General features: G+C 56.4%; 34 protein-coding genes (2 of these 34 only partly in view). 15 read left to right on the top strand and 19 right to left on the bottom strand.

Features of this window, described 5'->3' with window-relative positions; translation table 11 throughout:
* The 3 genes from K529_RS19635 to K529_RS19645 all read right to left on the bottom strand — a co-directional run.
* A protein-coding gene (locus tag K529_RS19635; protein ID WP_005614853.1) for an ABC transporter permease crosses the window boundary here: on the bottom strand, window positions 1-551 show its 5' portion. It extends 346 nt beyond the left edge of the window; 551 of the gene's 897 nt are visible here — the first part of the coding sequence; the start codon lies at window positions 549-551; its stop codon lies beyond the left edge, outside the window.
* Between the two features lies 1 nt (window position 552).
* Entirely contained in the window at window positions 553-1,470 is a 918-nt protein-coding gene (locus K529_RS19640) for an ABC transporter permease (RefSeq protein WP_005614855.1), read from the bottom strand.
* 102 nt (window positions 1,471-1,572) lie between these two features.
* Window positions 1,573-3,096 carry an ABC transporter substrate-binding protein gene (locus K529_RS19645; protein WP_005614856.1) on the bottom strand — a complete coding sequence of 508 codons (1,524 nt, stop codon included), beginning with the start codon at window positions 3,094-3,096 and terminating at the stop codon, window positions 1,573-1,575.
* Between the two features lie 153 nt (window positions 3,097-3,249).
* Between K529_RS19645 and K529_RS19650 the strand changes: the two genes are divergently transcribed.
* Complete coding sequence (locus K529_RS19650) at window positions 3,250-4,011, top strand: IclR family transcriptional regulator (protein WP_005614858.1); 762 nt, start codon at window positions 3,250-3,252, stop codon at window positions 4,009-4,011.
* 35 nt (window positions 4,012-4,046) lie between these two features.
* Here K529_RS19650 and K529_RS19655 read toward each other — a convergent pair whose 3' ends face one another.
* Window positions 4,047-6,548: an ATP-binding protein gene (locus K529_RS19655; protein ID WP_005614860.1), complete on the bottom strand. Its 2,502-nt coding sequence runs from the start codon at window positions 6,546-6,548 to the stop codon at window positions 4,047-4,049.
* A gap of 6 nt (window positions 6,549-6,554) precedes the next feature.
* Window positions 6,555-7,277: a response regulator transcription factor gene (locus K529_RS19660; protein WP_005614861.1), complete on the bottom strand. Its 723-nt coding sequence runs from the start codon at window positions 7,275-7,277 to the stop codon at window positions 6,555-6,557.
* Between the two features lie 235 nt (window positions 7,278-7,512).
* Here K529_RS19660 and phnD point away from each other — a divergent pair, with 235 nt between their 5' ends.
* The 8 genes from phnD (at window position 7,513) to K529_RS19700 (ending at window position 16,223) form a co-directional block, all read left to right on the top strand.
* Window positions 7,513-8,493 carry a phosphate/phosphite/phosphonate ABC transporter substrate-binding protein gene (gene phnD / locus K529_RS19665; protein WP_005614863.1) on the top strand — a complete coding sequence of 327 codons (981 nt, stop codon included), beginning with the start codon at window positions 7,513-7,515 and terminating at the stop codon, window positions 8,491-8,493.
* 134 nt (window positions 8,494-8,627) lie between these two features.
* Entirely contained in the window at window positions 8,628-9,401 is a 774-nt protein-coding gene (gene phnC, locus K529_RS19670) for a phosphonate ABC transporter ATP-binding protein (protein WP_005614864.1), read from the top strand.
* The gene (gene phnE / locus K529_RS19675) at window positions 9,398-10,192 is read left to right on the top strand and encodes a phosphonate ABC transporter, permease protein PhnE (RefSeq protein ID WP_005614866.1); all 795 of its coding nucleotides are present in this window, start codon (window positions 9,398-9,400) and stop codon (window positions 10,190-10,192) included. Before phnC ends, phnE (K529_RS19675) begins: the two co-directional genes overlap by 4 nt.
* A complete protein-coding gene (gene phnE, locus K529_RS19680; protein WP_005614868.1) occupies window positions 10,192-11,001 on the top strand; it encodes a phosphonate ABC transporter, permease protein PhnE in 810 nt (269 codons plus the stop codon). The genes phnE (K529_RS19675) and phnE (K529_RS19680) overlap by 1 nt, the downstream gene beginning before the upstream one ends.
* Window positions 11,002-11,152: 151 nt before the next feature.
* Window positions 11,153-12,340 (top strand): pyridoxal phosphate-dependent aminotransferase, encoded by a 1,188-nt coding sequence (locus K529_RS19685; protein ID WP_005614869.1) that lies wholly within the window; start codon window positions 11,153-11,155, stop codon window positions 12,338-12,340.
* A gap of 107 nt (window positions 12,341-12,447) precedes the next feature.
* Window positions 12,448-13,731: a Vi polysaccharide biosynthesis UDP-N-acetylglucosamine C-6 dehydrogenase TviB gene (gene tviB / locus K529_RS19690; RefSeq protein ID WP_005614871.1), complete on the top strand. Its 1,284-nt coding sequence runs from the start codon at window positions 12,448-12,450 to the stop codon at window positions 13,729-13,731.
* A 19-nt stretch (window positions 13,732-13,750) separates the two neighbouring features.
* Window positions 13,751-14,701: an asparaginase gene (locus K529_RS19695; RefSeq protein ID WP_005614873.1), complete on the top strand. Its 951-nt coding sequence runs from the start codon at window positions 13,751-13,753 to the stop codon at window positions 14,699-14,701.
* Window positions 14,702-14,801: 100 nt separating this feature from the next.
* Window positions 14,802-16,223, top strand: a complete 1,422-nt coding sequence (locus tag K529_RS19700; RefSeq protein ID WP_005614875.1) for an alanine/glycine:cation symporter family protein — start codon at window positions 14,802-14,804, stop codon at window positions 16,221-16,223.
* 46 nt (window positions 16,224-16,269) lie between these two features.
* On the opposite strand, the gene K529_RS19705 is transcribed toward K529_RS19700, so the two are convergent.
* Together K529_RS19705 and K529_RS19710 are read right to left on the bottom strand one after the other, a co-directional pair.
* Entirely contained in the window at window positions 16,270-17,193 is a 924-nt protein-coding gene (locus tag K529_RS19705) for a MurR/RpiR family transcriptional regulator (RefSeq protein WP_005614877.1), read from the bottom strand.
* Between the two features lie 65 nt (window positions 17,194-17,258).
* The gene (locus K529_RS19710; protein WP_005614878.1) at window positions 17,259-21,119 is read right to left on the bottom strand and encodes a PEP/pyruvate-binding domain-containing protein; all 3,861 of its coding nucleotides are present in this window, start codon (window positions 21,117-21,119) and stop codon (window positions 17,259-17,261) included.
* A 446-nt stretch (window positions 21,120-21,565) separates the two neighbouring features.
* Between K529_RS19710 and K529_RS19715 the strand changes: the two genes are divergently transcribed.
* Complete coding sequence (locus tag K529_RS19715) at window positions 21,566-22,387, top strand: PhnD/SsuA/transferrin family substrate-binding protein (RefSeq protein ID WP_005614880.1); 822 nt, start codon at window positions 21,566-21,568, stop codon at window positions 22,385-22,387.
* The gene (locus tag K529_RS19720; protein WP_005614881.1) at window positions 22,384-24,696 is read left to right on the top strand and encodes a response regulator; all 2,313 of its coding nucleotides are present in this window, start codon (window positions 22,384-22,386) and stop codon (window positions 24,694-24,696) included. Before K529_RS19715 ends, K529_RS19720 begins: the two co-directional genes overlap by 4 nt.
* A gap of 32 nt (window positions 24,697-24,728) precedes the next feature.
* On the opposite strand, the gene K529_RS19725 is transcribed toward K529_RS19720, so the two are convergent.
* Genes K529_RS19725 through K529_RS23295 form a run of 3 tightly spaced genes read right to left on the bottom strand, consistent with a single transcriptional unit; the run spans window position 24,729 to window position 26,760 of the window.
* Window positions 24,729-25,538 carry a metal ABC transporter permease gene (locus K529_RS19725; protein ID WP_005614882.1) on the bottom strand — a complete coding sequence of 270 codons (810 nt, stop codon included), beginning with the start codon at window positions 25,536-25,538 and terminating at the stop codon, window positions 24,729-24,731.
* Window positions 25,535-26,284, bottom strand: a complete 750-nt coding sequence (locus tag K529_RS19730; RefSeq protein ID WP_005614883.1) for a metal ABC transporter ATP-binding protein — start codon at window positions 26,282-26,284, stop codon at window positions 25,535-25,537. Before K529_RS19730 ends, K529_RS19725 begins: the two co-directional genes overlap by 4 nt.
* A 5-nt stretch (window positions 26,285-26,289) precedes the next feature.
* Window positions 26,290-26,760, bottom strand: coding sequence for a transcriptional repressor (locus K529_RS23295; RefSeq protein ID WP_080929634.1), 471 nt, complete (start codon window positions 26,758-26,760; stop codon window positions 26,290-26,292).
* A gap of 104 nt (window positions 26,761-26,864) precedes the next feature.
* On the opposite strand from K529_RS23295, the gene K529_RS19740 reads away from it, so the two are divergent.
* A complete protein-coding gene (locus K529_RS19740) occupies window positions 26,865-27,944 on the top strand; it encodes a zinc ABC transporter substrate-binding protein (RefSeq protein ID WP_040641737.1) in 1,080 nt (359 codons plus the stop codon).
* 151 nt (window positions 27,945-28,095) lie between these two features.
* Here the strand turns inward: K529_RS19740 and K529_RS19745 are convergent, their stop codons facing one another.
* The 9 genes from K529_RS19745 to K529_RS19785 all read right to left on the bottom strand — a co-directional run bounded on the left by K529_RS19745 (window position 28,096) and on the right by K529_RS19785 (window position 38,756).
* On the bottom strand, window positions 28,096-29,121 hold the full coding sequence (locus K529_RS19745) for a trans-3-hydroxy-L-proline dehydratase (RefSeq protein ID WP_005614887.1): 1,026 nt from the start codon (window positions 29,119-29,121) through the stop codon (window positions 28,096-28,098).
* A 15-nt stretch (window positions 29,122-29,136) separates the two neighbouring features.
* Window positions 29,137-30,375, bottom strand: coding sequence for an NAD(P)/FAD-dependent oxidoreductase (locus K529_RS19750; protein ID WP_005614889.1), 1,239 nt, complete (start codon window positions 30,373-30,375; stop codon window positions 29,137-29,139).
* Window positions 30,376-30,449: 74 nt separating this feature from the next.
* Complete coding sequence (locus K529_RS19755) at window positions 30,450-31,376, bottom strand: 4-hydroxyproline epimerase (protein WP_005614891.1); 927 nt, start codon at window positions 31,374-31,376, stop codon at window positions 30,450-30,452.
* The gene (locus tag K529_RS19760; protein ID WP_005614894.1) at window positions 31,367-32,326 is read right to left on the bottom strand and encodes a dihydrodipicolinate synthase family protein; all 960 of its coding nucleotides are present in this window, start codon (window positions 32,324-32,326) and stop codon (window positions 31,367-31,369) included. The genes K529_RS19755 and K529_RS19760 overlap by 10 nt, the downstream gene beginning before the upstream one ends.
* A 292-nt stretch (window positions 32,327-32,618) precedes the next feature.
* Entirely contained in the window at window positions 32,619-33,908 is a 1,290-nt protein-coding gene (locus tag K529_RS19765; protein WP_005614898.1) for a TRAP transporter large permease, read from the bottom strand.
* Window positions 33,905-34,462, bottom strand: coding sequence for a TRAP transporter small permease (locus tag K529_RS19770; protein ID WP_005614901.1), 558 nt, complete (start codon window positions 34,460-34,462; stop codon window positions 33,905-33,907). The genes K529_RS19765 and K529_RS19770 overlap by 4 nt, the downstream gene beginning before the upstream one ends.
* Before the next feature lie 160 nt (window positions 34,463-34,622).
* On the bottom strand, window positions 34,623-35,621 hold the full coding sequence (gene dctP / locus K529_RS19775; protein WP_005614904.1) for a TRAP transporter substrate-binding protein DctP: 999 nt from the start codon (window positions 35,619-35,621) through the stop codon (window positions 34,623-34,625).
* 683 nt (window positions 35,622-36,304) lie between these two features.
* The gene (locus K529_RS19780; protein WP_005614907.1) at window positions 36,305-38,149 is read right to left on the bottom strand and encodes a methyl-accepting chemotaxis protein; all 1,845 of its coding nucleotides are present in this window, start codon (window positions 38,147-38,149) and stop codon (window positions 36,305-36,307) included.
* 37 nt (window positions 38,150-38,186) lie between these two features.
* Window positions 38,187-38,756: a PDC sensor domain-containing protein gene (locus K529_RS19785; protein ID WP_005614910.1), complete on the bottom strand. Its 570-nt coding sequence runs from the start codon at window positions 38,754-38,756 to the stop codon at window positions 38,187-38,189.
* 336 nt (window positions 38,757-39,092) lie between these two features.
* On the opposite strand from K529_RS19785, the gene K529_RS19790 reads away from it, so the two are divergent.
* The 3 genes from K529_RS19790 to fdhF form a co-directional block, all read left to right on the top strand.
* Window positions 39,093-39,980: a LysR family transcriptional regulator gene (locus tag K529_RS19790; protein WP_005614912.1), complete on the top strand. Its 888-nt coding sequence runs from the start codon at window positions 39,093-39,095 to the stop codon at window positions 39,978-39,980.
* A 113-nt stretch (window positions 39,981-40,093) separates the two neighbouring features.
* On the top strand, window positions 40,094-41,782 hold the full coding sequence (locus K529_RS19795) for an NAD(P)H-dependent oxidoreductase subunit E (RefSeq protein ID WP_005614915.1): 1,689 nt from the start codon (window positions 40,094-40,096) through the stop codon (window positions 41,780-41,782).
* Window positions 41,783-41,785: 3 nt separating this feature from the next.
* On the top strand, window positions 41,786-43,684 hold the 5' portion of the coding sequence (fdhF, locus tag K529_RS19800) for a formate dehydrogenase subunit alpha (protein WP_005614918.1). 876 nt of this gene lie beyond the right edge of the window; 1,899 of the gene's 2,775 nt are visible here — the first part of the coding sequence; it begins with the start codon at window positions 41,786-41,788; its stop codon lies off the right edge, out of view.

The raw sequence follows: 43,684 nt of genomic DNA on the forward strand, positions 1-43,684 counted from the left end.
TGCAAGGTTGACGCCCGCATCACCACGGCGAAGCGGTCCCACAAAAGGAGGCCAAGAACGCAGACCACGACCGTCAACGAGCCGCCGAGGATCGCCACGACAGCGAGCGCCACCAACACCACGGGCATCGCCAATCGCACATTGATGAGGAAGGTGACAACCGCGTCGACCTTGCCACCAAAGTAGCCAGCGGCCACCCCCATGGCGGTACCGATCACGCCCGAAATGAGCGCGGCCACAGCACCGATCAGCAGCGAAACACGCGCGCCGTAGATCAGGCGCGACAGATAATCCCGGCCCAGATGGTCGGTGCCGAGCGGGTGTTCCCATGTGCCGCCCAGAAACACCGGCGGTACCATGCGGTTCATCAGGCTTTGTTCGTATGGGTCGTGGGGGGCCAGAACCGGCGCAAGTATGGCGATGACAACCAACAGGCCAACCACGATCAGGCCAAAGATAAGCCCTTTGTGACCAAGAGCACGCAGCTTCAGCATCTGGCGCGGCGTCGGCCCTTGGACTTCTTGATAGAGAGGATCAGTCGCGTCGGTCACGTCAGGAACTCCGCATTCTTGGGTCCAGCCAAGCGTTCAGAACGTCGGCAAGGAAGGTGAAGACAATGTAGAACATCGAGAAAACGAGGATCAGCGCCTGCACGGTGGGCAGGTCGTTGCGGGCAATGCTCTCCCATGCGAGGAAACCCGCGCCATGCAGTGCAAAGACGGATTCCACAACGATAGAGCCACCCAGCATAAAGCCCATCTGCACCGCAGCGAGGCTGACCACCGGGATGATCGCATTGCGCAAAGCGTGTTTGAACAAGACCCGTCCTTCGCCTGCACCCTTGGCGCGGGCTGTGCGGATGAAGTCAGAGTTCAAGACGTCCAGCATACCCGCACGGGTCAGGCGCATGATCGCGGGCATCGCATAATAGCCCAGCACGATGGTCGGCATGATGAAATGGCGCCACGTTGCAGCACCGGATGGCGGCAACAGACCAAGTTGAATTGCAAAGACCACGATGAGGATCAAACCAAACCAGAAGGAAGGCATCGCCTGACCTGCAACGGACAGGAACAGTGCCACGCGATCAATGAGGGAGTTGGGGCGGATGGCTGCGGCGACGCCAAGCGGAACCGCCGTCAGAAGTGCGAAGGTGATACCACAGACGCCGAGCAGCATGGTGACTTGCAGGCGCTCTGCGATCAGGCTGGCAACGGGGAGCTTGAAATAATAGCTCTCGCCAAAATCGCCTCGAATGGCCGAGAACAGCCATTCGCCATATTGCACCAGCATCGGGCGGTCAAAACCGTAGACGCGGCGGATGGCCTCGATGTCTTCGCCACTTGCGGTTTCACCGGCAAGGGCAGCGGCGGGATCACCGGACAGGAACAGCAGCGAAAAACTGATGAAGCTGACCGTAAAGGCGACCAGCAGAGCCAAGCCCAGTCTCTTCAGGATGAAAGGAAGCATAAGTTACCTCGGGCGTCAGGCCTCAGGCCCGCGCATCTGGGGTTGTGTCTTAAGGGGGATGTCGGAAATCGAGGGGGCAGTTGCCCCCTCAACCGGGAGTGATCAGTTCCAGGACATGTCCACGAACCGCAGAACCTCATCCGCGGTGGGCGTGTAGCTTATGTCGCTGGTGAACACATAGTTGGTGTTGTAGCTGAACATCGGCGCCCAATAGGCTTCGCCGGTGATTTTCTTGATCGCCTTGGTGTAGTATTCGATCCGCTCGTCCGGGTTGGTGGAGCTATCGGCCACGTTCAGCCACTCCAGCACCTCGTCGTCACGGGTGCTGTCGAGCGAGCCGTGCTTGAAGAACTGGCTGACCATCGCGGATGCATCATTGATCGAGTAGCTGCCCCATGTCTGGAAAGACAGCGGAACGTCGCCCTTCATGTTCAACTCGCGCAGTGCGGAATACTGCAGCATCTTGAAGTCGGTCTTGATACCCACGGCGTTCAGATAAGAGACGATGGCCTCTGCGTACTGGCGGTCGCGATAGGCGTAGAACTCGGTCGAGAACCCGTCAGGATACCCTGCTTCTGCCAGAAGCTCCTTGGCTTTTTCGGGGTTGTACTCATAGGTGGTCACGTCCTGCACGCAGCCGAACTGGCTGGGGAAGCATGGCGTGTTCACAACCTGACTGGAGCCTTTCAGCAAAGCATCCACAAGCTCCTGACGGTTGATCGCGTAATTGACCGCTTCACGCACCTTGGCTTTGGTAAAGGGGTTGTCCTCACCGGAACGTCCAGCAGAGTCCATTTGCAGATAGCCGACGCGCATGGTGGATTCGTTGGCAACGGTGAACTGCCCCATTTGGCCAAGTTTCTCGGCCTGATCCGCAGGCACCTGCCAGATCAGATCAAGCGAGCCGGAAAACAACTCTGCCATCTGGGTGTTCACATCAGGAATGGTGCGGATGTCGATTTTCTCGATTTCCGGCTGCCCTTTGGGGCTGTCGTGATAGTTTTCATTCGCTTCCAGAACGAAATGCTGACCCGGAACCACTTCGGTGACCTTGTAAGGGCCGGTGCCGATGGGCTTCAGGCCCATGCCGGAGGGGCCAGCCTCGGCGTAATATTCATTCGGGTACATCGAGACGGGACCGGAGAGGAACTCAATCGCCGCCGGGAATTTTTCTTTCAGCAGGATGCGAACGGTGTAGTCGTCGACTTTCTCAGCCGATTTCATCCAGTTGACGTTGCGCTGGGTTTTGACGCCGTTTTCTTCCTTTGCAACAAAGTTCACGGTGTAGACGACATCATCCGCGTTGAAGGGCTCTCCATTGTGGAAGGTCACGCCCTCACGCAGCTTCAGTTCCAGCGTGGTGTCGTCGATCCATTCCCAACTTGTCGCGAGGTTGCCGATGTATTCGTTGGTTTGCGGATCACGGTAGATCAGCCCATCCCAAACCGCACGCTGCATAACCACACCTTCGCGCGATGAATTGAAGTAGCTGTCAACGTTTTCCAGCTCTTTGGTGAAAGCCACGTTCAAGGTGCCCGAAGCCTTCTCGGCCAAAACAGGCATGGCAGTGGTCGATGCCAATGTGAGCGCAACAAGCGCCGAGCGGGTGAAAGAAAGATCAATCATGTCATTTCCCTGTCTAATGCGATGGAGTGATTGAAGTATCATTATTTGATACTTATGATTGTTATTTGACCATCATACTCAGAGGCTGCCGGTTTCAGTCAAGTCTTTGTTACGTTCGAATTTTGTGAGTCACCGCTGAAACGGGGTAAAAGAATGGAAAAGAAGCAAAATCCTCTGTTCGTGGGGACACTGGCCAAAGGGCTGCGATTGTTGCGGGCGTTTGACGAATCACATGTGTCGCTTTCTTTGGCGGAACTGGTGGCGCGCACCGGACTGGAGAAAAGCGCCGTGCAGCGAATGGCGCATACGCTCCATCACGAGGGGATGTTGGAGCGTGACCCCGGCACACGCCGCTACAGGCCAAGCCATGCGTGGCTTGAGCTGGCCTACGCCTATTATTGGTCCGATCCGCTGATTTCGCGCGCATTGCCCAAGCTGGTGGAATTCAGCCGTGCCTACGGAGAAACGGTGAATTTGGCGCAGATTTCCGGGGATCATATCATCTATTCCCTGCGCCTGCCCAACCAGCGCACACAATTTGCAGCCAGTATCGTCGGGCGCCGCCTGCCAGCGCTTGGCACGGCATCGGGCCGCGTCATGCTCGCCACTTGGTCCGAGGAGGAGGTGACACGTGCGCTGGAAAACTGGCCAATCCGCTCCGCCACGCCCAAGACGATCACGGATCGCGAGGCCATTGCCGAAGATATTGCCCGTGCCAAAAACGATGGCTACTCGATCACGGATGGCCAGATGATGTTGAATGAAGTCAGTCTTGCGGTGCCGGTGATATCTATCGATGGCCGGGCGAATGCCGCCGTGCAGGTTTCTGTCTCCAGCCTGACCTATGATGAGGCGCGCCTGAGAGGTGAGATCCTGCCAGCGTTACTAGACACTGCAGGGGGCATTCCCGGCTGATTAGAGACGTCTCGGTTGATCCGAAACGGGCATGCTTAAGCCTGCGGACGCAGCAGGTCTTGTATCTTTGCGGTGGTCATCGGTTTTTCAATTCGACCGAGATGGGCCACATCCTGGAGTGTGGCGGGCATGCCAGTGATCCGGCGGGTCGACATGACTATGAGATGGCAGTCCGGGCGTTTGTCTTTTGCCAATTCCAGTATTTCCCAGCCGGATGCGCCGTGATCGAGATTAAGATCGCTCACCACCAAATCGAGCAGGGGTAATGTTCTGAGCGCTTGCGCGCCGTCGTTATAGGTTTGTGCCTGATGCACAGCCCACCCAAGCTGTGTCAATATCTCGACCGTGGACCGCAGATGGCTGGGATCATCGTCTACCACCAACGCATGACCGGAGCCATTGCGAGCCTGCGCTATGGGTCCTGTCTCTGTCTGCCCCGTAAGTGGCGGAAAGGACAGGCGTATCTCTGTTCCGATGTTCTCTTGTGAGGATAGTGACATTTGCCCCCCGGACTGGTGAACGAAACCGTCAACCATAGACAGGCCCAGCCCGGTGCCATTGCCATCGCTGCGATGCGTAAAGAACGGCTCTGTCGCGTGCTGCAGGACCTCTGGTGACATGCCACATCCTGTATCGCGGATGCGAATACATGCTCCGTCCGTTGCGTCACGTGTGACTGCTATGTGGATACTGCCCGCCTCACTGATGGCCTGTCCCGCGTTGACGCATAGATTAAGAATCGCGCTTTCCAACTGACCCGGGTCAACTTTGGCCAGAACCGGATCGACGGGTAGGTCGAAATGCAGCGCGACGCTCTCGGGGAGGGCGATCTCCAACAGATCTGCCATGCCCTCGATCAGTTGAGCCACATCGGTGACCTGTGGTTCCAGATGCTGTTTTCGTGCAAAGGCGAGCAGGCGCTCTGTCAGCGACACGCCGAGGTCTAGTGCGGCGCCGATGCGTTCGCGTACGCGACTTGCGTTTTCTTCGGTCGCCGTGGACAGCAGATGCATATTGCCGGAGATGCTCGACAGGATATTGCCAAAATCATGCGCAACCTCGCCTGTGACCTTGCCAAGCGTCTCTACACGGCGGATTTCTTCCAGCCGTTCATCGATGCGCTTGCGTTCTGTGGTTTCCGACAACAGCCAGACCGCCCCCCCATCAGGCAGCGGAGAATGGCGCAACTCCAGCACATGGCCGGAGGCATCGGCATATTCCTCAAAGCCACCGCGTTCATGTGCGGTGGCTTGGCGGGTGAAGGCAGACCCCGCGATCAGATCATCCATCCGTAATGGTGGCGCGTTCTCCTCTGACGTCACGCGGAGGAGTTTTCGAAGGTTCTCGTTCTCCGCTTCGATCTGACCATCGACCGATGTAATGGCGACACCATCCTGAATGTTGCGAAAGACTCGGGAAAACAGCGCATTTTGGCGGCGAATTTCACCGGTGCGCCGATCGAGTTTTCGAGCGTTGTCACGAAAGACCTGAAAGGCGGCAAACAGCTGACCAATCTCGTCATCCGAGACACGCGCGCGTGGAAGGTCGCTGCTGTGATCCCCGGCTGCCAATGTGCGCATAGCATTGGCAATACGCCGCAAATTCCCTGCCACATACCTTGAGACATAAAGAGACGACGTCACAGCCACCAGCAAACTCATCGCCGTGAAAATCAGAAAAGATTTTTTTGCGATACCAAGGTTGGAAGAGGTCTCCGCACGCGCCTGCGATAGGCGGGCTTCGGCCTGTGTGACCTTCTCTTCGGCAAAGGTGGAGATGCGGCCCGCCTCCTGACGAATGCGAAACAATGCGTTCTCCGCATCAAGGCGCGCTGCAAGCTCATTGTGTTTGAGGACGAACAGCCCGGCGCTTCTCGCGACCGCTTGCTGAATTTCTGCGAAGGTCTGTTGGTGGACGGGCTGAATTCGAGGCGTGATCTGTTCACGCAATACCCTGTAACGGCGCGCAAATTCGCCGAGTTCGATCAACGCCTCTGCCCGTCCGGCACCAAGCGCACTGGCGGTGAGTTGCTGCAACTCCGCCCAGATCTCACGTTCAGAGAGCGGCAGTGATCCGTCACCGGCGTGCCTGCGTGCGCGCTGATTGAGGCGTAGCATATCTCTGTCGATGGCGGTGAGGTCAGCTTTGCGTGCAGTTTGCGGAACCAATGCGGTGGTCAGGTCTTCGATCGCGAGGCTTAAGCGTGCCAGAGGAAGATCCAGCGCCGGATCAGTTGCCGCATGCGCCTCAATCAGGCGCAGGTTTTCGCGCACGTTTTGCGCTTCTTGTTCCAGCTGAAACGGTGGGAAGAGCGCGTATAGAAACGGTGCCGAGGTTGCGAGGTCAGCGGCGCGACGCGATAGGTCCAATGCGTCGGAGACTTCGCTCAACGTGTCTTGATGCAAGACATTCATCCAAAGCTCAGTGCGATTCAGAACGCGCAAACCGATGACACTCACCAGTAAGATGAGCGCAAACATCACTGCGATTGCAGCGGAAAGGCGAAAGCGGACGCTGAGACTGGAGAGTGCAAACATAGCAGATCAGGTCGCGGCTAGATGAAAGATGTACCCCTGCGCGCGACGAGTCTGCAAATGAACGGGTTTTGAGGGCACCTTTTCGATCTTGCGACGCAGGCGCAGGATCAACACGTCAATGGTGCGATCCACATAGCGTTGCATATCAGACCCGAGCTCTTCCAAAAGCTCGGGGCGCGGGATCACCCGGTCCGGGTTCTTGGCAAAATATTCCAGCAAGCGGTATTCGGCATTGGTGAGCGGGATCTCCTCACCTTCGGTGTCGAGCAGGCGGCGGGACTGGACGTCGATCCTGAGAGTGCCAAAAGCGATGTCTTGCCCCGGAGAGACACTTGGCCGGGCGGTGCCATGACCATAACGGCGCAGCACCGCGCGGATGCGGGCCACCAATTCGCGCGGGTTGAATGGCTTGATCAGGTAGTCATCTGCGCCTGTTTCCAATCCGATGATCTTGTCGATCTCATCTCCGACGCCTGTGAGCATCACAATCGGGATTTCATAGCGTTCGCGAATATGGATCGCGAGTGTCAGTCCAGACTCGCCGCGCAGACGTAGATCGATCAGCGCCAGATCTACCGGCGGTGGGTCTCCAAGGGCGTGAAAACCCGCGATGTCAGCGCAGCATGTTGGCGCAAAGCCGCTGTCGCGCATCAATGCAGACAGCGTTTCACGCATATTCGGATCATCGTCCACGATGGCAATAAGCGGCTCACTTTTATCTGCCTGCATGATCCCCTCCTGATGATCTGCGCCTGATCGGTTTTCTATTGAGTGCTGCAAAATAGCACGAGGTTTAAGTCCCTGCGTTTGCATTTGTAATATTGTTAACATTAAACCGTCGTTTCGATTGTTCCGTTAACAGAACGCGCCTCGCATCGGGTCTGGTGTCGCTCCTATCGTGCCGGGGTCTGCGCCATGCCTTCGCGAGAGTCGTTGCGGGGTGGGCGACATAAGGGAGGACACTATGACTAAAATTATAACCCGTGCCGCTGCAGCACTCGGCATCCTGTCCGCAACCGCATTTGCGGCAGCCGCCGAAGATTGTGCCGAGCGTGGCGCGCTGGACGTTCTGTATTGCGACGCCAATGGCGATCTGGTTGCAGATACGCCAACCGATCCGGCGGAACTGAGCAACCCCGACACGCTGGTCTTTGCCTATACACCGGTCGAAGATCCCGCAGTTTACGCCGACATCTGGGAGCCGTTCATCGCGCATCTGGAAGAAACAACAGGCAAGGATGTTCAGTTCTTTGCGGTGCAGTCCAACTCTGCCGAGGTTGAAGCTATGCGCTCTGGCCGTCTGCATGTGGCGGGTTTCTCCACCGGTCCAACCCCATTTGCGGTGAACCTCGCAGGCGCTGTGCCTTTCGCCATCATGGGCGCTGAGGATGGTCAGTTTGGCTACAAACTGCAGGTCTTCACACAGGCGGATAGCGACATCAAGGATGTGAAGGATCTGGCCGGTCGCCGCGTCGCGCATACCTCGCCAACCTCCAACTCCGGCAACCAGGCGCCGCGCGCGCTGTTCCCGGATCTTGGCGTCGAGCCAGACAAGGATTACGAGGTGATCTATTCCGGCTCGCATGACCAGTCGATGCTGGGTGTGGTTGCGGGCGATTACGATGCCGCACCGGTGGCGTCGGAAGTGGTCGACCGGATGGCCGAACGCGGTCTTTATGATCCTGCAGACGTGCGCAAAATCTGGGAAAGCGATCCGTTCCCGACAACTTCGTTCACCCTTGCACATAACCTCGACCCGGAACTGGCAGAAAAGATCAAAGAAGCGTTCTTCTCCTTTGATTTCGAAGGCACCAAACTGGGCGACGAGTTTGAGGGCGTGAGCAAGTTCATCCCGATCACCTATAAGGATCAATGGGCGGTTATCCGTCAGATCCAGAAGTCCAACGGCGTAGAATACACCCCTCAGGGTCTCGCCGGGAAATAATCCCACCACAATCGAAACAGCCCGGTCAGCATTGGTCTGGCCGGGCGCCTTTCGCGGCCTCCCGTGCGTCTCTGCCTCCTGTGTCAGAGGGCATCGCGGCAGAGGCGGGGCCGCGCTATGTCCGGGAGACCGTCATGCTGAAGATTTCCAAACTGGCCAAACGCTATGGATCGGGTGATCCTGTGTTGAAAGAACTCGATCTGACTGTGGAAGGGGACCAGCTCACTTCCGTGATCGGCTCGTCAGGCGCAGGTAAAAGCACATTGCTGCGCTGCATTAACCGTCTGGTGGAACCCACGTCCGGGTCTATTGATCTGAACGGTACAGAGTTTACCACCCTAAGCCGCCGAGAATTGCGTGCGGCGCGCCGCCGGATCGGGATGGTGTTTCAGAGCTTCAACCTGATTGACCGGCTGACGGTGATGGAAAACGTACAGTCCGGGCGGTTGGGCTATATCTCGACGTGGGCGGCCCTGACCCGGCGCTACCCGCGCGAGGACATTCGCCACGCCTATGAACTGATGGAACGCGTGGGGATCGCCCATTACGCTGACAAACGCGCCGACGAACTGTCTGGTGGTGAACGCCAGCGGGTTGGTGTGGTGCGCGCGTTGATGCAGCGCCCCGAGATCCTGCTCGCGGATGAACCAACGGCCTCGCTTGATCCCAAGACCTCCGAACAGATCATGTCGCTGCTGCGGGATCTGGCCAGCGAGTTGAAACTGCCAGTGATCATCAACATTCACAACGTCACCGAAGCCAAGGAATACAGCGACCGCATCGTAGGTATGCGTTATGGTCGGATCATCTTTGACGACTTGCCCGAGAAATTGGGCAAGGGCGAGATGGACGAGATTTACGCAGGTGTGCCAGCAGAGGACCGTGCGCAGGTCGGGGCGGCGGCATGAGCGCGATCAAGGACACATGGCGCAAGCCGCCGTTCATTTCCAACCCGATCGTGCGTTACGGCTTTTATGCTGCGGTCGCGATTTACTTTGTGGTGACACTCGCAACATTGCCTATCGATTGGGCGCGCGTTTCAGACGGTATGACACGGGCCCAGCGGATTTTCAGCGGGGCGTTCCCGCCCAGCTTTGAGCGTTCGGGCTTGTTGATTGATGGCTTTCTGGAAAGCCTGAAAATCGCGATCCTTGCCACCGTGGGCGGCATCGCAATCTCGGTGCCATTGGCGTTCATGGCGGCAAGCAACATTTCGATCCGTCCGATCTACCTGTTGGGCCGGGGCATCATCATTGTCGCGCGCAGCTTTCACCCGGTGATCGTCGCGATCATCTTTGTCAAGGCGGTCGGTTTTGGCCCCTTTGCCGGGGCGCTGACACTGGTGGTCTACTCTGTTGGATTTGTTGCCAAACTGCTCGCAGAACGCATCGAGGAGATCGACTTTGGTCAGGTGGAGGCCATGCGCTCTGCTGGGGCGGGGTTCATCGCCACGCTGGCCTATGCGGTGATGCCGCAGATCATGCCACGTCTGGTTGGTTTGGGGATCTACCAACTCGACAGTAACCTGCGCGCCTCTGCCGTGGTGGGGATCGTTGGTGCGGGCGGGATCGGCGCGACCCTCGCCAATGCCTTTGGCCGCTACGACTACGACTTTGCCCTCGCCATCACCATGGTCATCGTCGGCGTGATCCTCGTCTCCGAGGCGGTGAGCGGATTTATCAGAAAGCGGATTGCATGATGACCAGTCAGTCTTTGAACCAAACCCTCGACCACTGGTCTCGTTTCACTCTGCGTCAAAGAATGATGCGCTATGGTGGTTTTGCGCTGACCTTGCTGGTCGTCGCATGGGCCCTGAGCAGTATCGATGTGATCTGGGAATGGGTCTGGGATGCCCCCTCGCAGATGGGCGACCTGTTCGGCCGCATGATGCCGCCGGATCCCAGTAATCTGCCCTCGATCCTTGAAGCGATCTGGCAGACGGTCAATATTGCCACACTGGCCACGATGATCGCCGTGGTGGTTTCGCTGCCTGTGGCGTATATCGCGGCGCAGAACACCACCCCGAACAAGTTCGCGCTTTGGGTCGGCCGCTTTATCCTCGTGTCCTCGCGGTCGGTGAACACCATTATCTGGGCGCTGCTGTTCGTGGCAATCTTTGGCCCCGGCATCGTGGCGGGGATCGTGGCGATCATGTTCCGCTCCATCGGTTTCCTCGGCAAACTCCTCGGCGAGGCGATCGAGGAAATCGACCGCAAGCCGGTAGAGGCGCTGGAAGCCTGTGGCGCGTCGCGTTTCAAGGTTGTTCTCTACGGTATTGTCCCACAAGTGATGCCGGCGTTTTTTGCAGTGGCCATCCTGCGCTGGGATATCAATTTGCGAGAATCCACAGTGCTGGGTCTTGTCGGGGCTGGCGGTATCGGAATGATCCTGCAGGGCGCGATCGACACCTTTAACTGGCCAGAAGTATCGATGGTGTTGCTTACCATTCTTGCACTGGTGGTGTTTGGTGAGGTGGTGTCTTCTTACCTGCGGAAAAAGATCCTCTGATCTGAGGGTAGTATTCCTCCCCTATCAAGGCCCCGGTTTTACCGGGGCCTTTTTTATGTGCCATCTCGGACTTTGCAGGATTGTCTTTGACTTGTCGCACAGTTGTATAATAGTGATCTGGTGAAATGCAGTGCGCGCGGAGACAATGGCTATGAAGACCACATCAATCACTCGTCGTCTCGCGGATCTTGGTGGGGCCAAGTGGGATTTGCACACAGCCGCAAGAGAGCGTCTGGACCGGGGTGAGCAGATTGTTGAGATGACAATTGGTGAGCCCGACGTGCCATTGCCGGACGCCTTGAAACGATCAGCTATCGCCGCACTTGAGGCCGGGCGGACCCAGTATTCGAATGGGCGCGGTGAAAACGGCCTGAGAGAGGCGCTGGCAGAGATTTATTCCACCCGCCGTGGGCGACGGTTTGATCGCGACAATGTATTGTGCTTTCCGGGCACGCAAACGGCACTTTATGCCGTGATGCAAGGCGTCGCAGAAGCGGGCGATGAGGTGCTGGTCGGAGATCCGCTCTATGCCACGTATGAGGGCGTTATCCGTGCAACAGGTGCAGAAATGGTGTCTGTACCGCTCAAGCCGGAACACGGCTTTCGGATGCAGCCGGCGGATATTGAGGCGCGGGTCACCAGCCGGACCCGTGCGATCTTGCTCAATACGCCGCATAATCCGACCGGCGCGATTTTGCGGCCTGCGGAACTGGAGGCAATTGCCGAGATCGCGCTGAAGCATGATCTTTGGCTGATCTCCGACGAGGTCTACGAAGATCTCGTTTTTGATGGCAACCGTTTCACATCACCGCTGGCACTGCCCAATATTGCTGATCGTGTGATTGCCGTTTCCTCGATTTCCAAGTCCCACGCAGCGCCGGGATTGCGCAGTGGCTGGGCCATTGGTCCTCGGGCGTTTATGAATGTGCTGCTGCCGGTGTCTGAAACAATGCTGTTTGGCAACCAGCCTTTCATTGCGGATATGACCGAGCATGCCATCCGAGCGGGATCGCCCGTGGCGGCAGGGATGCGACATCGTTTTGCCAAACGCGCAAAGTATCTGGCAGATCGATTGGAAGCTGAGACCGCGCTGCGCGTACATCGCCCGGAGGCGGGCATGTTTGCGTTGGTGGATGTGAGTCCACTTGGCATGGATTGCGATAGTTTTGCTTGGGCGCTCCTTGATAAAGCAGGGGTTGCAGTTATGCCCGGTTCGTCCTTTGGTGCTCATTTAATGCATTGGGTGCGACTTGCTCTGACGGTTGATGATGCCGCTATGACGCAGGCTGTGGACCGGATTTCCGAATTTGCGCAATCCGTTTCTGTTGCGGCAGAGTAGGGCGCTACAACACAAACTGGCGAGTGTCGGTTGAAACCTCTCCATGGCGCGTTTTATGAAGTGTCACTTCGGGTCAAGTGGACTCGTGAACTGCAGGAGAGTCCAAGATGGCAGACCGCCAGCTGGCTGACGAACAGATTTGTATCATTGGGCTCGGGTATGTTGGCTTGCCGCTTGCCGTTGAATTTGGGCGCAAACGCCCTGTGGTTGGTTTTGATATCGACCAAAGTCGAATTGATGAGTTACGTCTCGGCAAGGATCGAACGCGCGAAATCGACAGCGCGACGCTTAGATCCGCAGATCACCTGAACCTGACGGCTGAGATTTCAGAGATTGCTGACGCGTCGATCTATATCGTCACGGTGCCAACGCCGATTGACGCGACCCGTCGCCCGGATCTGGGACCGCTGTTGTCGGCGACGCGCACGGTGGCGCAAGTTCTGAAAGCTGGCGATACCGTCATATATGAATCGACAGTCTATCCCGGCGCGACCGAAGAAGACTGTGTGCCCTTGCTTGAGGAAATTTCAGGTCTCACTCTCAATATGGATTTTGGGGTTGGATATAGTCCTGAGCGGATCAATCCCGGCGATAAAACCAGACGCCTGCCAGATATCATCAAAATAACCTCTGGTTCGTCTGCAGAGACGGCCGACAAGGTTGATGCGCTTTATGCCAGCATTGTTACCGCCGGCACATATCGCGCCGATAGCATTCGCGTCGCCGAAGCGGCCAAAGTCATCGAAAACAGTCAGCGCGATATCAATATTGCCTTGATCAATGAGTTGGCGAAGATCTTCAACCGGATGGACATCGACACCGAGGCGGTTCTGAATGCAGCAGGTACCAAGTGGAACTTCCTGAACTTTCGTCCCGGCCTTGTGGGCGGGCACTGTATCGGTGTGGACCCGTATTACCTTACGCATAAAGCTCAGGAAGTTGGCTATCATCCAGAGATTTTACTCTCGGGGCGCAGGCTCAATGATGGAATGGGGGCCTATGTTGCGCAACAGATGATCAAGGCGATGCTGAAGCGCAGAGTGCCGGTCGTGGACTCACGGGTTTTGGTGATGGGGCTGACATTCAAAGAGAACTGTCCGGATTTGCGCAACACCCGCGTTGTCGATGTAATCGACGGGCTGCGCGATTTTGGCGTTGCTGTTGACGTCTATGATCCACACGCGAACCCTGAAGAAGCACATAAAGAATATGGTCTGGAACTGATCGATACACCGCAACCCGCAACCTATGATGGGATGATCCTGACCGTCGCTCATCAGGAGTTTCGGGAAATGGGAGCTAAGGTGCTGCGCTCTTTTGGGAAAGAGGGCGCGCTTCTTTATGATCTGAAGTATGTGCTGCCCGCGACTGATGCGGATTTGCGCCTGTGATTGCAATCAGGAGGTTCAAATGACCATTTGCGTCATCCACACCGGGGGCACCATTGGTATGGCAGCCACCCCTGGTGGGTTTGCGCCAAAAGAGGGCGTGGTTGAGGCCGAGCTAAAGCGCCTGCACGACAGTCGTGAAATCCAGTCCGACTATATTGTGGTGACAGCCGCCCCTTTGATCGACAGTGCCAATGCTACACCTGCGGATTGGAACTGGATCATGAGGCAAATCGCGGCCCATCATGAGGCCTGCGATGGCTTTGTGGTGACACATGGCACCGATACGCTGGCGTTTACCGCTGCGGCGCTGGCGTTTGGCTTAAAGGGCGTGCGAAAACCCGTCATCGTGACCGGTGCGATGCTGCCGCTCACGGAACCGGGCAGCGACGGCAGCGGCAACTTACAAGATGCGTTCTCTGCGGCAGAGAGGGCGGAGCCTGGAGTCTGGGTTCAATTCGCGGGGAAGTTTCTGCATGGCGCGCGTGTTTGGAAATCCCATTCGGTCGCGTTTGATGCATTTAACGCTTCGCCGACAGATAAGGCGCCGGTTCAGCCGGCTGAGCGGTTCAGTTTCTGTGAATATAGTGATGCAACCGCGCTGATTGCAGCCGTCGCGCCCGCGATGAATGCGGACCTCATTGCTTTGGCCGTCGAACATGCGTCAGGGATTGTGTTGCGGTGTTACGGTTCGGGAACGGTGCCTGAAGGGGTGGGGCTGCGCAAAGCAATGTTGCGTGCGCGCGAAAAAGGTGTTCCTGTACTTGCGGTTAGCCAATGCGCGGAAGGCGGGATCTCCTTGGGAACCTACGCGGCGGGCGCAGTGCTGGCACAGGCCGGTGCAATCGACGGGCGAGACATGACGGTAGAGGCGGCCTATGCCAAGCTACTGCACGCCCTGTCGCAAAGCGATGATCCCGCAGTACGGCGCAAACTGCTCGAAACCCGCCTTTGTGGTGAATGGGCCTTATAAAATGGGCACTTTAGGCCCTCTATCGCCGAATTGTGGCGTTGCATCCCCGCATTGAGCCACGTATTCCGCCCGCGTATCATAATGTGAGTGGAGAAACGCTATGCAAGCGCTCGAACAGTTCTTCGGAGTGATCGGAGACCTGACATGGGGATGGTCGCTGGTTCCGATTTTGGTCATATTCGGCACCTTCATCACTGTCGCAACCGGTTTTGTTCAGTTCGAATTCTTCGGGCGCATGTTCCGTGTTCTAACCCGAGGCCGCACCGAATCCGGCAAGATTTCAGCACGTGAGGCACTGTTGGTGTCGGTCGGTGGTCGTGTTGGGGGTGGCAACATCGCAGGTGTTGCTGTGGCGATTACGCTGGGCGGGCCCGGTGCCGTGTTCTGGATGTGGGCCATTGCACTGGTCGGCATGGCCACCAGTCTGGTCGAATGCTCGCTTGCGCAGCTCTTCAAACGAGCGGACCCGTTGACGGGCCAATATCGTGGTGGCCCTGCACGGGCGATCCTGCACGGTTTGGGTGAAAACTACCGCTGGTTGGCGGTGATCTATGCGATCTGCCTGATTGCGGCCTTTGCGCTTGGGTTCAATGCATTTCAAGGCAACACAGTGGCTGGCGCAGCAGAGGCCTCGCTTGGGATCGATCGTATGTGGTCGGCGATTTTCCTTGCGGTTATGACCGGTTTTATCGTTTTCGGCGGCATTCGCCGCATCGCCAAAGCATCTGAAGTCGTGGTGCCTGTTATGGCGGTGGGTTATTTGCTGATGGCGCTGGTTGTGATCCTGACCAACCTCAGCGAGATCCCTTCGGTGTTCAGCGGCATTGTCGCCAACGCCTTTGGATTTGAAGAAGCGGTAAGCGGTGGCATGGGCGCAGCACTTGCGCAGGGCCTGCGCCGCGGTCTGTTCTCAAATGAGGCGGGCTTGGGATCTGCGCCGAACGTTGCAGCGACAGCAGAGGTCAATCATCCGATCAGCCAAGGCATCACGCAGGCATTCTCAGTCTTTATCGATACCATCATCATCTGCAGCTGTACGGCCTTTGTGATTTTGTTGAGCGATGTGTATGTGCCCGGAGCAACTGACATTGACGGTATCGCGCTGACGCAGACTGCAATGGTTTCGCATCTTGGCGAATGGACGCAGTATTTCATGACCTTTGCGATCCTGCTGTTTGCGTTCTCGTCGGTGATCTACAACTATTATCTTGGCGAAAATGCGATCACCGTTCTGACCAAAACGCCTGTGGCAACGATTGTGCTGAAAATCGTTGTTGTCGGGATCGTCTTCGTGGGCGCAGTTGCACCGAATGCCACCTCTGTCTTCTTCTTCTCGGACCCGCTCATGGGGGTCTTGGCGTTGGTGAACTTGCTCGCGCTGATGATGTTGTTCCCCATCGCGTTGCGTGTGCTGCAGGACTTCCGCAAGCAACTCAAAGCAGGTGTTGCACGGCCGGTGCTGCGTCTGGAGGATTTCCCGGATCTTGATCTTGACCCTAGGGCGTGGCCGAACCGCGATTAAGCACAGAACAAATAAACCTGCAGGCCGCCCCAAAGGGCGGCCTATTTTACTTTGGCGGTCTGGTCGGAGCGCGCGGCAAGCGCTTGCCGCTCCAATAGACGCCACTGTCTTGGCGCAGGGATTCATAGCGTGCAATCCGGGTTTGCGTAGCTTTGCCGCCCGCGTCGATCAGATGGGACAAGAGGCTCTCCAAGATCACCATCGCGCCCGATAGGCATCCAAAATGATGGGGAGACTGCGCAGAAAATGTGAGTTGGTGATCCGCCTGAACGCCCGGTGCAATCGTGTCGCTGTCCGAGAGCAAGATAACTGTCGCGCCCGCTTCATGCGCCATGCGGATCGCGCGGATTGTGCTGGTCGAGTAGGGGGCAAAGGTCATTGCGAACAAGCAATCCTCCGGGCCGATATCAAGCAGATCATCCGCCGCATCCCCCATATGCCGCGGCACCAGTTCCAACGTTGGCAGCGCCATGCGACCAACGTAATGGAAATAATACGCCAGCGCATGTGTCGACCTGCTCGCGGTGATGAAACAATGTCGTGCAGAGGTCATCGCAGCAATGAGTGCCGCAGTTCGCTCCGGTGTCATCAGCCGAAGCGAGCGCGCGGTGATATTGAGCGCATTGCGCGCCGCGCGGGCTTGTAGCGCAGATGTGCGACCACCGGTGGCAAGCTGATCGAGCCAGTCCATGCCAAGGTCCGCCTCTCGATCTGTGACCAGCGCGGCCCGAAAGGGCGCGCGAAAACTCTCAAAGCCGGGATAGTCAAAGACTTCGGCGAGTCTGGTCAGCGTATTGGGGCTGACGCCTGCTTTGTCGGCGCTGACCCGGATCGGGTCGAGGCCAAAGTCGCCGGGGGAGTCGATTACATATTTCGCCGCCGTTTTCAGCTTGGGTGGCAGCGTTTCAATACGGGATTTTATTGTACTGAGCAGGCGGTTTGCCTGCTGTGGATCAAACGGTGTGGTCATGGCCTCATCAGATCATATGTTCTGAAGTGTGGATACTCAAAACATATGATCTGTGCGAGGGAGTCTTAGGCGCGTAGCGCCTGAGACTCGTTGTTTTGCGGCTCAATCTCGCCGCGATCCGTCACGGTGATGATGTCACCTTGCGCCAGCGCATCAAGGCCTTGGGCGCCTACGAGCATCAGGATGTGCTTTTCGCGGGCAACAATCGCCATATGGCTAAGCCAACCGCCGACGATGCTGACCATCGCTCCGGCTTGCTGGACTTGCGGAAGCCATGCGGGATTGACCATGTGGCATACGATGATGTCACCGGGTTCGAACCCTTCAAAGGCGTCGGGGCCATAGGCGGTCTCATCCGCCACCCGGAACACACGACCTGTTGCGCTGCCAGAACCGGCAACACAGATCCCACCCAAAGTACCATCTTCGAGCGTTTTCACAGCGCCTGACGACAGATGTTCGCAATCCAGCAAACTGAGCTGCACATTGGTGGGAGCGTGCTCGCGGCATAGCTCATCGTGACGCTGCCGTTCTTTAGCGCGTTCACGCAGGCGTTCAGGCTGTGCCCAGTCGCCGGTAAGTAGCTCTTCCATTGTGAGGTGGAACACCAACTGCCCTAGTCCATTTTGATCCGCAAACGCGCGCAAGGCCCGGCGCATCTCGTTCAGGACCCGCAGCGCCTCATGTTTGGCGCGCTCTTTCAGATCCTGAAATGCAATTGCCATTTCAAGGGTGTGCTTCAGGTCTTGAGGCACGCCTTGAGGCAACTGCGAAGGCTCCAAAGCCTCGTGAGAGGGGTCAAGCAGGGTGAACAATAGCCCCGGTGCCTCATGATAGCGCGGCGTTGACAGCTCATAGTCAAACATCGCCCGATGGCCCATCAACTCCAATGCGCGGGCCTGTGCGTCGTCTTCGCTGCCCTTGCATTGTGCAAGCAGACTTGCGGGCGAGTACTTTAGCTCTGCTTGCATGAGGTGGCTGCGCAATGCGGGATCACCCTGCGCAGCAGAGTTGGCTTCCTGCATTGCAAAGGCCGCGAGCAGGTTGATTTTCTCGGCTTCCACGTAAATGCCGGTGACAAAGTAGTCGCGTATCTGCGAGATTGTCTCCAGCAATTTGCGCTGCGGCAGAGCTTCAAAACGCACGGCCTGCCAATCTTCGACACGATCCTGCAGCTTGGGCAATACATCGCGCTCGAACGCCTCCAATGTGGGCTGCAATTGCTTGCGCAGACGATTTGCACGATTGCCCCGCAGGTCCATTGCGAGCTTCTTCTTCATGTTGGTGTCGACGTAGGTCTTACCAAACAACCGCACGAGATGCGCATCCGGCCCTTCGGGCAGCGTGTAGGGCAGGCCAAGGGCACGGCTTGCCAGATCAAGACTGCCGCCCGGTGCCCAGAGGTCGGTCATCAAGGAGAAAGAGAGCGGAGTGGGACGCGGAAGCACCTCACTCATTTCGTCTTGTTCCAGAATGATACCTTCGGGATCATCGCTCGTGTTGCGTAACGCAAACAAGCGACGCCATTCCACCGCTGCGGCCTGTTCTGACTCGCTGCCAACGGCAACTGTCGTGATGTCGCGCGATTGCAGGATGTAGAATTGCCCATCCGCCCAGGCCCACTCGATATCCTGAGCTTGATCAAACAGAGCCTCGATTGCTCGTCCCATTTGCAAAAGATGTGCGGGGTCAAAGGGCGGTGTCTCGGTATCGGGGGCCTGCGAGCCACTGACGCGGCCAAACCGGGCTGTTCCAGGGGTTTTGCGCCCGGATACAAGATCCTCACCACATCCCTCGACCCACTCCAGAAGCATCATGCCTGGTGCTTGAGGATCTTGGGTGAACAGCACGCCCGCAAAGGACGCATCAACCATTTCCTGCACGAGGATATTGGCCTGACCCGCGCTGGCGATCTGGTAGCTGTCGGCCCGATCAGAACTGAACGACGCGAGCACGGTCTCAATGGCCTCCGCGATATTGTGCTCTTTCACGTCGAGCACAGAGTCAAACACCCCGGCAAAGCTTTGTTCCGCGCCATCTTCGTTGCTGGCAGAGGAGCGCACTGCACATGGGTTCGGCCCAATGTTTTGCCAAATCGTGCTGGCCATTTGTGCGCGTTGGCGCGCATTGGCTGCACTATACCGGGTCAGAAAGCCATCCGTCAAAACCACGGCATTTGGAACGAGGAAACCTGCTTGGGCCATCTGCGAAAGGCGCAGAGCCTTGTTACCAGCCAAGGCGAGCTTGCCGGTATCTCCCAGTTTGTACACCCCATCGGGAAGGCGAGACAGCATGCGTAGTTTATGCCCGATCCGTCTGAATGTGCCGGAAACGAACAGATACTGCGCCAGCAGTCCGATAAGGCTCATACAGAGATAGAGGTTCCCGGCCGCTGAAAGTCCCATCGTGAGCACAAACAAAGCAGGCATACCGAGGCCAAGCCAAAGCACCGCACTACGACGGGATTTTGCAATCGCGAGGACAAGATAGAGCCCAGCCAACGCGCAGGTCAGTGCCGGGGCAATCCACAACGGATCAGGGGCACCTAAATCGGCAATCCAGAGAAAACCCTCCACGATCCCCGAAGAGGCGCGCTCCGCTGCTTGCAGGCCCAACATCATCAGAGGCAGAAACAACAACGCTGCCATGTTGCGCATCGGCGTAAGCCCATGCTTTGCATAAAAGCCGCGGATTGCGCGTGCTTTGCGCATAGGATCATGCGCGAGCGTGCTTTTCAGTTCGTTGAGTTCGGTTTTATGGTCGCGCAGTTTGATTTGATCCCGTTCGGATTTCAGCGCGATCGGGAGCACCATGATGCGCGAGATCAGTGCCATCACAAGCAGACTCAAGAGCAGATGAGATTTATTGTGGCCCCATATCAGCGCTTGGCTGATACCTTGTACTGCCTTATCCCATAGTCCGCTTTCCTGTTCCGCCATCCATGTCACCACATGGGGTTTCGGAGCGGGCGGAATGAAATACTCCCATGGAACGGTGTAGCGGCCCTCAAACGGGATGCCTGCTTGTGTCAGTTCCAAACCTAACACTTGCCCCATAAAGCAGCTGCGCCGGTCATAGCAGGCGGCGACAGTCGGCACCTTGCGCAGTTTTGCGATCCGGCTTTGCAGTTCTTGTGTCGTCAGTGCCCTGAGAGGGATGTTCACCGCACCCGGCAGGTGTCCTGCTTCAAAATCCTTGGGGTAGCGGGTGTCGACGATCTGAGCCGCGCCGCTCTCCATATAGGTTTTGAAGTCTGCCGTGCTCATCAAGCGGGACTTATTTTGGTACTCTGGGATTGCGCGCAGATCAGAGAGGCTTTGTACGCGGCTGTCGGAGAACGAGCGGCCTTCAACGATCCACTTTTCGATGCCCCCCGCGATGAAGCGACAATCAATACCGAGCTTTGCCAGTTCTGTGCAGGTTTCCGAACTTCTGTTGCCGTTATGGCAGAACAAGACAACCTTATCGCCCGGTGCAACCGGGGGCGCTTCACGAAAGTCTGGAAACCGAATGTGTTCAGCACCGGGAAGCGTGCCCATGGCGTTTTCAGCGCTTTCGCGAATGTCGAAGAACTTAACATCCCCCTCAGAAAGGAGCGCAGCGGCGTCCTCGGTGGTGATACCCTGAGCATGCGTCTTTTGCGCGGTGTAACTGGTCTCTTTCAACTCCGCGTCTTTGATTTTTGTGCCGTCAAACTGAGCCGGGCGCGTCAGAGTTGCCTGAAGGCGCTGTTGTTCCTGCGACTTATTTCGCTGCCACTGCCAGTGATTTACAAAGGCCAAAGCAACCGCAGTTAGGATCAATGCAGAGATCGTTTTGGTAGGGTATTTTCCACCACCTGAACGGGTTTTGAGGCCCAGACGAGACGCGATGATAGCGCCAAAACCTGAGATGGTCGCTACAACCACCGCAAGAATCTGTGACAAGGATGAGACCGATCCAAGGACCAGTTCAGGTGAGGGTATCGCATACGCAGCCGAAGACGTTGCGGATAAAAACGCCGTAATTATGAATAAACAAAAGCAAATTTTAACCGTCCGGGCGATACAAGGCGGTAAGTTTGGTGTAATCACGAGTTGTCCTTCTGAACGGAAAGGGAACCGTTTAGCGGTTTTGGGATGCGTCATAGAAACGTCGCAATCCTTTCCAGGTGGTTAATTTTTGCGTGCGACGAGTGATTACCGGTTAAATTTCAATAAGTTTTCGGCTTATCTATGGCATAGAGTTGGTTGGAAACGGGCGCTCCGGGGGTGACACTCGGTCGAAAGCGATGAGATTGGAGAGTTTCATGCCTACGGCATACTCGTTTGGAAGACGTTCACAGACTGAGTCGCCTATACGTTGCGATCTTGTGCAACTGTTCGCCACCGCTATGGTTGCGTTGATCCTGTGGCTCGCGCCCGCATCAACCGTTCGCGCAGAGATTGAGCTTGTGTTTGGCACCTACGCCGCTGACAAGCCCTCTGCTACTGTGCGCAAGTATCGCCCCTTCCTGACGTTTCTGGAAAATCGGATGGAGGCCAGTCTGGGCGAGGAAGTGACGATCGGTCTTAAGATCTCCAAAGACTACGAGTCCAGCATTGATGATCTTGTCAGCGGACGTGTCGATTTCGCGCGCTTTGGTCCGGCATCCTACGTCCATGCAACAGATCGCAATCCGGGCATATCGATTATCGCGATGGAATCCAAAAAGGGCAGTAAGCGCTTTAAGGGTGTGATTGCGGTGCACAAAGACAGCGATATCGAAAGTGTCGAGGACCTCGCTGGCCTTTCATTTGCCTTTGGCGATGAGCTGTCGACCATTGGGCGCTACCTGTCCCAAGCCTATCTGTTGGACGCCGGTATCTCCGCCAACGAGTTGCACGGATACGAATATCTTGGGCGTCATGATCTGGTTGGCGAGGCGGTTGGGGCCGGTAAGTTCAGCGCTGGTGCTTTGAAAGAAAGCACGTTCAAAGAGCTGGTGGCTAAAGGAGTTCCCATCAGGGCGTTGGTGTCGTTTGACAACGTAACCAAGCCTTGGCTCGCGCGGGCTGATCTGGATGAGAGAGTTCTGGACGCGATGAAATCAGTCATGCTGGCTTCTCAGAACGAAGAAATGGTGAAACGCGTCGCCAAAAACGGATTTCTAGCGGGTAGCGATGATGATTATGATTTTGTCCGGCGCGCAATGAAACGGAGCAGCGACTTTTGAAAGCGCCACTGCGCACACTCCTACAAAGCAAAGGGATCTTGTCCCAGATCGTCGTGTCGATGTCGCTCGCGGCGCTTCTTGTCGTTGTCGCGGTGGGAGGTGTTGCGCGGCGCTATGAGGTCGAGCGGGTCAGCGAGCAATTGAGTGAGCAGGCCAATTTGACGGTCTCGCTCCTGAGTGGCCTCATGCTTGAAGCGATTATCGTCGAGGACGTCCCGGTGCTGGAAACCGGCCTGGTTGAGGCGATCACACGCTACCCTAAGATTCTGTCGATCCATATCGAGAATGGCGAAGGGGAAGTGATCGCGGAGGCTGCCAATAGTTCGGCAGACGAGGCTGAGGGCTATGTGATGTATCGCCGCCCGGTCGAATTCGAAGGCTTCGTCTTTGGCACAATGGTCGTTCAATGGTCGACCGAAGAAGGGCGTGAAATCGTTCTCGATAAAGTGCGCCAGACGATCACTTGGACGGTTCTGGCGGTGATCGCAATGTCGCTGCTGATGCTCTATTTGGTGTACCGGTTGGCGCTCAATCCGCTGCAGATCGTTCATGCGCGGATGTCGAATGCAGTAGCCGGAGCAAAGACGGCTCATTCTGCGCTTCCGTGGTATTCAAGCCGAGAGTTTCAGGCGTTGAATGTTTCGGTTGGCGTGCTGGAAGATAGCTTTGCCGAACGTGATGAGCGCGAGCAGGCATTGGAGCGCGCACGTGAACAAGCCGAAATCGCGAGCCGGGCCAAGTCTGAGTTCCTCGCAAATATGAGCCATGAAATTCGCACCCCTATGAATGGTGTGATCGGCATGGCGGAGGTTTTGCGAGAAACCAAGCTTACACCAGATCAGGAAATGTGCACTGATACGATCGTCAAATCGGGCAACGCTCTTTTGACTATCATCAACGATATCCTCAATTTTTCGAAAATTGAGGCGGGCAAGCTGGAGTTGACGCAGGCGACCTTCAACCTGCGTACTGTGGTTGAAGATGTGGTTATGCTTTTGGCTCCAAAAGCGGCCGAAAAGTGGGTCCAACTCACGCTACGGTATGACCCGGACCTTGTGGAGTTTTATGACGGTGATGCGGGTCGTATTCGACAAATCATCACCAATGTGGTGGGCAACGCGGTCAAATTTACCTCGCAAGGATCGGTACATATCGATGTGACCGGGACGTTGCGCGGCACAGAAATGGACCTGCGAATTTCTGTGGTGGATACAGGAATTGGTATTCCGGCAGAGAAATTAGACCGGATTTTCCACGCCTTTGAGCAGGTGGACGGAGCTGCAACTCGCAGCTTTGAAGGGACAGGGCTCGGGCTTGCGATCTCGACCCGCCTTCTTCAACTGATGAAGGGCCGCATTCATGTGACCTCTAGCGAGGGCAAGGGGTCTGTCTTTACGATCGACATCACATTGCCAACGAGCGACCGCGCCCCTGTTGCGTTCTTGCCAGAGCAACCTGTTGCCGGGCTGCATGCCCTGATTGTAGATGATCTCGAACTCAACAGGCGCATTCTGGGTGAAAGGCTGCGTTCATGGGGCCTGCGTGTTACAGAAGCCGCCTCGGCGATGGAAACCATGCTGCATCTGGACGAGATGCGGGACGCGACGGACACCTGCGATCTGCTTTTCCTCGACTTCAACATGCCTGACTACGATGGCTATGAATTGGCCTTGCGCATTCGAGGCTTGCCGAATGCGGCGCGGGTTCCGATTATCGTGATTTCTTCTGTTGATCCGGCGTTGTCACAATCCATGTTGGCCGATATCGGATCTTGCCATCAGGTACTGAAACCCGTGCGTGCTGATCAGCTGCGCGTGGTCATCAGTCAGGCTCTGGGTGGTGAGGCAAGCGGAAATAGCCTTGATAGATCTGATGCCGCAAGTCCAAAGCTCGGTAAGCGCATCAAACTTCTGATGGCGGAAGACAATCGCACCAATCAGGTGGTCGTCACCCGCATGCTCAAGAGTGAAAACGTGGACATCACGATCGCGGCCAATGGGCAGGAAGCGGTTGAAATGTACCTCAGAGACGAGCCTGACCTAATCCTCATGGACATGATGATGCCAGTCATGGACGGGCTTGAGGCGACTGAAGAAATCAGACGGCTTGAAAACGAAGGCGATCAACCGCACGTCCCGATCATTGCACTGACGGCCAATGCGCTGCAAAGTCACGAAGAAGCATGCTTGGAGGTTGGTATGGATGATTTCCTCAGTAAACCGATCCGAAAGCAAGCTCTGCTTGATACACTACACAAATGGTATGATGTCCGAGCGGATGCTGCACCTGCACGGCAGGTTGAGGCCTAAGCGAAGGTGCTCCCTACGCGAGCGTGACAAAATTATGGACGTCGCAAGCCGCGTGCGATCACGGCAACCACGCTAGCTGCTGCAAACAGCGCCGTTCCCGTGCTGACAATCGTTGGTCCTGTGGGAGTGTCTGCGCTAAAGGACATATACATCCCGCCAATCACAGAGCCGCAACCGATCAAAACCGCTAAAAACGCCATGCGTTCGGGCGTGGTTGAGAATATTCGCGCGGTTGCGGCGGGGATCAGTAGCATCGCGGCAATCAATAACACTCCGACGACTTTGATCGCGACAGCAACGACCACAGCGAGGGCGAGCGTCAGAACAAGTTGCTCACGTTGTGGGTTGATGCCCGATGCTTGCGCAAGTTCCGGGTTGAGTGTCGCGGTCAACAGCGAGGACCAGCGCCACCACATCAGCGAAATAACCAATAACGCACCCGACCAGACGACGGCCAGATCACCGCGGGACACCGCCAGAATGTCCCCAAAAAGATAGGCCATGAGGTCGACGCGTACGCCTTGCAAAAAGGAAACGGCAACCAAGCCGAAGGCCAACGCGCTATGAGCCAGCACACCAAGCAAGGTATCCATCGCGTATCCACGCCCGCTCAGCGTGGAAATGGTGCTGGCCATCAACAACGCCGTGACAAGCACCCCGCTGAAAATGGACACATCAAAAGTGAGTGCCAGCGCCACGCCCAAGATCGAGGCATGCGCCGTGGCATCGCCAAAATAGGCCATGCGTCGCCAGACTACGAAACAACCCAATGGGGCGGCAGCGAAAGCGACGCCGATGCCAGCGAGGGCGGCTCGGATCATAAAATCATCCAAGAAGGTCATGCGTGTTCATGTCCTTTTTCAACATGATCGTGGTCGCAATCATGGCTGTGATCGTGCTCATGCCGGTACAACGCGAGGGCGCCGAGCGTGCCCGTGCCAAACAGAGCCTGATATTCTGGTGCACTCGCGACTTGTGCTGGTTCCCCCTCACAGCAGACATGCCCGTTCAGGCAGATCACGCGATCAGAGGCCGCCATGACGACGTGAAGCTCGTGGCTCACCATCAGGACCGCACAGCCAAACTGCTGACGAACTGTCTCGATCTTCTGATAAAACGCGGCGGATCCTGGCTGATCCAGCCCCTGCGTTGCTTCGTCCAAGATCAACAGGTCCGGTTTGGACAGCAGCGCACGCGCAAGCAGCACGCGCTGCATTTGCCCGCCCGACAGACCTGTCATTTGCCTTTTCCTCAGACCAGAAGCACCTGCATCTAAAAGCGCCGTCTCTGCTTCGTCTGGGCTGATGCGGACGGGCAGGCTCAGGAAACGCTCGACCGTAAGCGGCAATGTCGGATCAATATGAAGTTTTTGGGGAACGTACCCGATCCGCAGATTTTCCGCGCGCTCAAGTGTACCCGCGCTCAACGGGATGGCACGAATAATCGCGCGCAAAAGCGTGGATTTCCCTGACCCGTTGGGGCCTAGGATCGTGACGATTTCGCCTTTGTCGATGTGGAAGTCGACATTCTCCAGTGCAGGCGCTCCGCTGTGGCGGATGGTGGCCTGCCGCAGCGTGACGAGACGCATCTCAGCTACCCTTGGCACTTGGGGCACAGGCCCTCTGCTTCGATGACGGCGCGTTCAATAACGAACCCGGCGGCGCGTGCTACATCTCCCAATTGGCCATGCATGGGTTCACGCTGCGCTTCTGCAACGCTGTCGCACGATCTGCAAATCATAAACACCGGAGTATGAGTTTCGCCGGGGTGCATGCAGGCAATAAAGGCGTTCAACCGTTCGATTTTATGTACGAAGCCGTGTTTCACCAAAAAATCGAGCGCGCGATAGGCGACTGGCGGTTGCGAACCAAGGCCTTCGTCTCGCAGGAAATCCAAAATCTCATAGGCTCCCAAAGCGCGATGCTGCTGGAGAAGGATTTCCAAGACACGCCGGCGTACCAGGGTGAGCTGCAAACGATTGGTTTTGCAGAAGTCCTCGACAGTCTGGAGCCCGCCGGAAATGCAGCGGTTATGATCGTGAGAGGTAAAGCCGACGCTGTCCATGGGGCCTCCTTCGAGGGCGGTCAATTGGGGATTGATATGTTACAACATGCGGTTTATCAAGCGGCAAAGACGTTATGATATAACACAGCACTGGAGCCTGAATCGTGCCCAAATCAGTATTGTCCGCTCTCTTTCTAAGCGTGTCCGCTCTGCCTGTTCTTGCGGAGACACCGCGAGTGGTCGCGGATATCGCACCAGTACAAGGTTTGGTAGCCCGTGTAATGGCTGGCGTTGGAGAGCCTGACCTTCTGGTTCCTCCGGGGGCTTCACCGCATGGGCATAGCCTCAAGCCTTCTGATGCGCGCGCTTTGTCATCGGCCGATGCGGTGTTCTGGGTCGGAGATGCTTTGTCGCCCTGGTTGGAAGGGTCGTTAGAAGAACTGGCGTCTGATGCGCATGTTGTGTCTCTGCTTGAGGCGCCGGGGACTTTGCAGTTGGAATTCCGCAATGGAGCGGTCTTTGCGGCAGACGGTCATGACGATCATGGGCATGATGACCACAGTCACGATGGTCACGATCACGCCGATCATGACGAACACGCGCATGACCATGGTGATCACGACGCGCATGGCCACGACCATAGCGATCACGACGACCATGGCCATGATCACGCCGGTCATGACCATAGCCATGGGGGGCATGATCATGGGGATCACGGTCATTCGCACGAAGGTGTCGATCCACATGCATGGCTTGCGCCCCAGAACGGTAAGCAGTGGTTGGCACTGATCGCCGAGGAACTTTCAGAGATTGATCCCGCCAACGCAGAAATTTACCAGAGCAATGCGCTTGCCGGGCAGGCTGAAATCGACGCAGTTGTCGAACAAGTGAAGGCAGACCTAAGCCAAACAAAAGGTGAGTTTGTCGTCTTCCATGACGCCTATCAGTATTTCGAACACAGCTTTGGTGTGTCCACGTTGGGGGCGATTTCGCTCGCGGATGCATCAGACCCCAGCGTTGCGCGCATTGCGGAAATTCGGGATGCAATCGCGGAGGCGAATGTATCCTGCGTGTTCTCCGAGCCGCAATTCAATCCCGGTCTCGTCGCGACCGTTGCGGAAGGGCGCGATGTCAAATCGGTTGTGATTGATCCCCTCGGTACTGAAATTGCACCGGGTGCATCGTTTTACACGGATCTATTGACCGACATCGGGGCGGGTTTTGTCGAGTGCTTGTCGCGCTGATCGAATTGCCCATTGATTGTGTTTTGCTGGCACCGCGTGTTCGTGGTGCCAGCAGCGGTTCTACACAGTTCGATGAAAACCAGTGTTATCAACGCCTCATAGGGCATGCATTGATTGAGCTGTGACAGAGGTTGCAAGGTTTCCTCAATGGTCATGCGCCCCATGTGTCGGAGAGACGGTAACCGCCCGGCCATGGGTCTTCTGGATCGAGCATATGTTGATGAACCCCTGTCACCCAACCTCTACCACTGATTTCCGGGACAATGGCTGGCCGATCCCCAACCTCGGTATTGTCCAGAATGCGACCGGAAAACCGTGATCCGATGATCGACACCGCATCAAATGTCTGGCCGATCTGCAATTGTCCACGCGCGGCCATCAATGCCATGCGTGCCGAGACGGCAGTGCCCGTTGGTGAGCGATCCACTTTACCTGGCTGAATTGCCACTGCGGATTTTCCGGTCAAGCCCGTGTTTGTTGGCGTAAGTGGCCCACAAAAGGCACAAAACGAGATGTGATCCCACTCGGGATTTTCGGGATGGCAAAAGCCCAGTTGTGCGTTTGCGGCGTCAGTGATGCGCACGCCAAGGCGGGCAATATCCTTAGCCTCGGATTCAACGATCTCGAACCCCAACGCCTGAGCATCAACCACCACAAAACTGTCGCCGCCATAGGCGGTGTCGACGGTAATGGTGCCGAGACCTTCGACCTCAAGCGGGACTTGCAGCTTATCTGCAAAGCTCGGCAGGTTTTGCACAAAAATCCGCTGCGCTTTGCCATTGCTGCATTCGGCACGAACTTTGACCAGCCCACCCGGCGCTTCGAGCACCATGTGGGTTTCCGGCTCCTGCATAGGAACAAGCCCGCTGTCCAGCAGAACCGTAGAAACGCAGATGGAGTTCGAGCCAGACATGGGCGGGGTATCTTCCGGCTCCATGATGATCCAAGCGGCGATGGCATCGGGATGTTTGGGAGGAACGAGCAGGTTCACATGGCGAAACACACCACCGCGGGGCTCGTTCAGCACAAAGTTGCGTAAGGTCTCATCCTTTGCGATGAAATTTCGCTGCTCCCACAGTGTTTCACCCGGAGGCGGAAGCACTCCGCCGACGATCACATCACCGACTTCGCCCTCGGCATGGGCTGAAATCACATGAATGGTCTTAGTGCTGCGCATAGATAGCTCCCTCAGTCAAAAACGGTCAGCCCGATAGGGTGATAGCGAAATCGCGTCCTTGGTGCCCGCGATCATATCCCGCACGATTTCGGCAGTCGCGGCAGATTGCGTCAGTCCAAGGTGCCCATGACCAAAGGCGTAAATCACATTGTCTGTCCTGGGAGATGAGCCAATGACGGGGAGCGTGTCCGGGATAGATGGGCGGTACCCCATCCATTGGGTGCCACCTGAGGTATCCAGTCCTGGCAAGAACCGACTGGCTTTGTCCAACAGAACTTCTGCGCGCTTGTAGTTGGGTGGTAACTTCAATCCACCCAGCTCTACCGCACCGCCGACACGCACGCCGCCGTTGATGCGGCTGACGACAAAACCATGCGCGCCAAATGTCAGATGGGTGCGGACATCGAATGCGCCTGCGGGCAGAGTGGTGTTGTAGCCGCGTTCAGTTTCCAGCGGGATGCGATCACCCAATGTTCGGGCAAGGTGATGCGACCATGCACCTGCCGCCAATACCACTTTGTCTGCGGTGATGGTGCCTCCCGCGTGGGTAAGTTCCACTTGGGATGTAGTTGAAGAGATAGATTTTATGTCGCACTGCTGGATTTCGCCGCCAGCGGCCTGAAAGCTTTGCGCCAGATGCTGCGTCCAGGCTTTGGGGTCGGTGGTATTGATCCAGTCAGGGGTGAATCCTGCATGCGTAAACCGACGGTCAAGGCCGGGTTGGATCTCGGCAATCTCTTCTGGAGTTCGCAATAAAGCATATTTAATGCCGTAGCGGCCGCGCAGCTCCCATCCGGGAAGGCTGTCGCGGAATTGCGCTTCACCTTCATAGAGTTGCAATTGCCCATCGCGCTGAATGAGATGTTCGCCATCCGTCGATGCGATTTGCCGTTCGAGAGCGGCTTTGGACAGATCCATAAGCGCGCTTTGAGCGGCGACTGAGGCATCATGGCGGTCTCGCCAGCTTGCACGCCAAAACCGCAACATCCACGGCGCGATCTGCAACGCATACCGCGGCGGGATCGAAAGTGGCCCCAGCGGGTCGAGCAGCCATTTCGGGGCCTTGCGCATGATACCGGGCGCGGCCAAAGGCATCACATCAGTAAAGGCAAAGGCGCCCGCATTGCCCTGCGAGGTTTCGGCAGCAACCCCGGTGCGATCAAGCACCCGAACCTTGTGTCCATGCCGGATCAGCTCAGCTGCGATGCTGATCCCCACGACACCTGCACCAATGACAACGATATCCTGCGGCATGGTAATGCGCCTTTTAAGTCGGTGAAGTGATTGAGGGACGGTGAGAACGGCCCCTCAGTTCTGATGAAGCCTGGTCATGTGATCCCGGCTCTGAACGGATCGTTTGATGCAAAAAGCAATGTTGCCTCAGCCATCACGTAAGCCTGTCCCTTGATTTTGGGGATGACCCCGCCGGACGGGCCGTTCTGGTACGACAGCGTGTAAGAACTGCCGATCACGCTCTCCAGCACGATTTCTTCACTCTCTGCCAGCTGCCCGGCTGCCGCCAGGCAGGAGATAAAACCAGAGCTGCCTGTGCCGCAGGGAGAGCGGTCGTATTCATTGTCAGGGCAGAGGATGAAATTGCGTCGCAACGTCGCTGTGTTGGGGCTCGCACCACTCAGGATAACATGATCTACGGGCTGGCCAGCGGGGCCACTTATCGCGTTGCGATGGCAGGCTTCTCTGATCGCAATCGACAGGTTTGTCAGTGCAGGGATGTTGCCAGTGGTGACCTCCATTGGCGCATCTGCGATGAAAAACCAATTGCCACCATAGGCCATATCGCCAGTGACTGTTCCATGGTCGGGCACCTCAATGCTGACAGCGTGATGAATGCGGCGGCTTTCGATGTTGGTGACCGACACTGTATTGGCGTCATGTAATTCGACCGTGACCACACCTGCGGGAGTTTCGATCTTGTGGATACCTACTTTGATACGGCCCATCTGAGCGAGCGTCACCGCCAAGCCAATCGTGCCGTGCCCGCACATGCCCAAGACGGCATCCGCATCAAAATAGATCACACCGGTCACGCATTCGGGATCCACCGGCTCTACCAGTAGGGCCGCGACCATTCCCGGTTGCCCGCGCGGTTCCAGCAGGACGGAGTTGCAAAACTCCAAGTGGTTTTTGGACAAGGCTTCAGCGCGTTCACCAAGCGGTCCCGATCCAAGATCGGGACCGCCATCAAGAATAACCCGCGTGGGCATTCCGCCGGTATGGCTGTCGATTACATGCATTCGGCGATAATCCCGCCCTGTTTGGACCAATCGGCAAACCAAGCCCGGAACAGGTTGTATTGCTGCTCGCAGTAGTTTCTCTGTGCGTCGGTGAGCGCGTCGGTCTCGATGAAATGAAGACGATATTCGTCTTCGCCGTTCAGAACCAAAAGGTACTTGTAGTAAAGAACCAGATCTGTGCCTTCGTCAAAGCTTGCCAGAACGCCAAAAGCTTCTTCCAGTTCACGTGCACGCAAACGCGCCTCAGCGTGGCCTTCCGCAGCCTTTTGCGCCAGTGCGGCAAGCAGCAGTGCTTCTTTGGGCAGGGCGGTGCCGATACCGGTGATAGATCCGGTGGCACCGCAATTTACGAAGCCATGATAAACCTCGGTGTCAACGCCGACCATCAATGTGACCTGATCGTCCTGGCTCGTGATGTGCTCCGCCGCGTAACGTAAATCGTCCTTGCCGCCGAATTCTTTGAACCCGATCAGGTTCGGGTGTTCTGCGCGCAAAGCAAAGAAAAGTTCCGCACGTGTGGCGAACCCGTAGACCGGGCTGTTGTAAATGATTGCGGGCACATCAGGGGCGGCGGACAGGATCGCCTTGAAATGGTGTTTTTGTGCCGCTGCGGACGTGCCGCGCGACAATACTCGGGGGATCACCATCAAGCCTGCAGCGCCAACTTTCTGGGCGTGTGCAGCCAGCGAAACGGCGGATTTTGAGTTGATCGCGCCAGTACCCACCACGGTCGGCACGCCAGCGTCGATCAGGCGTTCGACGCCGGTCATGCGATCTTGGTCGCTGAGCAGTGGCCAGTCGCCCATGGAGCCGCAATAGACCACCGCGGACATGCCTGCCTCGATCATTTCTTTGCCCTTCTTCACCAGAGCATCAAAATCCGGAGTGCGATCCGCCTTACAGGGGGTCATCAGTGCGGGCATGGTGCCCGAGAAAATATTCTGAGACATGAGTTCTCCTATTTGCTGAGGCGGACCGGAAGCCCAGCCAACCGTATTGAGAATCTGGCCTGAGCCACAGCAAGTGCCTGAATTCTCGATAATCTCTCGTAGGTCTCGACGTAGGTCTTAGACCCTACATCAAAGGCTTATCGCATTATGTATCCAAAATCCAATCCGTTTTAACGCCACCACCAGAATTTTTCCCATGTGACGTTCATTGCACCATTGGTGCCCCGCAACTTAAAAGCCAACGCGCTGCGCCGGCTTTTAATCAGAGCAGGTCTGTCGCTCCGGAGCGCGATCAGCCGAGTAGCAGTTCCGGTAGCCACAAGGCGACTGACGGAACAAAGGTTGTCAGCATGAGGGTCGGAAGCCACGCAAAGATAATGAAAATCAGCGTTGGCCAGAGCATCTTTGCCACCGGGGTCTCTGACACTTGTGCCCCAAGATAGAGCAGAGGTGCAGTGGGTGGTGTGATGTTCGCCATGCCGAGATTTACACCGATGACCGCAGCAAAGTGGATCGGGTCCATCCCGACACTCTGCGCGATAGGCAACAAAATGGGCGTCGACAGGAGCAAACCGGAGATATCATCCATGAGCATGCCGATCAGGATCATCACGACATTGATCATCAGGAGGATAACGATGGGATTGTCAGAAACGGAGTAGACCATTTGCTGGGCGATTTGCGGTGCGCCTTGAGCGATCAGATTGTCCGAGACGATCAGCACCATGAAGATCATGATCATCACCACGCCAATCGTGATGCCTGATTTTTGGAATGTCTCCATCAGGCCTCTCCAGGTGAGACCGCGATAGAAATAGATCGCGACCGGGATCGCATAAACAACGGCAATGCCTGCGGCTTCGGTCGGGGTCATGATGCCACCATAGATGCCGCCAAGGATAATGATTGGCATCATCAAGGCAGGCCCTGCGACTCGCCCTTGCGCTTTCAGGGCAGGGAAGAACGGGGAAGGGCGCTCTGACAGTTTGATTTCATCATGTTTCCGCAACATGAAATGGTTGGTGATAATCAACAGCGTGATCAGGATGAATGCAGGGATCACCGTAGACAAAAAGCACTTCAGGACGTGCTGTTGCGCCACCCAACCATAAAGGATGTGGTTCGCGCTTGGCGGAATCAGAAGGCCCAGCGGGCTTGCTGCGACCAGCAGTGCGGCTGATTTGCCTTCCGGGTAGTTCGCTTTTCTCAGGTGTGGCAGCATGATGCCACCAATGCATGTTAGCGTTGAATTTGCGCTGCCCGCGATTGAGCCGAATACACCACAAGCCAATACTGCGGCGGCACTCAGACCTCCCTTGAGGTGACCGACAAACATCTCCGCAATGGCAACAAGTGGGGCTGCGATGCGGCCGCGCTCCATCACGCCGCCTGCGATCATAAACAAGGGGATGGCAAGCAAGACCAATGAGCGCAAACCCGTCGCCCCGGTCGGGAGATAACCAGTGATGGATTGATCTCCAAATACGGCGATGAACATCAATACTGCGCCAAAAGCGACAAAAACGCTGACGCCCAGTAGTAGCATGACACAAACGATGACGAGACTTCCGATGATGATCATGATGCCACATCCTTTTTGAGGTCAGATTTAAGTGGCAGGCCAAGCCCCTTGCGAATGTGCACATAGAGATAGGCGGCGGAGAACATTGCCATAAATCCAAAAGCGATCATGATCGCTATTCGCCAAGAGACGAAAGGAATGCGAAGAGCAGGGGTCGCTCGCAGGCGCGGAAAAGAGAAATCATCAGCAAGCGATACGTAGCAGGCGTAGACGACGAAAACCGTAACCATGAGTTCGATCATCAGGACTGCAAAGCCGCGCCACCAGATCAGGCGCGGGTTCTTTATCACAACTTCCAGAATATCGGCGTTGATGTGCAGTTTGCGTTCTGAGGCCAGCACAGCCCCTGCAAAAAAACCTACGATACTGATTGCGAGCAGCCATTCTTCGTAGGCAAAAAGATCGCCGCCAAATCCGTATCGGACGACGACGACCGCCCCGAAGGTCAAGGCCATCATTGCCCCAGAAAATACCACGAGGAACTTCATGAGGAACATTGCCCAGTTCATCGGTGCCCCGATGAAACGCGGCAACTCATCTGTGATGCGCGCCATCTCCCCCCCTTTTTATTATTGCTTTGAGTCTCTTGTGCGCTGAAGCCTGATGCAAAATTGGGGCTCTTGCAGCCCGCTTTGGTGCCTCATCCTGACAGAAAACTCTATGTCATTAGATGCCGACAGGGGCTGCAATTGATGCCGCCCCTGCCGTGTCGGATTATTGAACAGCGGCCAAGACTTGATCAATTACGTCTTTGCCAACAGCGCTTTCCATAGTGGGCCAGATCGTTGCGCGCACATACTCTGCCATCGCTTTTTGATCTTCATCGTTGAGCTTCAGAATAGTGTAGCCACTATCGATGAGTTTTTGACCGAAAACGGCATCATTTTCGCGGTTATATGCGAAGAAATCTGCCGAGGCTTTGGTCATCGCGGCTTGTATAACTTCACGCTGCTCGTCGTTCAGTTTCGCCAGGGTGCGCTCTGAACCGTAGTAAAATGTCTGCTCCAGCAGAGAGTTATACTCGATGAAGTGTGTGCCGACATCCGACTTTGCGAAGATCGAATAAGTCGCCGTTTTGGTGCAGCAGATCGCGCCGTCAACAATGCCAGACTGAAGCGCGGGAAAGATGTCACCCCAAGCCATGGTAGTGGCACGATACCCCAGTGCCTCAACTGTGGATTTCACCGCGTTCGAAGACCAAACACGAATGTTCATGCCTTTGTCTTCAAAATTGTTCCAGTTGTCCGGCTCTTTGGAGGCAACGATGCCGACAAAGCCTTCGGGGTTCGCCGCCATCACGCGGATACCATATTCATCAGTGATATCCTGCAAAATGCGGTTGTAGTCCGAATCCATATCTCTCAGCACGCGTTCCATGTCGTCGTAGCTGCTGACGAGGAATGGCATGTTGAGGAATTCAAGCCGCGGGTCGGTGTCCGAGTAGATGAAGGCAGATGCAAAATCGATATTGCCGCGTGCCACGTCTTCGAACAGGGCTTCGCCGGACCCCAATTGGCTGGCGGGAAAGACAGTCATGTCGAGGCCAACATTGGCTGCGTTCACGTCGGCTGCCACCTGTTCCATCATTTTTGTACCCTGATGGTCGATGGGAAACACGCCTGCAAAGCGCAGTTTGATGTCACCGGCGAAAGCCGGCGCCGCAAACTGAAGGGCTAGCGAGCCGACGGCCACTGCTTTCAAAAACACGTTCATTCCTGAGTTCTCCATGTTGTGAGATCTTTGATTTTTCATTGTGTGTGCTGGGGTTCTCGCCGTGCCGTTCATCTTTTTGCACAAGGCATCACGCCATCTGCAGCGGGGTGCCGCGCAACGGAGCCGTTGCCTCAGATGGGTGCATTTTGTCGGGCTGGCTGTCCTCTCCAACGCATCTGCATTTGTTATACTTATAAAGTATCCAAAATCCAATAAATCTGAAAGAGGTAGTCAAATTTCCTTAGATGCCTGATTTTAATGATATTTTTTTAGTTATGAGCTTTGTGTCGGAAGGTGGCGATGTCCATTGATCGTCGTCTGAAGCAGCTATTAGCCTCGAGAGCTCGTTGGTTGATGTCTTCTGCCTCGGAGGCGTTACGCTCTTTACGCTGGAATTTTATCGCACAGTTGCAGTGGGTTGAGCCTCTAGGGATAAGCGAGAGAAAGAGAGCAGCGGCTTGTCTGATTCTACCCAACAACACGGCATGAGCCTCAACGGATCGCGCGCGCTTTCACGCACCCAAGGATAGACGCGTAAGCATGTGGCGCACGCTAAGTAACCATGTAGCGCACGCTAAACAGGCTTGTTGTGATCGAAATGAATAAAGCGGCCGCGCTTATGACTGGCGGCCGCTTTGAAACTAGTGTTGTTTCTGCATCCTTTAGAGCAAGTGTGAGCAGGATCAGAAATCCTCCCAGCCCACTGCTGCCTTCAATGGAGTGTCAGTCTCTACTCTTGGCGCGTGTGCGGGCGAGTTTAACGGCTCTGATGTGGATTGCATGGCAAGATCTGCGACCGTTTCGGCCTGCGGCTCAGGTGTAACCTGATGTTGCGCACTATTTGTTTTGAAGACAGCAACAACACGCGCGAGTTGGGCAGCATCGTTGCGAAGCACCTGGCTGGCGGCTGTCGTTTCTTCGACCATAGCGGCGTTGTGTTGCGTTACTTGGTCGAGCTGCGACACGCCAGTGTTGATCTCATTCAACGTGGTCGATTGTTCTTCTGCGCCGGTGGCGATGCCACTGACATGACCTGAAATAGTCCCCACACGGCTGACGATCTTATCCAGTTCCTCGCCCGTGCGACCGACCAGGCGAACACCTTCGCCTACCTGCTCGGTGCTTTCGACGATCAGATGTTTGATCTCTTGTGCCGCGTCAGAAGAGCGTTGTGCGAGCGCGCGCACCTCGGAGGCGACGACCGCAAAACCGCGTCCTGCTTCCCCTGCACGGGCGGCTTCAACGCCAGCGTTCAGCGCGAGCAGGTTTGTTTGGAAGGCGATGTCATCGATAACTGTCAAAATTTTCGAGATCTTGACGGACGAAGCCTCGATGTTGGACATGGCTTCGACGGCGTCGGTCACGACTTTGCTGCTTTGCTCGGCCGTGGCGCGGGTTTCGTCCATAATACCTTCGACTTCACGTGCCCCTTCGGCTGCCGAACGTACGCTGCTGTTCAGCTGTTCCATCGCGGCCGCGGTCTCTTCCAATGTGGCGGCTTGGCTCTCCGTGCGCTGGGAGAGATCAGAGGATGAGACACTGATTTCCTCGGCGCTTGAGCGGATGCGTTCAGAGCTTTCGATCACGGAATCGATGATGCTGACCATTGTCGCGCGAGTGGAGTTAAAGTTGCTCCGCAGGGTTTCGTATTCTTCCGCGAACGGATCATTGATGGCATGAGTCAGATCGCCATCGGACATGCGCTTTAGCGCATTGTTCAAGGCGTCGACGACGTGTTTTTGGTGAGCTTGCGCGGTTTCGCGCTCTTGCTCCATAGCTTTTGCTGATGCGAGCTGATGTTTCAGATCTTCGACATTGCGAGCGATCCGTCCCACCTCGTCTGCGCGCGAAAGGTACTGACCCGGCTGAGTGTAGTTCCCCTCAGCGATGCTGACAATACTAGACCCAAGGTCGTTCAGAGGGCCGCTCACCACTCGGCGCAAAATCAAAGAGGAGAGGAATATCATCAGCAGAAACAGCCCCGCACCAACGCCATAGGCCATGAGTTGGTGATTAAAGGCATCTGCCTTCGCTGTTTCACTGGACCAAAGCATGGCCACAGCACCCACCGGAACACCTTTTGAGGTTGTGGCCGGTGCTGCAAAGAACTCGCCATCAGCGCTGGCTTGCGCTGTGTTGGTTTCGATCGCAGCGAGGGCCAATGCAGAAAGCTCCGCAATCTCGCCCTCACCGGCTGTTCCCGTTGATGCTACCACTGCGCCGTCCGTTTTGATCGCGATGCCATGCAAGGAGCGGCCTTCAGACATCTCCATGACGGTCGACAGATCAGCCAAGAGTTTTTCCTGATCACCAAAACGGATTGCCCCGCCGCTGCGAGAGGCAACCGAATAGGTCACGTTCTCTCCCAGCGTGTACACGCCTTCTTGAACGGTTTGATCGATGATCAATTTGTTTGCGACGGTGATAAACGTCGCAGTCACAAGCGTTGCGACGGTCAGCAGGAGGCTGAGTTTTGCAAAGATTGACCATCCTTTGATGGCGGAGCGTGTGGATTCGGTGGTCGCCATTGGTGTTACCCGTTCAGTTGCCAGGTGATTTTGAGTGTTACAGAAGGCTTTCTGCATCAACTCCAACTGTGAGCGCACCGATGGGCGCACCTGTGTCCGGATCCACAATGGTCACCGAAATCTGACCCTGATAGCGTTGAGTGGACTCATCAAGCTCCACCTCACTGATGTGAACGCTTCCAGCACCCTTGCCGTAAGTATCTTGGAATTTCGCTTCATCGCCCTGCCACATGTCAGAAGTCACTGCAGAAGCGGCGACGTTCAGCCCATGTTCGTCCATGATGAAAACCTCAGTCATAGCGCCCATTGAAGCCTCAATCCGCGCACGCAGCGCGTCTGAGACCGGGTTGTTTAGTACAGGTGCGATGGGGGCATTGGAGGGCGAGCCGACCGAGGCGCGCCATGCCTGATCCATTTCGTCGATTTGAGTTTGGCTGAGACCGGCGTGTGCCTCATTTTGCGCTTTGATGGCTGCGACGATTTCAGGGGCGTTGGCCCAGTCGCTGATTTCATCGTCCATATAGGCTTGCAAGGCCGGGGTGAATTCATCTGCTGCAAAAGCCGGAGCAGCCATGAGCAAGGCCGCAAGAGTGGTTGCGAGACGCACGATTTAACTCCTTCATGCCGGGGGCATCCGTGAAGATTATGTTCTCTTGGGTTAGCGCAGAGAGTTTACCAGCCGATTAACCCGCATATTTGGCGTTATTTGTCCGTTTGTTGCCGTGTGGCGGGCAGAAATAAACCAGACAGAAGGATATGCTGTCTCAATAAAGAATATCCGGATCAATACCTTATGTAGCCGATCCTCCTATGGTCAGGCATTGAGGATGGCGCGGCAAGTCTCGTCTCAGTAATGTGTCATTGTGACTGGGCGAGGCACCACGGGGATTTTGCGATGCGCAAAATCAGCATGTGAGGCATCGAATGAGATCAGTAGGCGTTGATGATTGAGCTGAAAGACTTGCAGTTGTTGACGGCACTGGCGCGTCATCAGCATTTTGCCAAAGCGGCTGAGGCCTGCAATATGTCTCAGCCTGCGTTCTCCATGCGTATTCGTGGCCTTGAAGACAAGCTGGGCCTGTCCATCGTGCGACGTGGTAACCGTTTTCAAGGTCTCACCGCCGAAGGTCAGATGATCGTGGAGCGGGCGCGGAGCATTCTGGATGACGCAAAAGCGCTCAATCAGGAGATTGCCGCGGCACGAGGCGAAGTCACCGGGACATTGATTGTCGGTGTGGTTCCGACGGCGACCTCCTACGCGGCCCAACTTATTGATCGTATGCATCAGGCGCATCCCCGTGTGCTGGTTCGGCTTGAGGTCACAACATCGCTCAACATTCAGCAGCGGCTGTATGATGGCACGCTGGATGTCGGCGTGACCTATAGTGATAGCGTGGGGCGCGATGATATGAGCGTTCAACATCTCTACGATGAAGCATATGTGCTGTTCGCTTCTGAACAGCTACTAGAAGGACATGGTCCTGATATATCATGGCAGGCGGCGGCACAGTTGCCGCTCAGTTTGCTGGAACCACAGATGCAAAACCGGCGCATTTTGGATCGCATTTTCTCAGACCTGAGCTTGCGGCCAGAAATCGTTTCAGAGGCAAGCGGCTTTATGGCTTCTATCGTAATGGCGCGAGCAGGATCGGTTGCCACCATCTTACCACGAGCCCTGATTGAAGCTCTGGGCCCCCTCACGGGCACCAAGGCGCTAAAGCTAATCGAGCCCGAGCCGTCTTGGCCAATATGTTTAGCCTCGATTGAGCGGCAACCTGAGCTGACCACCATTCGGGCGCTAAAGGGTGTGATTGCTGCAACTGCGCCATAAATCGCTGCGAATGCATCATAAAGAATGCTGATTGCGCCTTCGGGCATTCGAATTTGACCATAGAAGGTGAGGGTGGGATCTCGGTGTTCAGGCACCTGAACTGGGAGACACCCATGGCACCTCTAGATAACACCTCCGGAGTCTGGAAATCCGGGCGCGGCAAGGGGCGCAAAACCCCAAAGGGTCGTCAGCTTGATGATCAGGCTCATTCCGAGATCCTTGACCTGCTGGGTGAACGCCCTCGGGATCGCGACCTTCTCATAGAATTCCTGCACTTAGTTCAGGACAAGTTTGGTCATATTTCCACAGCGCACATCCGCGCGCTTGCGGAAGAGATGCGCACCGGACAGGCCGAGATCTATGAGGTTGCCAGTTTTTATGCCCATTTCGATGTCGTCAAAGAAGGTGAGACCCCACCGCCCGCGTTGACGATCCGGGTTTGCGATTCGTTGTCCTGCGAACTGGCGGGTGCCGAGCAGCTGAAAAAAGCGCTGGAAGAGGGCGTGAACCCGGCAAAGGTGCGTGTTTTGCGTGCCCCCTGCATGGGGCGCTGCGATACAGCCCCGGTGCTGGAAATCGGCCACAACCACATCGACAACGCGACAGTTGAAAAAGTTGAGGCCGCAATTACTGCCGATGACACGCATGTGCATGTGCCGCCCTATGAGACCTACCGAGAATACGCGATTGCCGGAGGTTACGAGGTTCTGAAGAACCTGCGCGCGCATGGCGATTGGGAAGCTGTGCAAGAAACGGTGCTCTCTGCGGGTCTGCGTGGACTTGGTGGGGCAGGTTTCCCGTCAGGTAAGAAGTGGGGCTTCGTGCGCGCCAATGAAGGGCCGCGTTACCTTGCCGTCAATGGTGATGAGGGTGAACCGGGTACATTTAAGGATCGCTATTACCTTGAACGCACTCCGCATCTGTTTCTCGAAGGCATGCTGATCGCCGCGTGGGCGGTCGAGGCAGAAAAAGCGTTCATTTATATGCGGGACGAATATCCGGCGGTCCTGGAGATCTTGCGTCGTGAGATCCGTGCGCTGGAGGAAGCCGGGATCGTCGAGGCGGGCTACATTGATCTGCGGCGCGGGGCAGGGGCCTACATCTGCGGTGAAGAATCCGCGATGATCGAGTCCATCGAAGGCAAACGTGGCGAACCCAGACATCGCCCACCGTTTGTCGCGCAGGTCGGGATCTTTGGTCGCCCGACCCTCGTACATAATGTCGAGACCCTATATTGGATCGCCAAAATCAACCGCGAGGGACCAGAGTGCCTGAACACGGTTGAAAAGAACGGTCGCAAGGGGCTGCGTTCTTATTCCGTGTCTGGTCGGGTGAAAAATCCGGGCGTGCACCTGCTGCCAGCGGGGTCCACCATCCTCGATGTGATCGAAGCGGCGGGTGGCATGCTGAATGGCCATTCGTTCAAGGCCTATCAGCCCGGTGGCCCGTCGTCGGGCCTGTTGCCTGCACATATGAATGACATCCCGCTCGACTTTGACACGTTGCAGCCACATGGCTCGTTCATTGGGTCGGCTGCCGTGGTGGTGCTGTCGGATCAGGATTCCGCGCGCGACGCGGCGCTGAACATGCTGCGCTTTTTTGAAGATGAAAGCTGCGGCCAGTGCACGCCATGTCGTGTCGGCTGCGAAAAGGCGGTGAAGCTGATGCAGGCGGAGAAATGGGATCAGTCCCTGTTGGAAGAGTTGAGCCAGACCATGGTGGACGCGTCCATCTGCGGTCTTGGTCAAGCCGCGCCGAACCCGATCCGCCTGACCATGAAACACTTCCCCGAGGAGGTCTGAGCCATGTCAAAGCAAGTTACTTTTACGCTGGATGGCGAACAGGTCACGGCCGAGGCTGGCCTGACTATCTGGGAAGTCGCCAATGGCCGCGGCCTCAAGATCCCACATCTGTGCCACAAACCGCAACCGGGCTATCGCCCCGACGGCAACTGCCGCGCCTGTATGGTGGAGATCGAAGGCGAGCGGACCCTCGCGGCCTCCTGTATTCGCGAACCCGCCGAAGGGATGGTCGTCACCACCAACAACGCTCGCGCGACCAATGCGCGTAAGATGGTGATGGAACTCCTTGTGGCAGATCAGCCCGCGCAGGATATCGCGCACGATAAGTCCTCGCATATGTGGGATATGGCGGAGTTGAACGGGGTTTCGGAGTCGCGGTTTCCCAAGTTGGAAGAGGGGTACATCCCGCTTCTGGATGACAGCCACGTCGCGATGAGCGTGAACCTGGATGCCTGTATTTCCTGCGGCCTCTGCGTCCGGGCCTGCCGTGAAGTGCAGGTGAACGATGTGATCGGGATGGCCGGTCGCGGTCACAATGCCTATCCGACCTTTGATATTGCCGATCCGATGGGGGCGTCTTCCTGTGTGGCCTGCGGCGAATGTGTGCAGGCTTGCCCGACGGGTGCGCTCATGCCCGCCACCGTAGTGGATGAGGCTCAGGTCGGTGACAGTGCGGATTTCGACTCTGAGACTGAGAGCGTCTGCCCCTTCTGTGGCGTTGGATGCAAGGTGTCGCTCAAGGTCAAGGACGGCAAGGTCAAATATGTCGAGGGCATCAACGGCCCCGCCAACGAAGGCCGCCTCTGTGTGAAGGGCCGGTTTGGCTTTGACTATATCCACCACCCGCACCGTTTGACCAAGCCGCTGATCCGCCGTGACGATGCACCCGCCAAGGGGCTGAACGTCGATCCCGGCAACCTGATGACCCACTTCCGCGAAGCCACTTGGGACGAGGCAATGGACCTTGCGGCCAAGGGGCTGATGCGCTTGCGGGATGACGATCCTAAATCCGTTGCAGGGTTTGGCTCGGCTAAATGCACCAACGAAGAGGCCTATCTTTTCCAGAAATTCATCCGCCAGGGCTTCAAGCACAACAACGTCGATCACTGTACGCGCCTGTGCCACGCGTCGTCTGTTGCGGCGCTGATTGAGAACGTGGGCTCCGGTGCGGTGACTGCGACCTTTAATGAGATCGAGAATGCGGATGTGGCGATCATCATCGGGGCCAACCCGATTGAAAACCACCCGGTTGCGGCGACCTACTTTAAGCAATTCACCAAACGCGGCGGCAAGCTCATCGTGATGGATCCGCGCGGCGTCGGCATGCGTCGCTATGCGGACGAGATGCTGCAATTCCGCCCCGGCGCCGATGTGTCGATGCTGAACGCGATCATGAATGTGATCGTCGAAGAAGAACTCTACGACAGCCAGTATATCCACCGCTGGACCGAGAACTGGGAGGCAGAGAAAGAACACCTGCGCCAGTTCACCCCGGAAAAAATGTCGGAAATCTGCGGTATCGATCCTGAGCAGCTGCGCCGCGTTGCGCGTACCTTTGCGAGCGCGCAAGCGGGGATGATCTTTTGGGGCATGGGCGTCAGCCAGCACATCCATGGCACCGATAACTCCCGCTGCCTGATCTCGCTTGCGCTGATGACTGGAAATGTTGGCAAATCCGGCGCGGGTCTGCATCCGCTGCGGGGGCAGAACAATGTGCAAGGTGCGTCCGATGCGGGTCTCATCCCGATGTTCTTGCCTGACTATCAGACTGTCACCTCGGATGACGTGCGTCGTAGCTTTACCGATGTGTGGGGCGGTGGCGACTTCTCAAACGAGAAGGGCCTCACGGTGACCGAGATCGTCGATCAGGTCTACGCGGGCAACATCAAGGGCATGTACATT

The sequence above is a fragment of the Tritonibacter mobilis F1926 genome (assembly GCF_000376545.2).
Taxonomy (GTDB): domain Bacteria; phylum Pseudomonadota; class Alphaproteobacteria; order Rhodobacterales; family Rhodobacteraceae; genus Epibacterium; species Epibacterium mobile.

Coding starts and splice junctions, on each gene's coding strand:
- K529_RS19640 (WP_005614855.1), bottom strand. CDS start 1,470: ATGCTTCCTTTCATCCTGAAGAGACTGGGCTTGGCTCTGCTGGTCGCC.
- K529_RS19645 (WP_005614856.1), bottom strand. CDS start 3,096: ATGATTGATCTTTCTTTCACCCGCTCGGCGCTTGTTGCGCTCACATTG.
- K529_RS19650 (WP_005614858.1), top strand. CDS start 3,250: ATGGAAAAGAAGCAAAATCCTCTGTTCGTGGGGACACTGGCCAAAGGG.
- K529_RS19655 (WP_005614860.1), bottom strand. CDS start 6,548: ATGTTTGCACTCTCCAGTCTCAGCGTCCGCTTTCGCCTTTCCGCTGCA.
- K529_RS19660 (WP_005614861.1), bottom strand. CDS start 7,277: ATGCAGGCAGATAAAAGTGAGCCGCTTATTGCCATCGTGGACGATGAT.
- phnD (WP_005614863.1), top strand. CDS start 7,513: ATGACTAAAATTATAACCCGTGCCGCTGCAGCACTCGGCATCCTGTCC.
- phnC (WP_005614864.1), top strand. CDS start 8,628: ATGCTGAAGATTTCCAAACTGGCCAAACGCTATGGATCGGGTGATCCT.
- phnE (WP_005614866.1), top strand. CDS start 9,398: ATGAGCGCGATCAAGGACACATGGCGCAAGCCGCCGTTCATTTCCAAC.
- phnE (WP_005614868.1), top strand. CDS start 10,192: ATGACCAGTCAGTCTTTGAACCAAACCCTCGACCACTGGTCTCGTTTC.
- K529_RS19685 (WP_005614869.1), top strand. CDS start 11,153: ATGAAGACCACATCAATCACTCGTCGTCTCGCGGATCTTGGTGGGGCC.
- tviB (WP_005614871.1), top strand. CDS start 12,448: ATGGCAGACCGCCAGCTGGCTGACGAACAGATTTGTATCATTGGGCTC.
- K529_RS19695 (WP_005614873.1), top strand. CDS start 13,751: ATGACCATTTGCGTCATCCACACCGGGGGCACCATTGGTATGGCAGCC.
- K529_RS19700 (WP_005614875.1), top strand. CDS start 14,802: ATGCAAGCGCTCGAACAGTTCTTCGGAGTGATCGGAGACCTGACATGG.
- K529_RS19705 (WP_005614877.1), bottom strand. CDS start 17,193: ATGACCACACCGTTTGATCCACAGCAGGCAAACCGCCTGCTCAGTACA.
- K529_RS19715 (WP_005614880.1), top strand. CDS start 21,566: ATGGTTGCGTTGATCCTGTGGCTCGCGCCCGCATCAACCGTTCGCGCA.
- K529_RS19725 (WP_005614882.1), bottom strand. CDS start 25,538: ATGACCTTCTTGGATGATTTTATGATCCGAGCCGCCCTCGCTGGCATC.
- K529_RS19730 (WP_005614883.1), bottom strand. CDS start 26,284: ATGCGTCTCGTCACGCTGCGGCAGGCCACCATCCGCCACAGCGGAGCG.
- K529_RS23295 (WP_080929634.1), bottom strand. CDS start 26,760: ATGGACAGCGTCGGCTTTACCTCTCACGATCATAACCGCTGCATTTCC.
- K529_RS19745 (WP_005614887.1), bottom strand. CDS start 29,121: ATGCGCAGCACTAAGACCATTCATGTGATTTCAGCCCATGCCGAGGGC.
- K529_RS19750 (WP_005614889.1), bottom strand. CDS start 30,375: ATGCCGCAGGATATCGTTGTCATTGGTGCAGGTGTCGTGGGGATCAGC.
- K529_RS19755 (WP_005614891.1), bottom strand. CDS start 31,376: ATGCATGTAATCGACAGCCATACCGGCGGAATGCCCACGCGGGTTATT.
- K529_RS19760 (WP_005614894.1), bottom strand. CDS start 32,326: ATGTCTCAGAATATTTTCTCGGGCACCATGCCCGCACTGATGACCCCC.
- K529_RS19765 (WP_005614898.1), bottom strand. CDS start 33,908: ATGATCATCATCGGAAGTCTCGTCATCGTTTGTGTCATGCTACTACTG.
- K529_RS19770 (WP_005614901.1), bottom strand. CDS start 34,462: ATGGCGCGCATCACAGATGAGTTGCCGCGTTTCATCGGGGCACCGATG.
- dctP (WP_005614904.1), bottom strand. CDS start 35,621: ATGAACGTGTTTTTGAAAGCAGTGGCCGTCGGCTCGCTAGCCCTTCAG.
- K529_RS19780 (WP_005614907.1), bottom strand. CDS start 38,149: ATGGCGACCACCGAATCCACACGCTCCGCCATCAAAGGATGGTCAATC.
- K529_RS19790 (WP_005614912.1), top strand. CDS start 39,093: ATGATTGAGCTGAAAGACTTGCAGTTGTTGACGGCACTGGCGCGTCAT.
- K529_RS19795 (WP_005614915.1), top strand. CDS start 40,094: ATGGCACCTCTAGATAACACCTCCGGAGTCTGGAAATCCGGGCGCGGC.